The organism is Shewanella glacialimarina, assembly GCF_020511155.1.
GTDB lineage: Bacteria > Pseudomonadota > Gammaproteobacteria > Enterobacterales > Shewanellaceae > Shewanella > Shewanella glacialimarina.
Map to the genome: position 1 here is coordinate 1 of NZ_CP041216.1, position 57,671 is coordinate 57,671.

Here is a 57,671-nt window from a genome sequence, read left to right on the forward strand (position 1 = left end):
GATCGCCTTGGGGATAAATATTAGATTAACGATAGCGATCATCCTGATCTCACTATAGAATAGATCTCCTTTTGTTAACCTATTTTTGGGGAAGAAATAAGTGGCGGTTTCACTTTGGCAACAATGTATCGGTAGGCTGCAAGACGAATTATCGGCTCAGCAGTTCAGTATGTGGATCCGTCCGTTACAAGCTGAAATGGATGGTGATACGTTAGTTCTTTATGCTCCAAATAGATTCGTATTAGATTGGGTGCGTGATAAGTACATTAATATCATTAATCAATTTTTTACCGAGCAAATGGGCAGTAATGCGCCTAAATTGCGTTTTGATATTGGTAGTCGTCCTTCAGCTCGCCAAACTCCAGTGGTGTCAGCCCCTGTTTATGCAAAGCCAAGTGGTCACCAGACTAAGGCACGTGTTGGCACAACCTTTAACACTCAAGCTGACCCTGTAGCCAATGCTAACCATCGTAGTAACATTAACCCTACTTATCAGTTTGATAACTTCGTTGAAGGTAAATCAAACCAATTAGGTAAAGCTGCTGCATTACAAGTTGCTGAAAATCCGGGTGGCGCTTATAACCCGTTATTTTTATATGGCGGCACAGGTCTAGGTAAAACTCACTTATTGCATGCTGTCGGCAATGGCATCATTAAAAATAACCCAAATGCAAAAGTGGTTTACATGCATTCTGAGCGTTTTGTTCAGGACATGGTTAAAGCGTTACAAAATAATGCGATAGAAGAATTCAAACGTTACTATCGCAGTGTTGATGCTTTATTTATTGATGATATTCAATTTTTTGCCAACAAAGATCGTTCACAAGAAGAATTTTTCCATACCTTCAATGCGTTATTAGAAGGTAATCATCAGATCATCTTGACTTCAGATCGTTATCCTAAAGAGATTGACGGTGTTGAAGATCGCTTGAAGTCGCGTTTTGGTTGGGGGTTAACTGTGGCCATTGAGCCACCAGAGTTAGAAACCCGCGTAGCGATTTTAATGCGTAAAGCACAAGAGAGCGGAATAAACCTACCTGATGAAGTGGCGTTCTTTATTGCTAAACGTTTACGTTCTAACGTACGTGAACTAGAAGGGGCATTAAACCGTGTTATTGCTAATGCTAACTTCACTGGCCGCCCAATTACCATTGATTTTGTCCGTGAAGCATTACGTGATCTCTTAGCGTTACAAGAAAAGCTAGTCACGATAGACAATATTCAGAAAACAGTGGCAGAATACTACAAAATAAAAATGGCAGATATGCTGTCTAAACGTCGCTCGCGTAGTGTGGCAAGGCCAAGACAAGTGGCGATGGCGCTATCTAAAGAACTCACAAACCATAGCTTACCTGAAATAGGTGATGCATTTGGTGGTCGAGACCATACAACCGTGCTGCATGCCTGTCGTAAGATTGCGCAGCTGCGCGAAGAAAGTCACGACATTAAAGAAGACTATGCCAACTTAATAAGAACGCTTTCTTCTTAATTCAGGGAATACTGACACAATGAAATTTTCAATTGATAGGGATGCACTGTTAAAACCATTGCAATTGGTTTGTGGTGCCGTGGAACGTAGACACAACTTACCCATTCTTGCCAATTTACTTGTTGAAGTTAGTGACAACTCACTTAAGTTAACCGGTACAGATTTAGAGGTTGAGCTGGTTGGCCAGGCTGCTATTCAAGGTGATGTTGTTACTGGACGCACAACGGTTCCAGCCAAAAAGCTGTTAGATATTGTTAAATCATTACCTGACTCATCAGAGCTGCATATTGAGCAACAAGATAATAAATGGTTGCTGCGTTCTGGCCGTAGCCGTTTTTCATTGGCCACATTACCGGCCGAGGATTACCCTAACGTTGAAGCATTCCAAGCAGATATTGAATTTAGTATAAAACAAGGTGTGTTGAAATCGATTATTGATTCTACTCAGTTTTCAATGGCTAACCAGGATGTGCGCTATTATCTTAATGGTTTACTATTTGAAACCGAAGGCAACATGCTGCGTTCAATTGCCACAGATGGCCATCGTTTAGCGCTAAGCCACCGCCAAGTTGAACAAACACTGCCAGAAAAACAAGTTATTGTCCCGCGTAAAGGCGTGGTAGAAATGTCGCGCTTACTGGATAGTGAAGATCAAGATATTACTATCAGTATTGGTGATAATGCCATTCGTGCCGTAACGGCCAATGCAGTATTTACCAGTAAACTCGTTGATGGGCGTTTCCCTGACTATCGAAGAGTGCTGCCAAAAGGGGGCAATAAAATAGTTATTGCCAGCCGTAATCAGCTTAAACAAGCATTAACCCGCGCCTCGATTCTTTCTAACGAGAAGTTCCGTGGTGTGCGTATTCAGCTTGAACCTGGTTTATTAAAAATTACCGCTAATAACCCTGAGCAGGAAGAAGCCGAAGAGATTATTGATGTTGACTATAATTCAGATAATTTAGAAATTGGCTTTAACGTTAGCTATTTATTGGATGTACTCAATAACCTTGCCAGTGATGAAGTTCGCATCACCTTAATAGATGGTAACTCAAGTGCTTTAATTGAGAATCACCTTGAAGAAGACTCCATGTATGTGGTTATGCCAATGCGCCTATAAGGGTGTTGTGGTAGTCTATTAACCATTGTTAACAAGGTGCTTATATGCACCTTGTTTTGTCTTTAATTCAGCGCGTACAGTACCCATAGGTTTGCATGAATCTTAGCCGCTTAACCATTAACTCTTTCCGCAATATTTTGTCTGCTAACCTTAGTACTGGTAATGGATTAAATTTGATTTATGGCCAAAATGGCAGTGGTAAAACCAGTATTCTTGAAGCGATTTTCTTTTTAGGCATGGGACGTTCTTTTCGTAGCCACTTATCGCAACGGGTGATTAATACTGACGCCGATAATTTAGTGTTATTTGCCCAACTTACCGATGGTGAAGAGCATACAAAAATTGGTTTGCGCCGCCATCGCAGCGGTGAAATAGAAGTTAAAATTAATGGTGATAAAGTAAAAAAGCTGTCTATATTAGCTGAAACATTACCTATTCAGGTGATAACCCCAGAAAGTTTCTCACTGCTGTTTGAAGGACCAAAGGCTAGACGACAGTTTATCGATTGGGGCGCGTTTCATTCTGATCCACAATTCTATCAAGCCTGGGTTAATACTAGACGTATTTTAAAGCAAAGAAATCAACTTCTTAGAAATCAAGCCGCCTATTCTCAAATACAGTTTTGGGATAAGGAATTGGTACGGTATGCTGAACAGGTCACTGATATACGAAATCACTATGTAGACTCGTTAAATGAGCTACTAAAGGGTATAATCAATGAGTTTTTACCTCAGGTTAATATAAATGTTTCCTTTACCCGAGGATGGGATAGCAAAACGGATTTTTCGCAATTATTAGAAAACCAATATCCTAGAGATTTAGCCACCGGAAATACCGCAAGCGGCCCGCATAAAGCGGATTTACGTTTACGGGTAGGCAACTTGCCTGCGCAGGACGCGTTATCCCGTGGTCAATTAAAATTATTAGTCTGTGCACTGCGTATTGCACAGGGAAAGTTGCTCAAACAACAACTGAATAAAAACAGCATTTATTTAGTCGACGATTTACCGTCAGAGTTGGATGCACAGCATAGGCAGCTATTGTTGAAACAGTTAACCGAAACCGGCGCACAAATATTTGTCACCGCAATCGAGCCTGCAGCGATAGTCGATTCGTTAACAAGTCCACCCGACAGGATATTTCATGTTGAAGATGGGCAAGTAACGGTTATTGAATAACAACGAGAGAGAAATATGTCAGAGAATAGTTACGATTCTTCGAGTATTAAGGTTTTAAAAGGCCTTGATGCAGTACGTAAGCGCCCTGGTATGTATATTGGTGATACTGATGATGGTACGGGCCTTCACCATATGGTATTCGAAGTCGTCGATAACTCTATCGATGAAGCGTTAGCCGGTCACTGTAGTGACATTACTATCATGATTCATACTGATGGTTCAGTGTCTGTCAAAGATGATGGCCGTGGTATTCCGGTTGCTATCCATGAAGAAGAAGGGGTTTCTGCCGCTGAAGTGATCATGACCATACTGCATGCTGGCGGTAAGTTTGATGATAACTCATATAAAGTCTCTGGCGGCCTTCACGGTGTAGGCGTATCGGTAGTTAATGCATTATCGAAAAAGCTGCAGTTAACTATTCGTCGAGCGGGTAAGATTTATGAGCAGTTTTATACTCATGGTGTACCTGATGAGCCAATTAAAGAAATAGGCGATGCGGTTAAAACCGGTACTGAAATTCGTTTTTGGCCAAGCTCTGATACTTTTACCAATGTAGAGTTTCATTTTGATATTTTAGCTAAACGTGTTCGTGAACTGTCTTTCCTTAACTCAGGCGTGGGTATTCGTCTTGTAGATGAGCGTGAAAATAGAGATGAATTCTTTAAATATGAAGGCGGCATTAGCGCGTTCGTCGATTACTTAAACCGTAATAAGACACCCATCAACAAAGAAGTATTCCATTTTGTTCAAGAGCGTGAAGACGGCATTACCGTTGAAGTGGCTATGCAATGGAATGATGGTTATCAAGAAAATATTTTCTGTTTTACCAATAACATCCCTCAACGTGATGGTGGTACTCATTTAGCCGGTTTCCGAGGTGCGTTAACCCGTAACTTGAATACTTATATGGAGCGTGAAGGCTTCAATAAAAAAGGCAAAACCAGTGCAACAGGTGATGATGCCCGTGAAGGCTTAACCGCGGTTATTTCAGTTAAAGTGCCTGATCCAAAGTTCAGCTCACAGACCAAAGATAAATTAGTGTCAAGTGAAGTGAAAAGTGCGGTAGAACAAACCATGGGTGAGAAGTTGAATGACTACCTATTGGAAAATCCTGTTAACGCTAAGTTGATCGTCGGTAAAATTGTTGATGCAGCTCGTGCGCGTGAAGCAGCGCGTAAAGCCCGTGAAATGACTCGTCGTAAAGGCGCATTAGATTTAGGTGGTTTGCCTGGTAAATTGGCCGATTGCCAAGAGAAAGACCCTGGTCTTTCTGAAATATACATAGTGGAAGGAGACTCTGCTGGCGGTAGTGCTAAGCAGGGGCGTAATCGTAAAAACCAGGCCATTCTACCGTTGAAAGGTAAAATTTTAAACGTAGAAAAAGCCCGTTTTGACAAAATGTTATCTTCACAAGAAGTAGCCACGCTTATCACTGCACTAGGTTGTGGTATTGGCCGTGATGAATATAATCCAGATAAAACTCGTTACCACAATATCGTTATCATGACCGATGCTGACGTCGACGGCTCTCACATTCGTACCTTGTTGTTGACCTTCTTTTTCCGTCAAATGCCTGAGCTTATTGAACGTGGCTATGTGTATATTGCACAACCACCTCTGTATAAAGTTAAAAAAGGCAAACAAGAACAATACTTAAAAGATGAATTAGCCCTAACTGAATATCTAACAACCCAAGCTTTAGATGGCACTCACATCTATCCAAGCCAAGGCGCATTAGGTATGAGCGGTGAACCATTAGAGCGTTTAGTGACTCAGTATCGTGAAGTTGAGAAGATTATCAAACGCTTAGAAAAGCGTTTTCCAACTAACATTACTAATCGTATGCTTTATCATCCTGAAATAACCACAGCAATGCTTGCTGATCAAGGTGTGATGAATGTATGGTGTGATGCCTTTATTGCTGATTTAGTTGCTTTAGAAAATAGCGGGGTGATTTATTCATCTGAAGTTATTTTAGATCCTGAGCGTAAAGTTTATACCCCAAAAGTGATTATTCGTAAGCACGGTATTGATACTAGCTACGTATTTGGCTATGACTTCTTCACTTCTACTGACTATCAGCGCATTGCTAAGTTAGGCGCTGCTTTAGACGGTATGATTGAAGAAGGCGGCTATGTGCAACGTGGTGAGCGTCTAAAAGAAGTGGATAGCTTCTTAGAAGCGTTAGATTGGACCATTAGCGAAGCAAAGCGTGGCTTATATATTCAACGTTATAAAGGATTGGGTGAAATGAACCCTGAGCAATTGTGGGAAACTACAATGGATCCAGAGTCTCGTCGTATGTTGCGAGTCATGATTGAAGATGCGGTCGCTGCCGATCAACTGTTCAGTTGTTTGATGGGTGACCATGTTGAGCCTCGTCGTGAGTTTATTGAAACTAACGCGTTAAATGTGGCTAACTTAGACGTCTAGCTTTAAGCGTAACAGTAGCGATAAAAAAGGAAAGCTTAGGCTTTCCTTTTTTGTGTGCATTTTTTACGGTTTTATCTCAACCCAGGGATCGCTAAATTCGATATTGGTGATGAATTTGTCATCGGTTAAGCTGGCGAGAAAAGCAAGTAACTGTTGTTTTTCCGCTTCACTTATTTCAAAGCCCTTAATGAATGGACTTTTTAATGGATTTTGTCGTCCATCTCCTTGGTGTTCCCCTGCTGTAATATTACGGCCACCAGCTGCATAAATATCTATCACCTCAGATAAACTCGCCACGCTACCGTCATGCATATAAGGCGCAGTTAGGCTGATATTTCTTAAGCTTGGGGCCCGAAAACGACCGTCATCGATAGCTTTACCACTGACTTGAGCTAGACCAGTATCCTTTTGAGGGTAACCTAGCTGGCTATTTTGCTGTACTGGTGTCAATGCCGTGTCAGCCAAACTATTACTGACTAATGATGCGCCAAGTAACCCTGTACGTTCAGTGTAATATAAGCCGGTATTGTGGAAAGGGCGTCTGTCTAGTGGTTGCTTTTCGTGGCTGGTGGACTGGGTAAAGTTAAAGCCGCCATGGCAATGATGGCACTCAAGTTTTTCTGAGAAGAATAGCGCCATTCCCGCGAGTTGGGCTTCATTCAGGGCATCATCTTGCTCATTGTAGGCGTAAGTATCAAAGGGTGAGTTTAAGGATACTAAGCTTCTTACAAAACTCGCTAAAGCTTGAGTTATCTGTATAAAGTCAACGCCGTTAGCTCGTTGGCCGAAAGCTTGCTCAAATAGTGCTGGGTAGGGCGCTTGGGTAAATCGTGGGAGTATTAATGCTTCTTTACCTGCGAGCCCCATTTCTACTGGCTGCTCGCTAAACAGGGGCAGTAAAACCTGATCCTCTATATGAGTTAGACCGTCGTGGGCCCAGGTGAGGGTTTTGTTGTAGGCAATATTGACTAAGGCTGGCGCATTACGAGTGTGCGCTTGCCCTGTACTGCCTATGGAAACCTTGAGTGTTTCGGCAAAGGCTTTGGATTGTAAATGGCAACTGGCACAGCTTTGTGTTTGATTGGCAGACAGGCGAGTGTCATAAAATAAGTAACGGCCTAATGTGACCTTGGCCTGTGTCATTGGGTTGTCGGCAGGCACTTCAGGCTTTGGGAAGCCTTCTGGTATTGGCCATTCATATTGGCTGACTTTGCTAGCAGATTCTGCCTGATTATCATTTTGTTGGTGACTTTCTTGCCCACAGCCCAATGCGAGCAGTATTGGCAGTGCAAGTGCCATGGTGGCCTGCCATTGAGGTTTACAAGGTCGGTTAATCTGCATTAATTAAATCGCCACATTTTAGGGGTATCAGATATATCGCTATCCAGAGGTTTGAGTGTTAAAGCTGCTTCACTCGCACTGTTTATACCTAATGCGTTAAACAGAGGCTGGCAACTTAGGCTTTGTGGATCAGACATACAAGCCTGTTGCGAGAGTTTGTCATCATTAAGTACAGTCGTTAGCAGGGGGGCTAAGTCTAATATTAGCTTTTGCTCTCCTTGATAAGCTAATTCGACTTTGGCTCTATTGGGGTAGTGGCAAGCCTTTAAAGGCGCACGCATTACACTGGCGGATTGGCAGCCGATAGAGCCTAAATGAAATTGCCAGCCCGTTTGCAGACTAGCTAAAGGTATGCTTGCCGTTGTCTGATTAGCGCTAACTGCTGAGTTTGGCTGGTTAGTTTTATTCAAATCCAATCGTAAAAATTTATGCCCTTGTTGCCATGTCCAAAACATATCACTTTGATTAAGTGGCGGTAGCGCTTTAAGTGGATTACCGTGATTAAGCTTAAAGGGCACGCCCAACTCAAAACTCATTAAGCCCGGTATCAATGGTTTTTCAAAATCAATTGTCCAATTTTCCTTACCTTGGCAATCTCCCCCCAATAACAATAAATTTTTCTGTTGATGGCTTAATGTCTCCAAATCGGCATCTGTCTTGAGCGTGATGGGTTGATCGTTAAGGGTAAAGTTACTTAAGTAAAATTGGAGTTGTGCTAAATGCCATGGAGCTAATAGAGGGTCGTTGCACGTTACTGTTTTGTCATGCCACATCAATACAACTCTTAATGACTTGTTTTGTGCTGATAGCGCTTCAGAGCCGTCACTGCAAGCGACAAGTAAGCATACTAAAGGCCATATCCATAGACGCGCAGGGCGTAACGCTAAGGATTTTTTTAATCGTCTAAAATGGCTACTAAGGGAAGTAATATAAATAAATGATGGCATGTTATCTTATTGTTGTTTATGTGTTGCTTTTCTGTATCCTACAAAATAAACCCTCAAAAAGCACTGATTTCTCGTTGATTTTAACTACTGGAACAAAAACGGAGTTCATTATGACGTTCCCTTATTTATGTAAGAGTGGCCTTAAACTTGTAGGTTTATTGTCTCTTAGTTGTTTTGTTAATACTTCCGCACTGGCGCATTCAGAGCATGATAAAGCAAGATTTGTCAGTGAGACGGGTCAAGATAAGGGCTTATGTGATAACGTATTGCGCCCCTGTAAAACAATTGCTTATGCAGTGACTCACGCTAATAAGGGCGATCGTGTATTGGTTGCTGATGGTTATTATCAAATTCAAGATATCGATGAACTCTTCTTACTGACCAGTGAAATCGTGCCTGTTATGGGGGGATTTAATCGTTTTGATCATTATCTTTCCCAGGCGCCACAGCTTAATAATACTGTTTTGGCAGGTGTACCATTAGAGTTTGCATCTAGCTTACACGATCGTGGTTTTAGGGTGATAAGTGATGGTATAGGACAGTATGGCAGTCAGCTTGATGAGATGTTAAAAGAGCATCAAGCGTTACAGCAAGACCATTCAAGTCAGGAGTGTACAGGTGGTAAGGCGGGTGGCTTTAACTGTGATGCCATCGACTTAGTATCCCATGTTTCCCTTGGTAGCTTTTCTTCCAAACCTTCTGCTGCCAATGATATTTGGGGCCATGTAGATCTTAATACCGGTACAGAATATGCCATTATTGGATTAACCAATGGTACCGCCGTAGTGAGTCTGGCCGATCCTGCTAATCCGGTTGAAATTGGTACTGTTTCTGGTAGCAATACCAGTTGGCGCGATATTAAAGTTTATCAATGGTTTGACACCTTAACTTCTCGCTGGAAAGCCAATGCCTACGTGACATCAGAAGGCTCAGATAAGATTCAAATTATTGATTTAAGCCAGTTGCCGACCTCTATCGCTCGACTAGCAACTGATTCAGCTGAAGGAGCGGCGCACAATGTGTATATCAGTAATCTTGATTATACTACCAATACCGCGTTAAGTGGTTTAACACCCAACCTTCATATTGTAGGTCAAAGTAGTGCTGGTGGTGCCTTTAAGAGTTATTCCCTAACAAACCCGAGTCGGTTAAGTGCTAGTTTTAGTCATAGCGGTGCCACGCGTGATGATTACACTCATGATGCCAGTTCTATGGTAGTTGACGATGCTAGAGCACAAGCCAGCTGTCAAACGGCCATATGCACGGTTTTATTAGATTTTAATGAAAACAGCATGCGCCTTTGGAATATTACCAACCCCTCACAGAGTAAACCACTGTCGGAGGTTAGCTATGCTAAAGCTGAATATGTTCATTCAGGCTGGTGGAGCGAGGATAAACGTTATGTGTTTGTCCACGATGAATTAGATGAGCAAAGAGCCGGACTTAATACTACATTACGGGTTTTTAATGTTGATAATCTAGATGCTCCTAGTTTAGTTAAAGTATGGTCTGGACCGACTAAGGCGATAGATCATAATGGCTATGTTCGTGGAAATCGATATTACATGTCCAATTATCAACGTGGCGTGACTATTTTAGACATTAGTCAGCCAGACGACCCTAAAGAGGTAGGTTACTTTGATACCTTTCCAGCGTCAGACAGTAATGCGTTTAACGGCGTTTGGGGCGTTTACCCTTACTTGCCATCTGGTTTAGTGATTGCTAGCGATATCAATAGTGGTTTGTATATTCTGCGAGATAAGACGCAAAGCCAGATTCAGGGTAATGCGAGCTTTAGTTCAACAACATCATCTGCACTAGCGGGAGATGTGATTACTGTTAATGTGCAACGTCCGCAAGGCGAAGGTGTTGTTGATGTGGGTTATGAAACCCTAGAGGCAAGTGCAAAGCAAGGGCGTGATTTTGAGGCTCAAACAGGGCGGTTAAGTTGGGAGGCCAATGACCTTACGCACAAGCAAATTATTATCACCACCTTTGACAGTGGTCAAAACCGTGAGCTTAAGGCATTTGTCCGTTTGTTTGATCCCCAGGGCGGTTTAGGCATTACCAGCCCAAGCTACCATGAGTTATCTATTGGCGAAGATGTACCTCAGCCAGGCACCCTTGGTTTTGAGCGTGGACTAAGCACTATTAATGAAGGAGCAGATCCACTAAGTGTATCGGTATTACGCGTTGGTGGTAGTGTAGGTGAGGTGCGTGTTAACTATGAATTCATAGAAGGAACAGCATCATTAACAGAGGATCTTCAAGGTAGTTTAAGTGGCGAACTTGTCTGGTTAGATGGTGACTCAACGGCTAAGCAAATTGTGATTACTCCCAAAGAAGATACTCTGGTAGAAGGTAATGAGCTATTTTTGATAAAACTGACCAGTGTTGACTCAAGTGTACTTGGTTATGACACTCTGACCGTAACACTCGTTGATAATGACAGGCTTAATAGTGCGCCAATTGTTAATGTGGGTGACAGCCGTGATGTAAATGCAGGGGAAACCGTAACATTAACCGCAGTGGCTTCCGATCCTGAAAATGATGCTATTAGTTACCTATGGCAACAAACAGGTGGTACTGCAGTGAGCCTAACTAATGCGAATACAGCCTCTGCGCAATTTGTTTCACCAACGTATGATACAAGCTTAGTGTTTAGTGTGACAGCAACGGATAGTTTGCAAGCTAGCGCCTCAACAAGCGTCACTATTACGGTCAAGGCGGCTGTTGTGCCATTACCTGTACCAATAACTGAGCCATCCGGTGGCAGCAGTGGCGGCAGCTTAGGTTGGATATCGCTATTATTACTGGCTTTAATAGGTAAGCGTAGAATAGCTTAATAGTGGTTTTGGGTAATTATTAGCGTGTTATAAGAAATGGAACCTAATGGTTCCATTTTTGTTAGTGAGTGAACACCTACTAACTTTGCTATTTTATTAAACTGGCAAGCGTTACAGTTAAAACCCTACTATCTAGCGGCTATGGTTGTACATAATGTTTTTGTGTCGGCTTGATATGACTTGTACTTAGATCAAATAGTTTAGGTAGAATGCACCTAGATTAATTATGGTAAACTTCATTATTCGAGTATATCGGCTTATAACGATTAACCATTGAGGGTGATTGGTAATTGGACTGGCCAAGGACAGACTTGTGTTGATGAGTCTCACATAAAGTTCTATGGTGAGCTTGTTGAAATCAGCAAATTAAATATAACTAATCTAGATTTTATTGTTGAGCTAAATTATAAAACAGCGCCATCTAGCTGCGACTTTTATTGCAGAGTGCTATGGTTAAGTCAGAGCCTTTTATTCATTATCATTTTGGATCAATGCCGTGGTCAGAACATTTTTTAAGAAGTTGTTTAATATTCGTGATAATCAAGAACAAGCTAAGTTTACCGGTGTGTCCAATACTGAAAAATTAAAAGCAGCATCACGCGCTAAAGCCGCTGAACGAGCCACGGCAACACAGGTAGAGTCGCAGATTAATGAAGCTGAGCAGTTGTCATCAATTGATGTTTCGGCGTTATTTTATAGTTTACTTTTTCCTGTGCAACAGCAAGGTACGGGTATAGCCAATAATCTTGAGCGCCAAGTGATGGGCAAAATTGAGATTGCGTTAAGCTCTCCCAAAGACATAGCTGAAAATGTGTTAAAACTTCCCAGTAAAATAGTTGAATTAGATAATAAGCTGGCTAATCAAGACGTCGATATTAAAGACGTATTGCAATTAATAGAACAGGATCCTTTGTTAAGTGTTGAAGTCTTAAAGTTATGTAACTCGACAACTTTCAAACGCTCTGATAGAGAGGTGACTAATTTACAACAAGCTTTAGTGCAATTGGGCCGTGAACAATTAAGGCAGTTTGTAACGGCTTGTTTGGCCCGCGAAATGATAGATATTAAGCCAATTTATTTCCGTCGTTTTGGCGCTGAAATATGGCGTCATTCAATGCAGGTGGCTTTTTTATCTAGCGAGCTTGTTGAAGGTGAGCGTGATAGCGCTTTTTTATTAGGCCTATTACATGATGTGGGTAAGATTGCTATATTCAAAATGTTGATTGATGCTTTTCATCAAGCAGAACCCGGCGAACAGCCCAATTCATTATTGTTTAGTCAGCTCATGACCTCAAAATCACTGACGCTAAGTGCTTTATTAGCTAAATATTGGCAATTGCCAAATACCTTTGCTGAAAATTTATCTTTACTGGCCAATGCTAATGTACCGCCTAAGTCAGGTGCAGCTAAAGCGGTTTGGCGAGCGAATGTGATAAGCGAATGTTCTATGTTAGTACAAGCGAATAAAATATCAGAAGAAGTACTGATTAAGTTATTGGCTCAAGTCGACATTTCCCGCGAGTCTTTTGATGAACTACATCAAAAATTATTACAGTTTTAAATCACTCTGATTTGAATACACATAAAAAAAGCGCCTAGGGCGCTTTTTTGTGTAATGACATTTAAACTAATCGTTATTGCAGTACAGAAATGTCTGCAACATGTAAGAATTGCTCACGTAAGCTATTAAGTAACGCTAAGCGGTTATTCTTAAGTGCTTCATTATCAGCCATCACCATGACATCTTCAAAGAAGGTGTCTACACTTTCACGTAAATCGGCTAGCAAGGTTAATGCCTGCTGATAATCAGCATTAGCAAATAGCGGTGCTAATTCTGGTTGCAGTTGGATTAACTTATCCGCTAAAGCTTTTTCTGCCGGTTCAACTAATAAACTCTGGTTAATGGTTTCAGGCAGTGTGCCTTCAACCTTGGCCAAGATATTAGACACTCGCTTATTAGCTGCAGCAAGGGCTGTGGATGCCTCTAAACTGCGGAAGTGTGATACCGCTTTAACACGACTATCAAAATCAGCAGGGCGCGTTGGGCGACGTGCTAACACAGCAAGAATCACATCAACTTGAATGCCTTTATCTTGATACCAGCTACGGAAGCGGGCCATAAAGAATTCAAGAACATCATCAGCGGTTGTTTTATTGCTAAGACTATCACCGTGAAGTTTTTGCGCTTGAGCGATTAATTCCACTAAGTCTAACGGTAGATTGTTTTCTACAATAATACGTAAAATACCAATAGCGGCACGGCGAAGAGCAAATGGATCAGCTGCTCCCTTAGGGGCTTGCCCAATACCGAAAATACCCACAAGGGTGTCAAATTTTTCAGCTAAGGCAACCGCACAAGATACCGCATCTGTTGGCACTGTATCACCTGAAAACTTAGGCTTATATTGTTGTTCAATAGCAACAGCAACCGCTTCTGACTCACCATCTAAGCGTGCGTAATGCATACCCATAGTGCCTTGGGTATCGGTAAACTCCATCACCATATTGGTCATCAAGTCTGCTTTTGATAGTAAGCCTGCACGACTAGCTTCCGCTTCGCTGGCATTTAATTGTGCAGCGATAAAACCTGCCATTGCAGAAATACGTTCAACGCGTTGCTTTAACGTGCCTAATTGCTTTTGGAATACCACGGTTTCTAGGCTGGCTAAACGAGACTCTAGGGTGTGCTTTTTATCTGTGTTGAAGAAAAACTCAGCGTCAGCAAGACGTGGGCGAACCACTTTTTCATTACCTGAAATAATTTGCTGCGGATCTTTCGATTCAATGTTGGTGACAAAGATGAAGTTAGGCAGTAACTTGCCTGCGTTATCAAACACAGGAAAATACTTCTGATCGCCTTTCATGGTGTAAACCAAAGCTTCAGCTGGCACGTTTAAGAACTTTTCTTCAAAGCTGGCGGTTAATACCACTGGCCATTCAACTAATGAGGTGACTTCTTCAAGTAAGTCATCTTCAAGTTCTGCTATACCACCAATAACCGCAGCAGCTTTTTCTGCATCGGCTTTAATCAAGGCTTTACGCACATGATAATCTGCAATCACTTTACCTTGTTCTTTGAGCATAGTGATGTAGTTATCTGCATGATCTAGCTCAAATGAGGCTTGCCCCATAAAGCGGTGACCACGAATAGTTCGTGCAGATTGAATCCCTAACACTTCACCTGAAATAGACTCAGCGCCTAATAACATGGTGACAGTATGAACCGGGCGAATAAACTGAGTTTTGTTATTACCCCAGCGCATTGGCTTTGGAATAGGCAGCTTATCTAATGCTTGTTGAGTCATGTCAGCAATAAGGCTACCTGTGGCTACACCCACTATTTTGGCTTGATGAACTAACCATTCACCTTTGTCGGTCACTAAACGTTCAGCTTGCTCTACCGTAATACCGTTACCACGAGCCCAGCCTTGAGCTGCTTTGGTTGGATTACCGTCAGCATCAAATGCTGAGCTAACAGCAGGGCCACGTTTTTCAACAACTTTATCCGCTTGCGCTAACGCTAACTGAGTAATGCTAATGGCTAATCGGCGAGGTGCGGCATACCAAGTTGATGCGGTAAAAGGCAAGTCTACTTTAGTGAGTTCAGCTTCAAAGTTAGCTAAAAATGATTCCGCAAGTGTGCGTAGTGCTTTTGGCGGTAACTCTTCAGTGCCAATTTCAATGAGTAAGTTTTCAAATTTCATCTAATAACCTCTACTTACACATAGGGAAGCCTAACGCTTCACGTGCTTTATAATAAGATTCTGCTACACCTTTAGCCATGGTACGAACGCGTAAAATATAACGCTGGCGCTCGGTCACTGAAATAGCATGGCGTGCATCAAGTAAGTTAAAAGCGTGCGATGCTTTCATCACTTGTTCGTAAGCAGGAAGAGGTAATGGTTTTTCTAAGCCTAATAATAGTTGGCAGGCTTTTTCACAGTCATCAAACTGTCTAAATAGTACTTCAACATTCGCGTACTCAAAGTTATAAGTAGACTGTTCAACTTCATTTTGATGAAAAATGTCGCCGTATGTGACTCTTCCCATTGGGCCGTCGGTCCATACTAAGTCATAGACACTATCGACTTCTTGGATATACATAGCTAAGCGTTCTAAGCCATAGGTGATTTCACCCGTAACAGGGCTACACTCTATACCGCCAACTTGCTGGAAGTAGGTGAACTGAGTTACTTCCATACCGTTTAGCCAGACTTCCCAGCCTAACCCCCAAGCACCTAAAGTCGGTGATTCCCAGTTATCTTCTACAAAACGAATGTCATGGACTTGAGTATCAATACCTAAAGCCTCAAGTGAGCCAAGGTACAACTCTTGAATATTATCTGGAGAAGGTTTCAATACCACTTGGAACTGGTAATAATGTTGCAAGCGGTTAGGGTTGTCACCGTAGCGTCCGTCAGTTGGGCGGCGTGATGGCTGCACATAAGCGCTGCTCATTGGCTCAGGCCCTAAGGAGCGTAAGAATGTTTGTGGGTGGAAAGTTCCAGCGCCCACTTCCATATCTAACGGTTGAACAATTGCGCAACCTTGCTGCGCCCAGTATTCTTGTAGGGTTAGGATGAAACCCTGGAATGTCTTTACGTCATGTTTCGTCGTCATGTCTACTACTGTCAGGCTATTAATAGAAAATGGAATTGATTATACCTTGTAGAACAAGGTAGATGTAGGTTATTTTTTAACGTATTACTGAAATTGTTAATGGACACCATAACATGCAAGTTAACCGATGTGGCTGGGTAAGTGAAGACCCTATGTATCAACATTATCATGATGAGGTATGGGGGCGGCCTGTTTATGACTCCATAGAGCTTTTTGCTAAACTGTGTTTAGACGGTCAGCAAGCGGGATTATCCTGGATTACCATTCTTAAAAAGCAGGCTAACTATGAAGCCTGCTTTGCTCATTTTGAACCGAGTATTATCGCCAGCTTTGATCAAGACAAAGTCGAGGAGCTGTTACTTAATCCTGGCATAGTGCGTAATCGATTAAAGGTTAATTCCATTATTCGCAATGCCAAAGCGTATTTAGCTTTTGTTGATCAGGGCAATGATTTCTCTGAATTCTTATGGGGCTTTGTAAACGGTAAGCCACAGGTAAATTATCCTGCAACGCTTAAAGATGTGCCTGTGCAAACGCCAGCATCTGAAGCTATGTCAAAGGCGCTGAAGAAGATGGGCTTTAATTTTGTTGGCCCAACAATTTGTTATGCTTTTATGCAAGCCGTTGGCATGGTCGACGACCACACCACAGATTGCTTTTGTGCCGCGTCTAAGCGTCAATAATGTAGAGCGGTTTGAGTATCGCTTGATAAAAAAGGGTGTTCCACGTGGAACACCCTTTATTGTTACAACATAATGCTGTGAATTATATCTACACTATTTTGTTTCAAAGAAAAACGGCTTACGTTGTATCTTATCGCCATTCAACTCATTCATTGTTTCCGAATTAAATAACTTACCGTTAACCATAGTGTAAGTTACTTTATCAGTGCTGCGAATGTCAGTCAGTGGGTCACCGTCAATAACAATCAAATCGGCTAGTTTACCTGGCTTGATTGTACCAAGCTGATGATCCATACCAAAAGTGGTTGCTGGGTTAATGGTGGCTGTTTTCAATACATCCATATTACTCATGCCGCCTTGGGCAAACATCCACATTTCCCAATGAGCAGCCAGACCTTCACGTTGTCCATGTGCACCAATGTTTGGCTTAACACCAATTTCATTTAGTTCGTTGGCAACGCGTGCGACATTAAAATGATTGTAATGTGCATCAGGTGCAGTGGTTCTACGCATTGAGCGCGCATCTAAAATGTCATGCGGAACATACATACTTAAGCGTGGATGTGCCCAAACGTCGGTTTTATCATACCAGTAATGTTCACCAGAAATACCACCGTAAGCTACCACCAAGGTTGGGGTGTAAGCTACTTTAGTTTGGCTCCAAAACTGTTTGATGTCGCTGTAAATGGCAGCCACTGGTAACGAGTGTTCAACCGTTGTGTGGCCATCAGCAATCATAGTGAGGTTATGTTGAAGTAGCGAACCACCTTCAGGTACTACCATCATTTCTAATTCACGCGCTGCCGCTATTACTTGCTGACGTTGGTTACGTCTTGGTTGGTTATAGCTTTTTACGCTAAATGCACCGACTTTTTTAAGGCGTTCTAAATGGAATTTAGCATCATCTAACGAATCAATGTGTGAGGTATAACCAGGGCCGTTAGCGCCATATAGAATAGTACCGGTTGAAAATATACGTGGGCCAACAATGTTACCGGCTTTTTGTTGCTCTGCAGCAGCAAAAATCTCCGTGGTATCATTTGAAGGGTCATGGATAGAGGTGACTCCTAATGATAAGCCTGAATAGAGTGCCCAGTTTTGTTGTGGAATGATCTCATCATCTGCTTGGCCACCATGTGCATGGGCATCAAACAGGCCTGGCATAATAGACTTACCGGCAATATCGATAATTTGCGCGCCAGATGGAATGGATGTTGATGCATCGCCAACAGCAACAATTTTATTGTCTTTAACTATCACTACACCATTTTCAATCACTTGATCATTTTCAAGGGTGATGACTTTACCGCCAACAAAAGCGATTGTTCCACGTGGAACATCTGCATCCTGTTTAAAGCCAATAGAGGTTATTTGGGGCTCAATTTTAGCGTCAGATTTTTCATACTGAGTATCAACTTTGGCTTGATATAAGTCTGGGCCAAGGGTCCAATAAAGCTCGTTGCTGTCATTGTTCCAACTTATGCTTTCGCCGGCACGGGCGCTGAGTTGAGTAACGGGTAGATTGTTAGCTTTAGGGCCAATGTTAATCGTTTCACCATGCTTAGCAAATGGCGTGACATAAACACGGAAACGTTCTGCAAATGCAAGATGTTCACCATTAGGGGCTATACGAAACTCTGTCGCATGTTCGCTAGTGTAATGAGTACGTTTTTCGAAACCGTTCATGCCAATCGATGAAAGTTGCGGCGAGCTGCCGTAATCCATAAAGTACACACGGTCGTTATCTGCACCAAATTGTGGTTGATAACCACTGGCAGATAGCTTGGTGTTTTTCTTACCTTTAGTATCAACTTTATATAAACCAGGTTCTTGAGACCAGGTGCGAGCTGTCATATAGCCGCCCTTAGCTTTACGATAAACCACATATTCTCCGTTAGGAGAGAATGTTGGCTCAACATATTTACCAGGTTCATTAGTTAACACTTTGGCTTTTCCACCACGCGAACTGACGATGCTAACGGTACCTTGGGCTTGGTCATTCCAAGTGGTAAATACAATGTTTTTACCATCACGTGACCATTGAGGGAATAGCTCGTTAACATCATTATCTAAACGAGTTAAGCGTTTCTGTTTGCCATCTTTTATATCGCGGATCCATAACTTGCCTAATGCTTCAAAGACCACTTGTTCACCATCAGGTGAGACCTGTGCCATGCGCAGCATTTTTACATCAAAATTATCTTGATCAAGGTTCTGAGTAAATCTAACAGAGGGTTGTACGTCTAACTGGGTTTTAATAGAAAAGGGAATATCACTAAGCGTTTTTTTAGCCACATTTAGCTTGTTGATTTTACCGTTAGCCCAGAACACAATATCTTTATTGTCATTGGTCCAAGACATTGTTGGGTAAACGCCGTGAATAGCCCAGGTTTCTTGCATGTCACGATCTAGCTTGTCATACAGCTTTGTTTCTTCACCAGACTTTAAGTCCAGAGAATATAAGGTCGACTGGAAACCATCTCGTTTTATGTATGCTAAAGATTTACCATCAGAGCTTGGTGTTGGACGAATAGCACCGCCGGTACCTTCAATTAATACTTCAATGTCACCGGTTTGGGTGTCATAGCGTTTAATTTTATAAATCCCTTTTACAGAATCCTTTGAGTAATGAAAGGTTTTACCTGGGGTCGCATCTTGGCTGAAATAGATATAGCGGCCGTCAGGTGAGTAGGCAGGCTCGCCTAAATCTTTTTGATCATTTGGACGTTCTGTCAGCTTAACGCCTTCACCTCCAGCAACATGATACATCCACACTTCGCCAGCACCTAAGCTTCGACTTGCGGTAAAGTGTTTACGAGCAACTAGATACTGTGAGTCAGGACTCCAGGCTGGGCTGTTTAATAGGCGGAATGTTTCGCTGGTTACTGGATGTGGATTGGTGCCATCGGCATTCATTATCCATATGTTGTCGCCGCCATCTTCATCAGATGTGAACGCAATATATTTTCCATCAGGGCTATAAACTGGCTGCATTTGCCATGCAATGCCACTAGCAAGTTGGGTTGCTTCGCCACCAGATATAGGCATTTGATAGATATCGCCTAGTAGGTCAAATACAATCGTTTTGCCGTCAGGTGATACATTGACGTTCATCCATGTGCCATCAGTGACATTAATGTCGACTTTTTGTAATGGGGCATTTTCTGGGGCGTTGACTTGCCATTTCGCTGCTTCATCTTCTGTGGCAAAACTAGTTGAGCTAATACCAAGTGATAATGCTATCGCGGTATAAATAGGGGTAAGTTTTTGTGTGAACATGCAAGATCCATTTATTTATCATTATAAGAGTATTAATGCCAACCAACAGTATCTAAAGTGGTTTGTGTCAGGCTTGTTAGCATCAAATCTGGCTTGGTAACCTTTATCGCACAAATGGCTATAAAACGACACAAAAAATCTGTTTCAAATAATGACAGAAAATAAAATTGATTTTAAAACTGTTGCGGTAAATTGATATGATGAAAATAAGTGATGAGCTAATGTGGAGTTAAATCTGCTTGTAACGAGGAATGAACGTAAGTTTATTTTTGCTGTTTATAGGCAGAGTTAGCCTTCAATTTGCAGGCTAACTTATCAATATATTGCCGGTTGATATGCTTGATGGTACACGCTTAGCGCAGAGTGACTCGGTCATCTGGTTGGATCAAACCAGCCTGTATCACCTTACAAGTTACACCGCCTCGCCAGTCTGGTGTTAATGCTTGTTCTAATCCAGCAAAAGCGGCTTCCATTTTTTTACAGGGATCTGTTTCACCTGTGATCAGCAATTGTAAGTCCGCACCAATTTTGAGTGTCTTGCCTACATCAGCGGCACTGAACTCATACCCTGTTATTAACAGATTTGCTCTACGGGTAAGCCAGTCTAAATCGGCATTTATTTGCTTACAGGCTATTTGCCATTGCTGTTGAGATAGTACGGTTACTTGACGTTTTCCTGGACGGCCAAAAACATCATTTTCAACACCTCGCTCTAAGGTGACGTTGGCGCAAAATACTTGACTCATTTTGCCACGCTTAGCTGTTTTATAAGCTATTGCTGCTAACTTAGCTTCCATGTTCATAGTCCTTTTTTTAGCAGATATTGATAGGGCGTTTTTGATGTTTCGCTGGCAATTAGGGTGTGGTCCATAAACTCACAAAAACTTGGAATGTCTCGGGTTGTTGCTGGGTCATCGGCAATAATTAATATTATTTCACCGTCAGCCATTTTGCGTACCGCTTTACGGATCATCATTACCGGTTCAGGGCAGCGTAAGCCTAACGCATCAAGTTGGTGTTGTGCTTGTGCGAATATTTCTAGGGAGGTTAATTCTTCTGACATTGCCACTTCAACTTAGCTTTTTTAATATTCATAATTTTACTCCGCCAAATCTCGATTGCCAAGTTTAGGTGTAACTAATGTGATTTAGCTATGAATTAACGTTTTAATTTGTTTTTAAATTTTCCTCAAACATGTTTCACGTGGAACATTAGCCAGTTGATGCAAAATAAAAAACCGAATTATTTTTCAATAATTCGGTTTTTTGAGTTAATTTACAATCGATAGGGTGAACCCGTTAGATTGATAAACTCAGACTAACTTTAAAGATAGCTTAAACGCGTTCGAAAACAGTCGCGATACCTTGACCTAATCCGATACACATAGTGGCTAAACCTAATGTTGCATCTTTGTCTTCCATCAAGTTAATCAGGGTGGTAGAAATACGTGCACCTGAACAACCTAGTGGATGACCGAGGGCGATAGCGCCGCCGTTAAGGTTAATCTTGTCATCAACTACATCTTGTAAACCAAGATCTTTAACACAAGGTAAAGACTGGGCTGCAAACGCTTCGTTAAGTTCAATCACATCTAAATCAGCAACTGAAAGACCAGCACGGGCTAATGCTTTTTGAGTAGCAGGAACTGGACCGTAACCCATAATAGCTGCATCACAGCCTGCAACCGCCATAGAGCGAATGCGTGCACGGATTGGTAAACCTAATGCGCGAGCCTTAGATTCTTCCATCACTAACATCGCAGATGCACCATCTGATAGTGCAGATGATGTGCCCGCTGTTACAGTGCCGTTAGCTGGGTCAAACGCTGGACGTAATCCTGCAAGTGACTCAAGGGTAGTTTCTGGACGGATAACTTCGTCTGTCATAACCTTGATTAATGCGCCGTTTACATCGTGGCCTTCAATGCCCCAAATCTCTTTGGCAAAGCGACCTTCAACAGTTGCAGCATGTGCACGCTGATGAGAGCGTACCGCAAAAGCATCCTGTTGTTCACGGGTAATGCCGTGTAACTTACCTAGCATTTCAGCTGTTAAGCCCATCATGCCAGAGGCTTTAGCTATGCGGTTTGCTAAGCCTGGATGAAAATCAACACCGTGGTTCATTGGTACATGACCCATATGCTCAACACCACCAATAATGAAGGTGTCGCCTTGACCGGTCATGATTGCACGAGCCGCTTGATGAAGAGCATCCATTGATGAACCACATAAACGGTTTACGGTAACAGCACCAGCCGTTTTAGGAATACCGGCCAATAATGATGCGTTACGAGCAATGTTGAAACCTTGCTCTAGTGTTTGCTGCACACAACCCCAAATAACATCTTCAATGGTATTTGGATCTAGTTGCGGGTTACGAAGCATTAAGGCTTTCATTAGTTCTGCAGAAAGAGTTTCTGCACGTACATTTCTAAATACCCCTGCCTTAGAACGGCCCATTGGGGTACGAATGCAGTCTACGATAACAGCTTGTTTCATGATTTAATTCCTTTCCCACTAATTAGGCTTGGTAGTAACTACCGTTGTTGGCTGCAAGTGCGCGCATTGCATCGGTAACTTTATATAAGCCACCAAGATGTGCGTATTTGTCTGCTAGGGCAACAAAGTTTGCTACGCCCATGGTGTCTAAGTAACGGAATACACCGCCACGGAATGGTGGAAAACCAATACCGTATACTAGACCCATGTCGCCTTCAGCTGGTGATGCAATAATGCCTTCTTCTAAACAGCGAACTGTTTCAATTATCATCGGGATCATACAGCGAGCTATGATGTCATCTGACTCGAATGCTTTTAATGTACCGAACTCAGCGCTTAATAATTCATAGCTTGTTTGGTCAATGTCTTTCTTTGGTTTACCACGACGGTCAACCGAGTAAGCATAAAAACCTTTAGTGTTTTTCTGACCTAGACGCTTATTTTCGAACATAATGTCGATGGCATCTTTGCCATTTTTACCCATGCGATCAGGAAAACCTTCAGCCATTACTGCTTGTGCGTGATGACCTGTATCTAAACCGACTACGTCAAGTAAGTAAGCTGGACCCATTGGCCAGCCGAACTGTTTTTCCATAACTTTATCGACAGCGGCAAAGTCAGCACCATCAGCTAGTAGTCCGCTAAAACCTGCAAAGTATGGGAACAATACGCGGTTAACGAAGAAGCCAGGGCAATCGTTAACAACAATCGGGGTTTTACCCATTTTGCTGGCGTAAGCAACGACAGTTGCGATGGTTTCTTCTGAGCTGTGCTCACCACGGATAATTTCAACTAATGGCATTTTGTGCACAGGGTTAAAGAAGTGCATGCCGCAGAAGCGTTCAGGTTTCTTAAGGCTTTTAGCCAGTAAGTTAATAGAGATTGTTGATGTATTTGAAGCAATAATCGCATCTTCAGATACATAGCCTTCAACTTCTGCCAGTACAGTGGCCTTAACTTTTGGATGTTCAACAACCGCCTCTACAACGATGTCGCTATTTTTGATAGAGGCATAATCTAGAGAAGGTGTGATGTTGTTTAATACTTTAGCCATTTTTTCTGGCGTAGAGCGACCGCGTGCAACTTGTGTTGTCAGAATTTTAGCCGCTTCGTTCAAGCCTAACTCTAATGCTGGCTGAGCGATGTCTTTCATGACAATCGGTGTGCCTTTGCTGGCGCTTTGGTAAGCAATACCGCCGCCCATAATACCTGCACCCAATACAGCAGCTTGGTTAACATCTTTAGCTAATTTGCTGGCTTTCTTCGCTTTGCCTTTAACAAGTTGGTCATTTAAGAAAATACCAATCAATGCTGTCGCAACGTCTGTTTTAGCAAGCTTAATAAAAGCCTGAGCTTCAACTTGCAATGCACCAGCGCGATCTAAAGTCGCCGCTTTTTCGATAACATTCACAGCAGCCATTGGCGCTGGATAATGTTTACCGGCAATAGAGAACACCATGCCTTTGGCTGTGGCGAACGACATCATAGCCTCAAGCTTACCTAGTAGCAGCGGTGATTGCTTTTGCTTACGACGAGCTTGCCAATCTAAGTTGCCCGCTAATGCGTCATGTAACATTTGAATTGCTGCTGTGTGTAGGTTTTCTGGAGCCACTACCGCATCAATTGCACCGACTTTAAGCGCATCGTCAGGACGTTGTTCTTTACCTGATGTGATCCACTCTAAAGCATTGTCAGCACCGATTACGCGAGGTAGGCGAACCGTACCACCAAAGCCAGGAATTAAGCCTAATTTTGTTTCAGGCAAACCAATAAGTGCGTTGGTATCCGCTACACGTAAGTCCGTTGCTAGAACCGTTTCACATCCACCGCCTAAAGCAAAACCATTAATAGCTGATACCGTAGGGAAAGGTAAATCTTCAAGCTTATTGAATACCGCATTGGCTTGTTCAACCCAAGCAAGTAGTGTGGCATCGTCTTGCTTAAATAACTCTAAAAACTCAGTGATATCAGCGCCCACAATAAATGTGCTTTTAGCTGAAGTAAGTATTAATGCTTTTATATCAGTACTTTGCTTGATGCTATCTAGTGCAGCATCTAAAGAGGCTAGAGTTTCTCTGTCAAATTTGTTTACCGAGCCCGGTGCGTTAAAGCACAGCTTGGCAATATTGTCTTCAAGTAACTCAACCTGGATGGTAGGGCTTTGGTAGATCATTGCTTGCTTCCTTATTGCTTAAAGCGATTTCAACATCTTTATAATCGTGTAGTTATCAAGCTTGTTTTACAGCAGTATAGGCCATCATTTGACCAGTTACACAACAGTGTGCGACTAAATGACAGAAATTACAACACCCAATTTAAACGACCGTTTAATTTTTGTCTACTAAGGTGATTTTTATCCTTTGTGATAAACTGTGAGTGTTTGCCAACTACTGAATAGGAATCAAAAAATGGATCAGCTGGATAGCTTATATCATGTGCATATTGCCGAGTTAAACCGTCGGGTTGCTGAAGTCACCCGTCGTGAGAATTTCGCAGGAGTCGTTATTCATTCAGGACAACCCCATCGTCAGTTTTTAGATGATATGAATTATCCATTTAAGGTGAACCCCCATTTCAAAGCATGGCTGCCTATTCTTGATAATCCAAATTGCTGGATTATTGCCAACGGGGTTGATAAGCCAATATTAGTCTTTTATCGTCCAGTGGATTTTTGGCATAAGGTGAGTGATGTCCCTGATGCATTTTGGACTGCACACTTTGACATTAAGTTATTAACCAAAGCTGACAAAATTGCCGAGTTTTTACCTAAAGACTTGAGCAATTGGGCTTATATTGGTGAACATTTAGATGTAGCTGATGTATTAGAGTTTAAGTCTCGTAACCCAGATGCGGTAATGAATTACTTGCATTATCACCGCGCAGACAAAACACAATATGAACTTGAGTGTTTACGTCGAGCAAACAAAATTGCAGTTAGAGGTCACAAAGCGGCCAAAAGTGCATTTTTCAATGGTGGCAGTGAGTTTGAGATCCAGCAACACTATTTAGCTGAAATCAGCCAAGGCGAAAACGAAATGCCATACGGCAATATCATCGCCTTGAATCAAAATGCGGCTATTTTGCATTACATGACATTAGCCCACGTAAAGCCAAAGCAGCGTTTATCGTTTCTTATTGATGCAGGTGCAAGTTACCATGGGTATGCCGCTGATATTACCCGTACTTATGCATTCGAGAAAAATCGTTTTTCAGAACTAATTGCGGCATTAAATCTGCAGCAACTTGCGATTGTCGATGCAATGAAACCGGGGGTGAAGTATACCGATTTACATATTATGACCCATGAGCGAATTGCGCAGTTATTGATAGACTTTGAACTGGCTCATTCTGATGTGGCAGCGCTGGTTGATTCTGGTGTCACGCGGGCATTTTTCCCCCATGGGCTAGGACACATGCTTGGTTTACAGGTGCATGATATGGGCGGGTATTCCCATGATGAACGTGGGACTCATATACCTGCACCCGAAAATCATCCTTTCCTACGCTGCACTCGTACTTTAGCGGCAAACCAAGTACTGACGATTGAGCCAGGCATCTATATTATCGATACCTTACTTAATGATTTAAGCGATAATGCTAAGCAGTTAGTTAATTGGCAAACGGTTGATGTGATGCGACCTTTTGGTGGTATACGTATTGAAGATAATGTAATTGTGCACAGTGATCGAAATGAGAACATGACAAGAGAGTTGGGTCTTGACTGAGAGCTATTTAATACCTGATTTGAACTTGTTGATTGAAGAAGAGATAAAGCATAGTCGCTTTATCTCTTTTCTATTTCACTGCCCAGATCAAAGTGTTATGAAGTTAATGCTTACTAACATCAAACAAGATTACCCAGGAGCCAGCCATTATTGCTATGCCTTTGTTGCCGGCGCGCCTAACGAGATGGTGAATGTTGGCTCCAGTGACGATGGCGAACCTGGTGGGAGTGCCGGACGCCCTATGCTAGCAAGCCTACAAGGTGCTAATGTCGGCGAGGTTGGCGCGATAGTAGTACGTTACTTTGGCGGCACAAAGCTTGGAGTGGGTGGGTTAATGCGTGCTTATAGCTCTGGCATAAAGCAGGGCATTAGTCAGTTAAGTTTACGGACTAAGTATATTCGTTACTCGATTAAACTTTCATGCAGTTATGCGCAACTCGTTGATGTTGAATATTTAGTAGTTCAACATGATGGGGTTATTTTAGCGAAAGAGTTCAGTGAAAAAGTCGATATTACATTTGAGTTAGCAAAAGATGCCTTAGCTGATTTTAATACTAAGTTAGCCACAATGACTCAAGGGACGCTTCAAGTGAAGTTTACTGTATGAGCGGGGCAGAACTTATGCCAAAATGCCTTACAAAGTTAATTTTTTCATATTTTTATAACATCGAACTAACAGAAGCCTTTAATGCAATATAAAACAATTATAAGAATCACAGGTTTGCTGATGGCCTTGTTCTCTATCACTATGCTGCCGCCTGCTTTGGTGGCGGTGTTTTATAAAGATGGTGGTGGTACTGCGTTTGTTCAAGCATTCTTTGTCAGTTTATTCCTAGGCTTTTTGCTTTGGTATCCTAATCGTAAACATAAAAGCGATTTACGTACCCGTGAAGGCTTTCTTATTGTGGTGTTGTTTTGGACGGTACTGGGGTCAATTGGGGCATTGCCATTTATTTTCTCCAAAGTGCCTGATTTAAGTTGGACCGACAGCTTTTTTGAATCATTTTCAGCGCTAACAACCACAGGGGCGACTGTTATTGTCGGCCTAGATGACTTACCTAAAGCGGTATTGTTCTATCGTCATTTACTGCAATGGATGGGCGGTATGGGGATCATCGTACTTGCTGTGGCTATTTTGCCGTTACTGGGTATTGGTGGCATGCAGCTATTTAAAGCCGAGATCCCTGGGCCAGTTAAAGACAGTAAAATGACCCCAAGAATTGCCGAAACTGCGAAAGCGTTATGGTACATTTATTTGATGTTAACTATCGCCTGCGCCACGGCATTTTACTTTGCAGGCATGAATGCTTTTGACGCTATTTGTCATGCGTTTTCCACTATCGCCATTGGTGGTTTTTCCACTAAAGATGCCAGTATTGGTTATTACGATAGCTCGGCGATTAATATTATCTGTGCGGTATTTTTACTCATTGCCGCCGTTAATTTTAGTGTGCATTTTGCCGCTTTCACTCGTCGTGGAATTAACTTTAAAATTTACTTTAAGGATGCTGAGTTTAAGGTATTAATCGGCGTTCAAGTGGTGCTAACAGCCATTTGTTTTACCACGTTATATTACTCGGGGGTTTACGACTCCCCTGAGCAGACATTAGATTATGCATTTTTCCAGGTGGTGTCGATATCAACTACCGCAGGGTTTGGCACTGAAAGCTTCCACTCCTGGCCGCTGTTTTTACCCGTATTACTGATATTTTCAAGTTTTATTGGCGGTTGTGCAGGTTCAACTGGCGGGGGGATGAAGGTTATTCGACTTATCCTGTTGGTATTGCAGGGCTCGCGTGAGCTTAAGCGTTTGGTTCATCCTAAAGCTATGTATTCTATCCGTATTGGCGGCGCAGCATTGCCAGACCGTATCATTGATGCGGTATGGGGCTTCTTCTCCGCTTATGCATTAGTATTTGTTATTTGTATGGTGATTTTAATGGCGATGGATATGGATGCTATTACTGCATTCAGCGCGACAGCTGCTAGTTTGAATAACCTTGGACCTGGATTAGGTGATGTTGCCAATAACTACGCTAGTATTACCGATGGCGCTAAGTGGGTGTTGGTGATTGCCATGTTATTTGGTCGTTTAGAAGTATTTACTCTTTTGGTGTTATTTACACCGACATTTTGGAAAAACTAATGCAAAGTTTAATGGTTTACTCAACTGTGGATGGTCAAACGCTTGCCATTTGCCAACGTATCAAGCAACAACTTGAGCAATCTGGACATGGTGTTACGTTAAAGGATGTCGCCCAGGTCTCTCAGAAAGATATCGAAAGTGCCGCGCAAATTATTATCGGTGCTAGCATTCGCTATGGTAAACATCGTCCCGCACTATATGATTTTATTGCCAGTAACAAGGCCGCAATTGAAAGCAAAGCTAATAGCTTTTTTACGGTAAACGTAGTCGCACGAAAACCCGAAAAAAATACCCCAGCAACTAATCCTTATATGCAAAAATTTTTACTGTTATCACAATGGCAACCGCAGTTGTCTTCAGTATTCGCAGGTAAGATTGACTACCCTAAGTATGGTTTTGTCGATAAGTTTATGATCCGTTTCATTATGTGGATGACCAAGGGTCCTACGGACACATCTGCTACGTTTGAGTTTACTGATTGGAATAAAGTAGATGATTTTGCGGCTCAGTTGGTGCAACAAGCTTAATGCTTGCTGCAGTAAGCCATTATGCACAATGTCGATAACAGAAATAAATATTTAGGCGCAATAACGGCGATGTAAAATAGAAATCACCTCAGTCACTTGCTCGTTTTTTAAAGTATAAAACACCACTTGCGAACTCTTACGAGTGTTAACTAAGTCTTCTGCGCGTAATACGGCTAAGTGCTGTGATAAAGCAGACTGACTTAGTGGCACGGTCTCATTCAACTCAGTTACGCTGAGCTCTTTATCCAACAATAAGCACAAAATCATTAATCGATAAGGGTTTGCTATCGCTTTCAGCCATTTTGCAGCTATTTCTGCGTTTTCTAGCATCGATGAAATATCGATATTTTGCTGCATGGGAGGATCCTTGGATACGAGTGATATCCGAATCATACTCGTGCTGTGTGTAGATCTCAATTATCGGTACTAATAATATGAGCTAATTCTAATTTGTGATCACTTCATCGGTATCTTGAGACTTTTTTTGCCACACTCATTCTTTATCAATCAATAAGAGTTAATCATGTCCAAAGTATTGGTACTATATTATTCACGAGGCGGACATACTGCACAAATTAGCCGCACTATCGCTCAACACATATTAGCTAAAGGGGGAGAGTGTGATGTCGTCAATATTAATGACGTTAAGGGTGATATTGATTGGACCCAATACCATGCTATCGCATTAGGTGCGTGTGTGCTTTATGGTTCATACCATAAATCGGTATTTGAGTTTGTCGAACGTTATCAGGCTGAGTTGGCAAAAGTGCCCAACAGTTTCTTTTGCGTTAATGTTGTTGCCCGAAAACCTGAAAAGCGTGTGCCTGAAAACAATAAGTACCTCCAAAAGTTTTTACTGCTTTCTCCTTGGCAGCCGAAGGATGTCAAGATCATCGCAGGTAAGGTCGATTATCCATCTTGGCCTTGGTATGACAGTTTAATGATCCGCTTAATTATGAAAATGACCGATGGTCCAACTGACCCAAAAGCGGTTATAGATTACACTGATTGGGAAGATGTTAAGCGTTATGCTGAGCATGTGTTAGCTATGGCTTAATAGCGTTGAAAAGATTAAGTAGATTAGGCATTAACCGGCGGCTATTGTGAGCGCTAGGTGCTTGCTTATCAATTTACTCAGCGATTTACGCTGCAATAATAGTTAATAACGCCAAAATTGTGGGTGACAAAGTACCGCGACAGTTAGAATTTCAAGACGTCCCAGCAACATACCAACAGCTAACGCCCACTTAGCCACATCAGATAAGCTTGAGAAGTTACCCGCTGGGCCGATAATTGCGCCTAAACCAGGACCTACATTGGCAACCGCGGTAATAGCGCCGGTAAAGCTGGTTATAATATCTAAGCCTGTTAGCACTAAAATCATCGATAATCCAAAAATAACGATGAAAAAAAGCATAATGAAGGTGACTAATGAGCGAACAATATCTTCACTGACTTTATGGCCATTGAAGGTATCTTTAAACAAGCCTTTAGGGTGGAATTGCTGTTTAATTTGCTGGCGCATAATCACCATTGAAATTTGAAAACGAAATATTTTAATGCCACCTGAGGTTGATCCCGAACAGCTGCCAATCATCATTAAAAACAAAAATGCGGTACTGGCAAATGCTCCCCATGCTTGATAGTCGGTTAAGCCATAACCGGTAGTGGTTACCACTGAAATAACATTAAAACTTGATAAACGTAGTGCATCGATAAAGCTTAAGTTTTTGTGTAATGACAGCCACACCGCAATACTGAACGACACCATAGCCACAAACAGTAAGAAGCCCTTTACTTGTTGATCATTCCATACAGATATATTGCGTTGCTGTATTGACTGGACAAACATCAATAGGGGGAGGCCGCCGGCCAACATAAAGATAATACCCACCCAATGTGCCGCATTAGAAAAGTGTGCCATTGAGCTGTCTGAAGTGGAATATCCACCGGTAGATAGGGTGGTCATGGCATGATTAATTGCTTCAAACCAGTCCATACCAGCGAGGTGATAGGCAAAAGCACACAGTAATGTAAGGCTACCGTAAACCCAGAAAAGATTTTTTGCCATATATTGCGTTCTGGGAATGGCTTTGTCGCTCCAGTCGGAAGATTCCGTTCTAAATAAACGCATGCCGCCGACGTTTAAAAAAGGTAAAACCGCTACAGCCATTACAATAAAACCAATGCCGCCCAGCCATTGTAATAAAGAGCGCCATATTAGGATGCTGTGATCCATATTATCTAAGCCAGACAATACGGTTGAGCCAGTGGTGGTGATCCCTGACATAGTTTCAAAGAAGGCGTCGGTATAAGTGATACCGTGGTATAGCGCGAAAGGTAAGGCGGCACAAAAGCTCACAGCTAGCCAGGTGGCGCTAGTCAGGACAAACATATCGCGGATATTTAACCGAATATCATGTAGACGACCAGATTGAATGCAAAAAATAGCCACACTGCCAGTAAATATAGCCGATAGCATGAAATCACCTATGGTTTCTTCACCATAGATGAGTGCAAAGCTCATGGGGATTAGCATGAATCCGGTTAAGATTGACAAAAATATGCCAATCACAAACACCAATTGCTTGATATTTATCATGTTGGATTAAAAGAAAAACGCGCTCGGTTGGAACAGTTTTTCAACATCGCCAATAAATTTCTTATTTACTAAGAAAAGAATCACATGATCTCCTTGTTCAATAACGGTTTTGTCGTGGCCCATCAGCACTTCATCATTACGCACAATTGCGCCGATGGTAGTACCTGGTGGCAGTTTGATATCACTGATTTTTTTGCCCACGACTTTAGATGTACTGGAGTCTCCGTGAGCAATCGCTTCAATAGCTTCTGCTGCACCACGGCGCAATGAATAAACGTTACAAATATCCCCCTGGCGGATATGTGTCAGTAATGCTGAAATAGTCGCTTGTTGTGGAGAAATAGCAATGTCGATATTAGCTTCTTGAACAATATCGACATAGGCTTCGCGCTGAATTAACACCATGACTTTCTTAGCACCTAATCGCTTAGCAAGCAGGGCTGACATAATATTGGCTTCATCATCATTGGTGACCGCAATAAATACATCTGTTTGGTCTATATGTTCTTCAGTTAGTAGTTCTTGATCCGATGCGTCACCACAGAAAACTGTAGTGTTTTCAAGCTTTTCTGACAACATTTCAGCTCGCTCTTGGCGATGCTCAATCAACTTAACAGAATGGTTTTTTTGTAAACGCTTAGCTAAACCAAAACCAATATTACCACCGCCAGCAATCATAATATTGCGGTATGAGTTATCCAGCTTTTGCATTTCACTCATTACCGCACGAATATGGCGGCTGTCGGCAACAAAAAACACTTCATCATCGGCTTCAATAATGGTGGTACCACGGGGCATGATAGCTTTACCTTGACGGAAAATAGCTGCAACCCGGGTATCAATATTAGGCATATGTTCACGTAAGGTTGCAAGCGCGTTACCGACTAAGGGGCCGCCGTAGTAGGCTCGCACAGCCACTAAACTCAGTTTTCCTTCCGCAAATTCAAGTACTTGAAGTGCGCCAGGATACTGCACTAAACGATGTATGTAAGCAGTGACTAACTGTTCTGGCGCGATGAGTTCATCAATGATAAAACCGCCACGGGGTTTGGTGTCACCGGATTTGACTTCAGAGTTAATAAACAGTTTATCGCGTAGATCTAGATAAGGTTCTGAGCGGATGCGGGCAATTTTAGTGGGAGTACCAAACAGTGAATAAGCAATTTGGCAGGCAGCCATATTACATTCATCACTGTTGGTAACCGCAATCAACATATCGGCATCTTCTGCACCGGCTTCTTTTAATACGCTAGGATGCGCGCCATGGCCTACCACTACGCGTAAATCAAACTTGTCCTGAAGTATTCTTAGTCTAGCGCGATCGTGGTCAACGAGGGTTATGTCGTTATTCTCGCCGACTAAGTTTTCTGCTAATGTGCCGCCAACTTGCCCTGCGCCCAAGATAATAATTTTCATAACCTTGCAAATATCCTTACTGTGCTTTAACTAAGCGAGCGTAGTAGAAACCATCCATATTGTCTTGGCCTGGAAGGATCTGCCAGCCAATATCCTGTGCATTTGATTGCTGACTAATTGGCACTAATTGCGCATCGGGTTTGCGCGCTAAAAACTGTGTCACCTGCTGGCTATTTTCTTCGGGTAAAATTGAACATGTTGCATAAAGTAATGTGCCACCCGGTTTTAACCACTGCCAGCAATGATCAAATATTTGCTGCTGTAATGCGGCTAATTCTTCAATATCGTTATTTTTACGTAACCATTTTATGTCTGGATGACGGCGAATAACCCCGGTTGCAGAGCATGGTGCATCGAGTAAGATGCGGTCAAACTTTTCACCTTGCCACCATGAATCAATATTAGCTGCATCACCATGAATAACTTGCGCTTTTAAATTCAATCTGTCGAGGTTTTGTTGTACTCGTATTAAACGTTTTTCGTCAAAATCGACCGCGATAACGTTTGCTTGGGGAGCTTGCTCAATTATGTGACAGGTTTTACCGCCGGGGGCTGCACAAGCATCTAATATGAGCTCGCCATTTTGTGGTGCTAACAGGGTTGCAGCCCATTGTGCCGCGCCATCTTGTACTGAAGCTGCGCCATCCATAAAACCTGGTAGGGCGTTTACATCTTTTGGGCTGTCGAGCAAAATGGCATTTGGGCTTGGACCTTCGCTGGCATCAATATTATGCTGTGCTAAGGTGGCTAAATACGCCTCACGACTGTGTAGTTGTTGATTGTTGCGCAACCACATAGGCGGGCGCTGGTGGCTCTGTTCAATTATATCTTGCCATTGTTCAGGGTAAGCTTGTTGTAATCGCTTAATAAACCAGGCTGGCGTGTTATAGCGCAAGGTCTCGATATCTGTATTGAGTGGCGTTTCATTACGTTGAATATTACGCAGTACGCCATTGACCACTTTAACCAAACCGTCAAACTTCAGTTGTCTGCAAGCTTCAGCAGTTTCTGAAATAGCTGCGTGGGCGGGTATACGGGTAAAGTAAAGTTGATAACAGCCAACAAGTAACAGCTGATAAACAATGCGCTGTTTACCTTTGAACGGTTTTTCTAGGCAGTCGCTGACGCATTTGTCTAGTTGAGGTAGCTGACGCATCACCCCATAGCAAATTTCCGCCATCAAGGCTTTATCTTTACCACTGTCTAAATGTTGCTGTTTATCGGGTAGGGCTACCGATAATGATATGCCTTTTTCGAGTACGTCAAAAATTGCTTTGGCGGCTAATGCACGCACATTCATGCTAGTTAGCCTCTGAATTTAATTGGGTGCCAACACTAAACCAATCGGCACGTGAATTAAGAATGTCAGCGACCGATAAGGGCTTTTTATTGGGTAGTTGCATTGTTTCAACAATTAAGCTGCCGTCGGCTGTTGCGATGACAATACCGTGCTTGTCTGCTTGAGTAATAGTACCAGGCGTAGCATGGTTTGGTTTAGCGTCATACTGTACTTGCCACACTTTAATGCTGCTTTGTTGGTGCTCGAAATAACTCACTGGCCAAGGATTAAATGCACGTACTTCTTGCCATAATTGTTTGGCGGATTTATGCCAATCTAGCTTAGCTTCTTCCTTTGACAGTTTTTCAGCGTAATTGACCAAAGACTCATCTTGTTTCTCAGCTGTCAACATTCCTAGGCTTAATTTTGCTAAGGCATCAATCAATGCATCTGGTCCTTGAACAGCTAATTTTTCATATAGGCTTGCCGAAGTATCAGTATCTTCAATTGGCAGTGATGTTTTAAGCAGCATGTCACCGGTATCTAAGCCAATGTCCATTTGCATAATAGTCACACCGGTTTCTGTGTCGCCAGCCCATAATGCGCGTTGAATAGGTGCAGCACCTCGCCAACGTGGCAAAATTGAACCGTGAACATTGATACACCCTAAACGCGGCATGTCTAATACAATCTTAGGTAAAATCAGACCATAAGCCACTACCACCATAATATCTGCGTTTAGGGTAGCAAGTTCTGCTTGGGCGTCTTCATTACGTAATGATGGTGGCTGAAAAACGGCAATACTATTTTCTACCGCTAATTGTTTCACTGGACTAGAGGTCAGCTTTTTGCCACGCCCAGCCGGTCTATCTGGTTGAGTGTAAACGGCACAAACATTGTGCTCTGATGAGATCAGAGCTTGTAAATGACGCGCAGCAAAATCTGGCGTACCAGCAAAAATAATATTTAACGGTTTCAAATTCAGTCCTATGCGTCTTTAGCGGCGATACGAGCTTCTTTTTCAAGCTTGGTTTTGATGCGTTGGCGCTTCAGAGGTGATAAATAATCCACAAAAAGCTTACCTTGCAAGTGATCCATTTCATGCTGGATACAAATCGCAAACAGTTCATCGGCTTCCACGGTGAACTCTTCACCATGACGATTAAGCGCCTTTAAGGTGACATGCTCGGCTCGGTCTACTTTAGCGTAAACACCCGGAACAGAGAGGCAACCCTCTTCGTTAGCAAAGTCGCCATTTGAGGCGACTATTTGTGGATTAATGAAGATTGTTGGGCGTTCAATTTCGTCCTGCAGGTCCATAACAATTAACTGCTGATGAAAATCAACTTGAGTCGCTGCTAAACCAATACCTTTTTCGTGGTACATTGTTTCAAGCATGTTATCGATTTGTGTTTGTAATTCTGGGCCAAAGTCGCTCACAGGCTTGGCTACAGTGCGTAAGCGCTCATCCGGAAAACGTAAAACATTAAGTAATGACATATATAAACTCTTAACAAGTCTGACAAATTTTAGCTAGTTAGCTATACTGACGGTAGAAAATAGGATAATTTTAATCCTTACCGACCTTCAATAACAGTAAAAAGCTCAATTAAAGGGCTTAATAACATGGACAACACCATGAAACGGATATTACTACTTGCTTTTATAACATTGAATATCTTTGGATTAAATGCAGATACACTGACTTTAAAAGCGGGACATCCCGACACATATGTCGTTAAAAAAGGCGACACGCTTTGGGATATATCGGGGTATTTTCTCCAAGATCCATGGCGCTGGCCTACATTGTGGGGGGTTAATCCACAAATTGCTAATCCTCATTTAATTTATCCTGGCGATCGTCTTACACTGGTTTTTATAGATGGTCAGCCACGTTTAGTTAAAAAACAACATATCAAGAAGGGCGTGGAAGGGCATATTCTGCCCAAAGGTGGTGCAATTCCGGCAATCGACTTAGCGCTCATTGAACCTTATTTAGTGCAAAATCGTGTCGTTGAACAAACCTGGTTAGATGCTCAGCCAATGGTATTAAGCGGTGAAAGCCCTTCTAAACATCATATTCTTAATGATGTTATTTATGTTAATGCGAATATGCCAATGGGTCAAAAGGTCGCTATTTATGAACATGGACGTGAATTTTTAGACAGCCAAACCGGTGAACTGCTTGGCCGAGAAATAATTCTGAGTGCTAGTGGTCGTGTAACGGCTGACGGTGATATTTCAAAGGTGAAGATACTAAGCAATTTACGTGAAACGGAAGTGGGATATTCGGTTATTCCTGTTGAAGATGACGCGTTAATGTCTGCTTATTTTACTCCAACAGCTGCAGAGCTAGAGTTACCTGCCACAGTGATTGCAACCACAAGTACTAATCGTGAAGCGGGTAAGCTGGAAGTAGTTTACCTTGATAAAGGATTAGATGCGGGCGTTAAGCCTGGGCATGTTTTTGCTATTTATCGTGATGGCGAGGAAGTAGTAATAGGCAGTGATGGTCAGCCTGTACGGGCAATTGAACGTACATCATATGACAAAGTGGTCGCTCATTTTTCAGATGATAAAGTGTTTAAGGTACCTGACGTTTATCACGGTAATTTAATGGTTTTTAAAGTTTTTGATAAAACCAGTTTAGGCTTGATTATGATGAGTGATCGTCCTGTTAGAGTAAAAGATAAATTGGTGACGCCAGCCAATTTGACCTTTAAGGGTGAATAATTTCTGATAATCTGGTCGACTGGTTAGTTGTTTCTGCAGTATCCGGGCTAGGACCTGCTCGGATTAAACAATTATTAGTGCACATGGATGTTGAAGAGTTAAGGCAAAGGCTGCAATTTGAACCCGATGCCTTACCGCTTTCTTCTCACTCTTTGAGAGCGTGTAAAATCGATTTAGATAAAGTCGATAGCGCCCTCGATTGGCTTGAACAAGCTGATAATCATCATCTTATCTGTTTATCTGACCCTTTATATCCTCCACTGTTACAGCAAATATATGACCCTCCCTCAATTCTTTTTGTTAAAGGACAAGTAAACGGATTATTACCGCCTTCAATCGCTATAGTGGGTAGTCGTAATATGTCATTACACGGCGCAGATACGGCCGCTAAACTTGCACGTGGCCTTTCTTGTTATGGGTTTAGTATTACCAGTGGTATGGCAGCAGGTATCGATGGTGCAGCGCATAAAGCTGTGGTGACTAATAATGGCGTGACATTAGCCGTATTGGGTTGTGGGGTAGATGTTGTTTATCCTAAAAGGCACAAATCGTTATACGACGATATTCAGCAAGATGGCTGCATTATTAGTGAGTTCTGGCCTAAAGTGAGCCCGGTAGCGGGTCATTTTCCTAAACGTAACCGCATAGTCAGTGGATTGAGCTTAGGGACTGTCGTTGTTGAGGCGGCACGTAAAAGTGGCTCATTGATTACGGCTCGATTAGCAATGGAGCAAAACCGCGAAGTTTTTGCTGTTCCAGGGTCGACTGTGGCGGGATATCATCAAGGTTGCCATGATTTAATTAAAAATGGGGCAAAACTTGTGGAGGATGCTGCCGATATAATAGAAGAATTAGGGTGTTTATCTGAGTATCACCTTGTACAATTGCACCATCGTCACCATATACAAGCAAGCGAAATGAGTAATTTGCCATTTCCTTCGCAGTTAGCTAGTCTGTTAACAAGTGTAGGGTATGAGACTACAACAGTTGATACAGTAGTCGAGCACAGTGGAAAACCGATAGATCTGGTGTTAGTTGAATTGCTTGAACTTGAGTTACAAGGGTGGGTTGCAGTAGTGCCCGGTGGTTACGTCAGACTAAAGAGGAGTTAGCCATGTTTGATATCCTCATGTATTTATTTGAGAACTATGTCCATAGCGAAATAGAGTTATTGGTTGATGAAGATGAATTAACCAAGGAACTGACACGTGCCGGTTTTCATCAGGTCGATATTATTAAGGCCTTGGCATGGCTGGAACGTTTAGCGGACTTACAAGAAAGTGATAAGCCGTATTTATGTAACCATGCACAACATTCTTTCCGTATTTATACTAAACAAGAGGCAGCTAAGTTAGATGTGCAATGTCGTGGCTTCTTATTGTTTTTAGAGCAAATCCAAGTGTTAAGTGTTGAAACCCGAGAAATGGTTATCGACAGGGTGATGGACTTAGATGAGCCAATATTAGTATTGGAAGATTTAAAATGGGTGGTATTGATGGTGTTATTCAATGTCCCTGGAAATGAATCCGCTTATGAACAAATGGAAGATTTAATCTTCGAGCAACCAGATGGCCATTTGCATTCGTAGTGTTGCTAAGCATTAAATAAAAAGGAGGCTATGCCTCCTTTTTCGATCCTGATAGGGTAAAATTACCTCAGCGTAGATTTAGCCTTATTCATTCAAATCAAACATAACAATTAGATGAGTCATGTCCAAAATTGATCAACAATTATTTACTGCCCATGAACATGCCTTAGAAAAAGAGTTTGAACTCTGTCCAAAGTGTGGCTGTGAGCTATCACTAAAGCATAGCAAACACGGCAGTTTTGTTGGTTGTAATAATTATCCGACATGTGATTATACCCGGCCTTTAGTACAACACGAGTCGATAGAGACCCAAGTGATTGCTGGTTCAAGTTGCCCTGAATGTGGGCATGAATTGGCGGTTAAATCAGGGCGATTTGGTATTTTTATTGGTTGCACTCACTATCCGGAATGCCATCATATTGAAAAGCATGATCACAGTAATGAAGCGGAAGCGATAACATGTCCACATTGTCAAAAAGGACAGTTAGAGTCGCGAACTAGCCGCTATGGTAAAACGTTTTTTGCCTGTAGTGTGTACCCAAAATGCAAATATATTGTTAATTACCCGCCTGTTAATGAGCCGTGTCCTGATTGTGGTTTTGGCATTTTAGTCGAGCGCAAAGGGGCTGCAGGCTATCGTTTAGAATGTCCTCAAAAAGCCTGTAAATACAAACGGCCGCGATAGTTTAACTTGTGTTAAGGATGAATCATGTTGCAATTGCAACCCGATGCAGTAGTTGACGTTATTTCTAAAGGTGGCGTAATTGCTTACCCAACCGAGGCTGTATTTGGATTAGGCTGTGATCCCGATAACGAGATTGCTATACAAAAACTACTCGATGTAAAGCAACGCCCATGGCAAAAAGGACTAATCTTGATTGCCAGTCATTATGAGCAATTAGCTAACTATGTCGATGAGTCTCAGTTAACCTCAGTTCAGCTTGAGTTTGTGCTGTCTAAATGGCCTGGTCCATTTACGTTTGTTATGCCCATTAAGTCGAATGTTTCATCATTATTGTGTGGTGAATTCTCTTCTATTGCCGTTAGGGTGTCAGCACATCCGACTGTGCGCGCCCTTTGCGACACGCTGCACAAACCGTTAGTATCAACCAGTGCTAATCTAGCGGGAGAAGCGCCCGTAATGCAAACAAGGCAAATTTTAACCGATTTTAACGGCAAAATAGATGCGCTGGTGCTGGGAGCATTAGGTGAACAGCGCCAACCTTCGACTATTATTGATGCACGCACTGGACACGTTATTAGAAATGGAAACTAATTTTATGCAAAAAGGCTCAGATACCTTAGTTGTACCTAATGTAGAACAAGTAAAAACATTTTTATTGTCACTTCAGCAACGAATTTGTCAGCGTTTAACTGCGCTTGATGGTAAGTCGACTTTCAATGGCGAGTCTTGGAAGCGTGAAGAAGGGGGTGGTGGCACCAGTATGGTATTAACCCAAGGAAATGTATTCGAACAAGCAGGGGTTAACTTTTCTCATGTGATGGGTGCAGCAATGCCGGCATCGGCGACAGCACATCGTCCTGAGCTTGCGGGTAGAAGTTTTGAGGCTATGGGCGTGTCGTTAGTTATTCATCCAAACAATCCTTATATTCCAACAACCCATGCTAATGTGCGTTTTTTTATTGCCAGTAAAGAAGGCGCTGATCCCGTGTGGTGGTTTGGTGGTGGATTTGATTTAACGCCTTATTACCCGTTTGAACAAGATGTTGTTAGTTGGCATCAAACCGCACATGATTTATGTCTGCCATTTGGTGAAGACGTTTATCCTAAATATAAAAAATGGTGTGATGAGTATTTCTTCTTACCCCATCGTAATGAGACTCGTGGTGTCGGCGGATTGTTTTTTGATGATCTTAATGAGCCAGGATTTGAGCAAAGTTTTGCGTTTATGCAAGCTGTGGGTAATGGTTTTATTGAAGCCTATGAGCCTATTGTTGAGCGTAATAAAGCATTGGAATACCAAGATGAAGAGCGGCAGTTCCAGCTTTATCGTCGTGGGCGCTATGTTGAGTTCAATCTTGTGTATGACCGTGGCACTTTGTTTGGCTTACAAACGGGTGGCCGCACAGAGTCAATTTTAATGTCTATGCCGCCACTTGTGCGCTGGGAATATGGTTTTACGCCGGAAGAAGGTACGCCTGAAGCTGAATTATATGAGTACTACCTGAAGCCACAAGATTGGTTAGGGCTGAATAAGTAAGTTAGCTATTTACTGGTTGCGCATGTGATCAGCTAAAGTAGAAATAGCCTGAATAATCGCCTGACGATGTTCAGGCTTTTTTATACATTTATCGATAGCTGCTCGCATGCAAATTAGCCATTGATCACGCATAGATTCATCTATTGAAAATGGCATATGTCTGGCGCGGAGTGCCGGATGACCATATTTTTGTTGATAAAGTGGTGGTCCGCCGAGCCAACCAGTTAAAAATTCATATAGCTTGGCTTCAGATTCTGCTATTGGTGCGCGATGAAGTGCCAGTAGTGTTTTCGTTTCTGGTCGTTGTAGCATTTGTTGATAAAATTCATGGGCAATCGCTTTTATCACTTTATCACCGCCAATTAAATCATAAGCATTAGATTGCTCAATATCTCTGTGATGATCTACTTGCTGTTTCTCGAAAATTTTCTTCAGCCAATTCATTATGATACCGTCTATTTATTTGTTAATTATTATATATCATTTAATCTTTTTCTTACCAGCTACAACCAATGACAACTTTGGGTTAATGTTTTGAAACGATTTAGTTAAATCTTTTTATGTTGTTTGTTCGACTATCTTGCTAAATTGACCTCAATTTCAAAGGAGAACAATAATGACTAAGATGATGCCATCTTTGGTGATGATTGCTGTCACTGCAGCCCTTATGGGATGTAACCAATCAGAAGCTCAAGATCCTAAAGTAACAATTAATAAGAACCCTTATCCAAGTACATATCAAGCTTTACCCGGCAAAAAAACGATAATCAAAAATGCAACAGTATTAACTGGTACTGGTGAGAAAATCGAGAATGCTGACCTGATTATTATTGATGGCAAGATTAGTGCTGTTGGGCAAAATCTAGTTGCAGATGACGCCACTGTCGTCGATGCGAAAGGCAAGTGGGTCACTCCTGGTATTATTGATGTGCATTCTCATTTGGGGGTTTATCCTAGCCCTAATGCTGAGTCGCATAACGACGGTAACGAAATGACCAATCCTGTGACGGCGGAAGTATGGGCTGAACACAGCGTATGGCCGCAGGACCCCGGCTTTAATCGGGCTAGAGAAGGTGGCGTAACCACGATGCAGATCTTGCCCGGTTCAGCTAATTTAATCGGTGGTAGAGGTGTAACATTAAAAAATGTCCCATCTGAAAGTATGCAAGGCATGAAGTTTCCAGATGCGCCCTATGGTTTGAAAATGGCCTGTGGTGAAAACCCTAAGTCGCTTTACGGTAGCCGCAATGAACCACCGATGACACGTATGGGCAATATGGCGGGTTATCGCCAGGCGTTTATTGAAGCGACTGAATATAAGCGTGCTTGGGATAAGTATGAAGCCGATTATGCTGCAGGCAAAAATGCCGTTGCACCTAAGCGCGATTTAACCCTAGATACTTTACAAGGAGTGTTAGAAGGTGAAATCCTGATTCATAATCATTGTTATAAAGCCGAAGAAATGGTGATGATGATTGATTTAGGCAAAGAGTTTAACTATCACTCTGGCACATTCCACCATGCAATTGAAGCTTACAAAATTGCCGATACGTTAGCTGAAAATGGAAACTGTGCTGCTATGTGGCCAGACTGGTGGGGATTCAAGTTAGAAGCATACGATATGGTACTTGAAAATGTTGCCATTGTTGATGCTGTTAAAAACTCCTGTGCGGTTGTGCATTCAGATTCTCCTGTCACGATTCAACGCTTGAATCAAGAAAGTGCCAAAATCATGCACAATGCAAATGCCAATGGTTTTAATTATACAGAAGAACAAGTCATTAGCTGGATTACGACTAACGCCGCTAAGTCTTTAGGCATTGCCGATAAGACCGGTTCATTAGAAGTAGGTAAGAACGCTGATGTAGTTATTTGGAATGTAAATCCGTTTAGTGTCTACGCTAAAGCTGAGCAAGTATTTATTGATGGTGCAAAAGTCTTCGATGATAAAGATGCACGCTATCAAGCTCAAAGTGACTTTTTACTTGGACAGGAATAAGGCCAATAACATGAAGAAAATGACAAAAACGTTACTTGCCTTATCGATGGCAAGTGCCATGTTAGGTACATCGGGTTTGGCGCTTGCTGAATCATTTGCAATTACTAATGCCACTGTACATACAGCCACAGAACAAGGCGTACTAGAAAACGCTGTAGTTGTCGTTAAAGATGGCATTATTACTGCGGTAAATACGGCAAATAGCCTTGCAGCATATGAGGTCGATAAGGTTATCGATGCCAAAGGGGGCGTTGTTACCCCTGGGTTTATAGGTTCAATGAACATACTGGGTCTAGTTGAAATCAGTGCGGTAACTGAATCTGGCGATGCTCAAGATAAAAAAGCGGATATTACTTTTGATCCTAGCTATGCCTACAATCCAAAAGCCAGCAGCATAGCGTTTACTCGCAAAGGTGGCATTACCCGCAATGTTGTTACTTCAGGTGGTGGTGAGGATATCTTTGCTGGTCAAACATTTGTTATCGATCTAACAGGTGGGTGGGATAGTGTTAAACAAACTAATACCGCAGTATTTGTTGAGCTAGGCGCTAACCATGAGGGATCTCGAGCGACGTATTTACAGCAATTAGTTACTCAGCTTGAAAAAGCGCAAAAGTCACTTGAAAAGGCCGCTAAAGGCAAAAAAAGTAAAGATAATGAAGACGCTGAGCCAGAAGCCGCTGACGAAATTATCAATCAGTTACTTGCAGGGGAAAAGCCGCTTATCGTTGCCGCTGATCGTGCTAGCGACATGTTAGCCGTGCTTAAAATTAAACAGCGTTTTAAGCTAAATGTTATCTTCGTTGGCGCAGCGGATGCGGTATTAATTGCTGATGAAATTGCTAAAGCCAATGTGCCGGTGATTATTGATGCAATGCGTAACTTACCTGAAAGCTTTGACTCTTTGCATAATGATTTAAGCAATGCGGGCAAATTAAATGCCGCGGGTGTCAAAGTTATATTATCCAATATCGGCGATAGCCATAATGTGTATAGCCTACGTTATAGTGCAGGTAATGCCGTTGCTAATGGTATGGATTATAATGCGGCTTTAGCCTCAATGACGGCTAATGTAGCGGATGTGTTTAACATCGACAGCGGTAGAATTGCTGAAGGTAAGGTTGCTGATATTGTTATCTGGAATGGAGACCCATTCGAATACAGTAGTCATGTAGTCAAAATGTACATTGATGGAAAAGAGCAAAGTACGCAAAGTCGTCAGGACAAGTTACGCGAACGATACACTACACCATCTGACCTGCCGCGTGCTTATACAAAGTAAATACAGTTGAGTATGAACATGCTGTAATAAGAAAAGAGAGATAATTGATGACCGATTTATATGCCGTATTAGGTAACCCGATTGCACAAAGTCAATCACCGTATATTCATAGCGAGTTTGCTAAGCAAACCCAGCAAAATATGAGTTACCAATCAATACTTGCACCGGTCGATCAATTTGAGGAAACCCTGCGCACCTTTATAAAAAAAGGTGCTAAAGGTGCCAATATCACCGCCCCGTTTAAAGAGCAGGCTTATGCGCTTTGTGATGAACTCAGTGAGTTAGCTCAATTAGCGGGTGCGGTGAATACTTTGTCTTTTACTGAAGATGGTAAAATATACGGCGATAATACCGATGGGGTCGGGCTGGTAAATGATCTTGAAATGCAGTTCGGGCCACTCAAAGATAAGCATGTATTATTAATTGGGGCTGGTGGCGCTGCAAGAGGGTGTATATTGCCAATTTTACAGCATCATGTTGCTCAATTAGTTATCTGTAATCGAACTCATGAAAAAGCACAACAGTTGCAAACCTTGTTTTGCGATTATGGTAACTTTTTTGCTAAACCGATTGAGGAAATCCAGTCGCCATTTGATTTAGTGATTAACTCAACCTCAGCAGGTTTATCAGGGCAATTAATATCTCTGCCGAGTGTTATTATCGATGAAACAACAGATTGTTATGACATGACTTATAGTCAGCATACTACGGCATTCAATCAGTGGGCCAAAGATCAAAACGCACATCAAACGGCAGATGGTTTAGGGATGTTGATTGGTCAGGCAGCTAAAAGCTTTAACCTATGGCGTGGAGTTACTCCAGATACCGATCCTGTTATGGAAAAACTGCGACAGTCACTTGCTCAAAAGGTGTCGAGTTAATGAATCAAAGCGTGATTTTTACCGATCAACTCTATATGGAAACTAATCAAGTGAGATTTATTGCTCAGCAGCAGGGAATGCATATTAACTGTTTTGCAAGCTTTGCAGTAATCAGTGCGCTTTGCGACCATCAAGTGGTTAATGAACATAACGCGGTTCACTTGTTTGAACAATGTCGATTTGATTTAGAAGATAAAGCCGAAGCGCTGATTGAACAAGAAGCTTTCAGTGATAGTGGTGACATATTGCTATTATTATAATGGTGCAACTTAAATAGGCTAATTGAGTTTTTAGCTTAGTTTGTTTTTGATGCTGTTTTTTTAAACTCCTTTTGACTGTACATATTGTTGTCTGCTTGCTTAAACGCACTCTCCCAATCTTGCTCATACTGTGCAAGACCATAGCTAAAATGAATTGCAGGTGTTAACTGCGTTAGTTCATCTTGCATTTTTGTCATTTGTCGCATCAATATTTCAATTGGGCCATGGCATAACGCGACAAACTCATCACCACCATAACGAGCGACCAAAAATTGTGGATGCCACATTGACTTTAGCGAGTTAGCCAACATTTTCAGTGCATCATCACCCGCTTGATGCCCATGTTGATCATTTAATGGTTTTAAGTTGTCCATATCCAAAATAATGATGTAACTCCCTAAATTGGGGTCATGTTGCCATTGCAGAACGGCAGCATCAAATTTTTTACGATTATAAAGTTCGGTTAATCCATCATTATTAGCTAAACTTTCTATTTCTTTCGACTTCTGATACAACGAAATCGCGTTAGCGGCCTCGGATGTTAAAATATTGACTAAACTAATATCGTAGTCCCCAAAAGTTCCCGCTTTAGTACTGTCTAAATTCATCATTCCATAAAGTTTACCTTTAATCCTAATTGGACTGGATAATGTTGAACAAATAGGTTTTGTTGATGCATCTGGTAGAACAAATGGGTCATCATTTTTGGCGCTTTTAGCATTGATGTTACTAATGACAACCGTTTTATGAAAACGTCCCTGAGTTAATCGATATAGAAAGGTTTCTTTTAGCGTAAAGTTAACATTTTGCAGGGCATCCATATTTAGCCCTATAACAGAGGTAAACTGTAACCGATTAGTCATATTATCTACCAATATGATACTGCCCATCTCTGCATCATCTACTGCGGAAACCGCTTTTTGTAATAGTGCATCTAGAAATGATTTTTCAGAGTCATACTTATTCGATAAATTAACTAACTCGTAGGTTGTATCATTGATATGGATAACCTGTTCCAAATGCTGCCAAAGTCGCAACATATTTTGCTTATATATGTAAAAGCTAATTGCATAGCTGGCTAGATACCCGCCAATAATCAACGTTAAATATAAGTAAGTTTGTTCAATAGCTGGGGTAAAAATGATAATAGTGCAAATAAGACACAGAGGAAGAGCGAGCAGCAGAAGATGTTGCTTAAAATCAATATAGGCGATGTGTTTATTGTTAATTCGATTTTTAGTTTGCACTACACTCATCCTAAGTAAAAAAATGAAGTCCAGTAACCGATAAGGTGGGGGACTTTAAACGGTCTGTATAACGATTTTTCAATTCTAAAGTGACAATCTTTGCTAAATATAGACTAGAGTCACGACTTATACACAACTAAGATATAATCATTTATTAATTGATACGATAAATAAAAGTGTTATAGGCATTAAGTTTAAACTAAATGGACCAAGCTTATATTGGTCCATATTAGGCTCGTCATTAGCTCGACTGTTGTAAGTCCACTAAGTATTCATTTTTTAACCGGACATAATTATCAGCTGACTGCGATAAAAAAGCACGTTCAGCATCCGTTAAGGCTCGAATCTGCTTACAAGGGCTGCCAACATATAAATAACCGCTTTGCAAAATCTTATTCGGTGGTACTAATGAGCCCGCACCGACAATGACATCATCTTCTACTATTGCACCATCAAGTAAAATCGCGCCCATGCCTATTAATACACGATGACCAATCTTACAGCCATGTAACATTGCTTTATGCCCAATGGTGACATCGTCACCTATAATTAAGGGATGTCCATCAGGATTAGCAACTGACTTACGGGTTACATGCAATATACTGCCATCTTGTACATTGCTGCGTTTACCAATACGGATCTTATTTACATCACCACGCGCGGCAACTAAAGGCCAAATACTTGCGTCATGGTCTAATTTTATGTCACCGACAAGTACGGCTGACTCATCAACATAGACGTTATCAGCTAAATGAGGGTGGATCCCTTGGTAAGTTCTTACATTCGTAGACATAACAATCCTTATATATTCATGGTTTGCGACAGTATAATGCTTAAAAACTAGCTGGTCAGGCTAAATTATCCGCAAACAGGCCAAAAATAACAAATAACTTTTAAAAAGGGGTTGCGTGGTTTCAGAATCTCCCTATAATGCGCATCCACTGACACGGCACAGCGCGAAAGCAAAGTAGCGAGTTAGGTTGATTTGAAAGGATAAAAACTTCGGTTTCATCATCAAATCAACAGCGAAAAGAAAGTTTGAAAAAACACTTGACGCTGACAACAGGGTCTGTAGAATACGCAGCCCAAGCCAACGACCTAGCGTCCAACGGCGATGTTTGAAAAATTAACATCAACGCTCTTTAACAACTTAAACAAGAAATCTGTGTGGACATTCACAGGTATTGAGTTATTCGAAATTGCTTCTTCTTAGGAAGAGCAATCAAAAAATTTAAACTCAATGCAACGATGAATGTTCATAGCAATATGTACAAAAAGACTTTGTTAACTTCGGTTGATAAAGCAATCAGAATTCATTGAGCCGAAACCTTCGGGTTTCAAAAAAACTTTAATTGAAGAGTTTGATCATGGCTCAGATTGAACGCTGGCGGCAGGCCTAACACATGCAAGTCGAGCGGCAGCGGGAAGGTAGCTTGCTATCTTTGCCGGCGAGCGGCGGACGGGTGAGTAATGCCTAGGGATCTGCCCAGTCGAGGGGGATAACAGTTGGAAACGACTGCTAATACCGCATACGCCCTACGGGGGAAAGGAGGGGACCTTCGGGCCTTTCGCGATTGGATGAACCTAGGTGGGATTAGCTAGTTGGTGAGGTAATGGCTCACCAAGGCGACGATCCCTAGCTGTTCTGAGAGGATGATCAGCCACACTGGGACTGAGACACGGCCCAGACTCCTACGGGAGGCAGCAGTGGGGAATATTGCACAATGGGCGAAAGCCTGATGCAGCCATGCCGCGTGTGTGAAGAAGGCCTTCGGGTTGTAAAGCACTTTCAGTAGGGAGGAAAGGCAGTAGTTTAATAAACTATTGCTGTGACGTTACCTACAGAAGAAGGACCGGCTAACTCCGTGCCAGCAGCCGCGGTAATACGGAGGGTCCGAGCGTTAATCGGAATTACTGGGCGTAAAGCGTGCGCAGGCGGTTTTTTAAGCCAGATGTGAAAGCCCTGGGCTCAACCTAGGAATTGCATTTGGAACTGGGGAACTAGAGTCTTGTAGAGGGAGGTAGAATTTCAGGTGTAGCGGTGAAATGCGTAGATATCTGAAGGAATACCGGTGGCGAAGGCGGCCTCCTGGACAAAGACTGACGCTCATGCACGAAAGCGTGGGGAGCAAACAGGATTAGATACCCTGGTAGTCCACGCCGTAAACGATGTCTACTCGGAGTTTGGTGACTTAGTCACTGGGCTCCCAAGCTAACGCATTAAGTAGACCGCCTGGGGAGTACGGCCGCAAGGTTAAAACTCAAATGAATTGACGGGGGCCCGCACAAGCGGTGGAGCATGTGGTTTAATTCGATGCAACGCGAAGAACCTTACCTACTCTTGACATCCACAGAAGAGACCAGAGATGGACTTGTGCCTTCGGGAACTGTGAGACAGGTGCTGCATGGCTGTCGTCAGCTCGTGTTGTGAAATGTTGGGTTAAGTCCCGCAACGAGCGCAACCCCTATCCTTATTTGCCAGCGAGTTATGTCGGGAACTTTAGGGAGACTGCCGGTGATAAACCGGAGGAAGGTGGGGACGACGTCAAGTCATCATGGCCCTTACGAGTAGGGCTACACACGTGCTACAATGGCGTATACAGAGGGTTGCAAAGCCGCGAGGTGGAGCTAATCTCACAAAGTACGTCGTAGTCCGGATTGGAGTCTGCAACTCGACTCCATGAAGTCGGAATCGCTAGTAATCGTGAATCAGAATGTCACGGTGAATACGTTCCCGGGCCTTGTACACACCGCCCGTCACACCATGGGAGTGGGCTGCAAAAGAAGTGGGTAGTTTAACCTTCGGGAGAACGCTCACCACTTTGTGGTTCATGACTGGGGTGAAGTCGTAACAAGGTAGCCCTAGGGGAACCTGGGGCTGGATCACCTCCTTACCTATACGACTAACTCAATACCTAAAAGTGCAGAGATGCATGTGAGTGTTCACACAGATTACTTGTTAACTTCTTCGGAAGTAGAGTGAAACACACCGCTTGCCGGTTAAGTGTTGTTCTTTAACAATTTGGAAAGCTGATAGTACTAACTAAAGGCGCATAGATGATGATTCGTTGTCGTTTGTGTGATTAGGTTAGTGCGAAAATAATATTGATGCGAAAGCATCAGTATCTTGAGTTCTCAAAACACTGTTTAAGTGTCTTGAATATTCTAAAAACTAAGGCGAGTCACACTTCCTGGTCGGGAGTGAGACAAGTAAAAACCAGCTAGTTGCGATACAGTCTGATTAGTTCATTCTCTTGTTTACAAGGGCAGTGAAACTCATTTGGGTTGTATGGTTAAGTGACTAAGCGTATACGGTGGATGCCTTGGCAGTCAGAGGCGATGAAGGACGTAATAACTTGCGAAAAGCGTTGGCGAGCTAGTAATAAGCATTTGAGCTAACGATATCCGAATGGGGAAACCCGGCCACATAAGTGGTCATCATACAGTGAATACATAGCTGTATGAGGCGAACCTGGGGAACTGAAACATCTAAGTACCCAGAGGAAAAGAAATCAACCGAGATTCCCCTAGTAGCGGCGAGCGAACGGGGATTAGCCCTTAAGTCTATGGGGTGTTAGTGGAATGAGTTGGAAAGCTCAGCGGCACAGGGTGATAGCCCCGTACATGAAAACTAACCATAGATGAAAACGAGTAAGGCGGGACACGTGACATCCTGTTTGAATATGGGGGGACCATCCTCCAAGGCTAAATACTCCTGACTGACCGATAGTGAACCAGTACCGTGAGGGAAAGGCGAAAAGAACCCCTGTGAGGGGAGTGAAATAGAACCTGAAACCGTATACGTACAAGCAGTGGGAGCGGTTCTTGAGACCGTGACTGCGTACCTTTTGTATAATGGGTCAGCGACTTACGTTTTGTAGCGAGGTTAAGCGAATAGCGGAGCCGTAGGGAAACCGAGTGTTAACTGCGCGTTTAGTTGCAAGGCGTAGACCCGAAACCGAGTGATCTAGCCATGGGCAGGTTGAAGGTTGAGTAACATCAACTGGAGGACCGAACCGACTTATGTTGAAAAATGAGCGGATGACTTGTGGCTGGGGGTGAAAGGCCAATCAAACTCGGAGATATCTGGTTCTCCTCGAAAGCTATTTAGGTAGCGCCTCGAGCGAATACCATTGGGGGTAGAGCACTGTTAAGGCTAGGGGGTCATCCCGACTTACCAACCCTTTGCAAACTCCGAATACCAATGAGTACTACTCGGGAGACAGACAGCGGGTGCTAACGTCCGTTGTCAAAAGGGAAACAACCCAGACCGTCAGCTAAGGTCCCAAAGTGTATGTTAAGTGGGAAACGATGTGGGAAGGCTTAGACAGCTAGGATGTTGGCTTAGAAGCAGCCATCATTTAAAGAAAGCGTAATAGCTCACTAGTCGAGTCGGCCTGCGCGGAAGATTTAACGGGGCTAAACATACCACCGAAGCTACGGGTTTGCAGTTTACTGCAAGCGGTAGAGGAGCGTTCTGTAAGCGGTTGAAGGTGAAGGGGTAACCCACACTGGACGTATCAGAAGTGCGAATGCTGACATGAGTAACGATAAAGGGAGTGAAAAACTCCCTCGCCGAAAGACCAAGGGTTCCTGTCCAACGTTAATCGGGGCAGGGTGAGTCGACCCCTAAGGTGAGGCCGAAAGGCGTAATCGATGGAAAACAGATTAATATTTCTGTACCTCTGCTAACTGCGATGGAGAGACGGAGAAGGCTAGGCTAGCGCGGCGTTGGTAGTCCGCGTTTAAGGTAGTAGGCGGTGTTCTTAGGCAAATCCGGGAACACGTACTTAAATGTACACGTTGAGAGCTGATGACGAGTCACTAAGGTGATGAAGTAGTTGATGCCATGCTTCCAGGAAAATCTTCTAAGCTTCAGGTTAGTAGGGATCGTACCCCAAACCGACACAGGTGGTCGGGTAGAGAATACCAAGGCGCTTGAGAGAACTCGGCTGAAGGAACTAGGCAAAATGGTACCGTAACTTCGGGAGAAGGTACGCTGCTGTTGGTGATGGGACTTGCTCCCTAAGCTGACGGCAGTCGCAGATACCAGGTGGCTGCAACTGTTTATCAAAAACACAGCACTGTGCAAAATCGCAAGATGACGTATACGGTGTGACGCCTGCCCGGTGCCGGAAGGTTAATTGATTGGGTTATCGCAAGAGAAGCTCATGATCGAAGCCCCGGTAAACGGCGGCCGTAACTATAACGGTCCTAAGGTAGCGAAATTCCTTGTCGGGTAAGTTCCGACCTGCACGAATGGCGTAATGATGGCCACGCTGTCTCCAGCCGAGACTCAGTGAAGTTGAAATTGCGGTGAAGATGCCGTATACCCGCGGCTAGACGGAAAGACCCCGTGAACCTTTACTATAGCTTGGCACTGAACATTGAACCTACATGTGTAGGATAGGTGGGAGACTTTGAAGCTTCGTCGCTAGATGGAGTGGAGTCAATCTTGAAATACCACCCTTGTAGTTTTGATGTTCTAACTCTGGCCCCTTATCGGGGTTGAGGACAGTGCCTGGTGGGTAGTTTGACTGGGGCGGTCTCCTCCCAAAGAGTAACGGAGGAGCACGAAGGTTGGCTAAGTACGGTCGGACATCGTACGGTTAGTGCAATGGCATAAGCCAGCTTAACTGCGAGACATACACGTCGAGCAGGTACGAAAGTAGGTCATAGTGATCCGGTGGTTCTGAATGGAAGGGCCATCGCTCAACGGATAAAAGGTACTCCGGGGATAACAGGCTGATACCGCCCAAGAGTTCATATCGACGGCGGTGTTTGGCACCTCGATGTCGGCTCATCACATCCTGGGGCTGAAGTCGGTCCCAAGGGTATGGCTGTTCGCCATTTAAAGTGGTACGCGAGCTGGGTTCAGAACGTCGTGAGACAGTTCGGTCCCTATCTGCCGTGGGCGTTGGATGATTGAGGGGAGCTGCTCCTAGTACGAGAGGACCGGAGTGGACGAACCGCTGGTGTTCGGGTTGTCATGCCAATGGCATTGCCCGGTAGCTACGTTCGGAATCGATAACCGCTGAAAGCATCTAAGCGGGAAGCGAGCCCCAAGATGAGTCATCCCTAGAGCTTTAAGCTCTCTAAAGGGCCGTAGGAGACTACTACGTTGATAGGCAAGGTGTGTAAGCGTTGTGAGGCGTTGAGCTAACTTGTACTAATGACCCGTGAGGCTTAACCATACAACCCAGATGGGTTTTACTAACCTTAGTTGTTAGGATGGGACACTTAGACAGTGCGAACTCAAGAAGCTCTAATGAGCAATCAGCTTTCCGAATTATTATTTAATGCTAGTTAAATGGCGTTAGATAACCAAATTTGTCTGGAAACCATAGAGCTGTGGCACCACCTGATCCCATTCCGAACTCAGAAGTGAAACACAGTATCGCCGATGGTAGTGTGGGGTCTCCCCATGTGAGAGTAGGTCATTTCCAGGCGCCAAATAAAACAGCAAGGCCACTCTAATTGAGTGGCCTTTTTGTTTTGTGTCGAAAAATTATTCTTGAGCATGAGTCAAACATAGTGTGGCCGATATGCCCATGTGAGAGTAGGTCATTTCCAGGCGCCTAATTTACTCGAAAGAGTAGTGATAAGCCCGTTGCTAATGCAACGGGCTTTTTTACGTCTGAGATTTAAGCATTAAAGTCGTGTAGCCGATATGCCCATCTGAGAGTCGATTATTTCCAGGCGCCTAATTTACTCGAAAGAGTAGTAATAAACCCGTTACTAAAGTAACGGACTTTTTTATATCTATGATTTCTGGTCAACATCAATCAATGACATTAGATAATGTCAGTGATGTGGTGAATATAAGGATATACGCTTATTTAGAAAAATTTATGCTTATCGTTTGTATTTTGTGTATTTATTCTAGCAATATAGAATGTTATTCAACTTAAATAGACATAGGCTTTAAGCTAAAAATCTGTAATGTTTCTAATTAAGTTCAAATCCGATAGCTATTATAGTTAAATTCCGTTTATTAATTTTTATTATTATTTGCGTTATAATAAATTATTATTGTATCGAAATCTGTTAATAAACAATAACTTTATGGCTTATATTTACAATAAAAATCCTAACTATTCCTTTACTTATTATAAGCTTTGCCGCTAGCATGTGGAATGCTTTACTGATTTGGATATCATTTGTTTAACATACGGAATTTGTCGCTCACATTTATTATTCCATTTTGTATCTTGTCTATGCACTTAGCCATGGTATTTGGAGGATATTACTACGAGTATTCTGATCTCAAGCAGCAGCTTGCTGAAGAGCAGACTGAGCAGTTGAAAAAAGATCTATTTCGTATGCGGCATGTCATCGATTCATCAGTACAAGCGCAAGATTTTAGTCGTATCGATCAAGAGGTCGCTCTGATTTCTACTGATATGAGCATGATGGTCTATGTTATCTTGGATCCTAGCCGCACGATTCATTTTGCAAATCATATTATTTGGCGTGAGAGTGATGCGAGTAATGTGCTTGAAGGTTACTCTAACGCAATTCATAAAAGTGTGATTCAATCCAATAAACCCTATTTTCAAGTTAATTTCGACCGGTTATCTATTCAGGGTTATTATCCCATAACCGATAACAATCGATTTAGCTACGCGCAATCTGTTGAATTGATATATCTCGAGTATGATATTTCTGGGATGATCTCCCAAATATCGGATTCTCTTTTTAATAGGACGGTTCAAATATGGGGAGTTGGTTCATTATTTCTTATTGCTTTTTGTGCTTTACTCTACTGGTTTTGGATTCATCCCTTAAGCCGCTTAAGTCTTAGAGCGAAAAATATTGATACCTCTGATTTTCAGCGCGGAATTATTTGTTCTTCGATTGAGGTTGCATCACTTAGAGATTACTTGGTGCAAGTAAGTGGTAAGCTCAAGCGAAACCAAAAACGACTAAACGATGCTGAGCAGAGGTGGCTATTTTCTGTTGAAGGTGTGCGTAATGGTATATGGGATTGGAATATTACTACTGGCAGTGTTTATGTTTCAGACCGCTGGAAAGATATTTTGGGCTATCAGTCTTATGAGTTGGATAGTGATTATTCTGTTTGGGAGTCTCGACTACACCGTGAAGAAAAAGCAGATGTATTAAATGCGTTACAAAAATATATTGATGGCAAAACTACTGAATATGAGAGTGTTCATAGATTAAGGCATAAAGATGGTAAATATATTTGGGTGTTGGATAGAGGGAAAATAGTCGAATGGGATCAACAGGGTAAACCGGTTCGTATTATTGGTACCATCACTGACGTATCAGGCGATGTAAAAGTTCAAAAAACGGAGTCTGATAAGGATAAACAAGCTCAAACAGGCTTAATTGATTTAGTTAATCGTGAAGCATTGGCTGATTCCTTGTACGACTTGCAAGTTCATAGTCGGAAGGTTAACCAGTTTTCTGTTATTTTATTGATAAATCTAGATAATTTCGCTGTTTTAAATGACGCCTTAGGTGCTGAGTTAGGTGATCGATTATTGATGAAAATTGCCGCTAGGCTATCAAGCGCTTTTTCATCAGCAGATTTTGTTGCCCGCTTAGGGGCTGATGAGTTTATTTTACTGGCTAAAAACTTTGGTAATGAAGTCGGCCACGCTAATAAACGAGCCTTGGCTTTGGCTAGCGAGGTCAGGCAGTTAATTGGGAGAAGCTTTTCTGTTGCCGAACAAGAGCTTTCTATTTCAGCCCGTGTCGGAGTTGTAGTATGTGATGGTGTTGAATCACTTGAGCCTCAAACTCTACTCGGTAGGGCTGATAATGCTCTTGAACATGCCAAAGAGCCAAGATCAAATGGCTGTTCTATTTATCATCCACAACTTGATCATAGTCAAATACAACCTTTTAAATTAAGTCACGAGTTGAAAGTTGCACTAGCTCAAGAGCAGCTGAATTTAGTGTATCAGCCTGTTGTTGATGATGATGGTCATGTGATGAGTGTTGAAGTTTTACCACGTTGGTATCACCAACAGCATGGTTTTATTAGTCCGCGTAAATTTATAGAGGCTGCAGAATTATCGGATTTCATATTTGAATTAGAGCTTTGGATCCTTGAGAAGACATGTCAAGTGTTGCATCAGTTGCAATCATTAGGTGTGCCGACACCTATCATGTCTTTAAATATATCCTCGCGTCACTTCCATCAAGAACATTTTGTAGGCGTGGTATTAAACCGCATTCAAAGCAGTAAGGTGAATCCGAGTAAATTACAGTTTGAGTTAAATGAGGATGTTTTCTCTGTTAATGCCGAATTGGTTAAAGAAAAAATTATTACACTTCAAAATATCGGTATTAATGTTGCTTTAGATAATTTTGGTTCGGGCTTATGTTCGCTGAATCAACTGCAAGGTGTGAGTTTTTCACAGGTTAAATTAGCGGCATGTTATGTTTTAGAGGATAAGCAAGATCCTAGTTCACAAATATTGTTATGCGCATTAGTTGAATTAGCCTCTCGCTTGGATTATCAGGTTATTGCTAAGCAAGTTGAAACTAAATCACAGCTTGGTAATTTAATTCACGCTAAATGTAATGGCTTCCAGGGATATATTTTCAGCCGTCCTTTAAGTGAGGTCGATATTATTCAATTAGTTAAGTCTCAGCTGTCTTTGAGTGTTGTTTAATAAAGTTGATAGCATAGCTTAATGCTTTATTCCTTAGTTTATCGCTTTCGATAAAGACCTCATGATAAGCACCTTGGATCACGACCTTATGACATTGTGCACTCAGTGCGTTGTCCTGTGATTGATTCGTGACAATGGTATCTTCACTTGCCTGTAAAATGAGGATTGGTGTTGGTGAACTTTTGGCTAATTCTGCACAACTCTCTGCTGCATTAATGGCTTCAATCAACCAATGATTGGTCGGTGAGCCAAGTTGTAATTGAGGATGTTTTTTATAACATTCTCTATAGTGTTCATACCTGTGCTTACTGTGTGTTAGATAGTTACTGATAAAGGGTACTGGCTGATAGTCTGTGCCACCAAGAACATAGTTACTAGTGACTTTACCTTCAACTGTTATTGCCGATGTCTTATCAAGACGTTTGGCTAACCATAACACCATCTTGGTATTAAACGGTAAGGCTATACCAAACATAGGTGCTGACAATACCGCACTATCAAAAACCTTTGGATGTTTATGCAAATAATGGGTTGCGATTGCGCCGCCCATTGAGTGTGCCATGATTGATAGAGAATGATGATTTGTTGGTTGGACAATATGTCCGATAAAGTACGAGAAATCATCGACATAATCGTCAAACTTTCCTACGTAGCCTTGATGCGGCTGCTGCGTTAGTCTATCAGAAAGCCCTTGACCACGGTGATCGAGGGCAAAGATGCTGTAGCCTTGCTGAAATAAATCAAAAATTAATTCTTGATATTTCATGTATGACTCTACTCTACCATTACTAATAATAATGGCTTGTTTAGCATCCGGCTGCAGCACCTGACAGTAGGCAATATTAACGCCGTCATTACGACTGAAATAGCTTTGCTCAACACTTTGCCAAAAACGTTGTTGTTCTGGTGTATTGAGTTTTTTTTCAGACGAGAATTTTTTATAAATCATAAGGTCGCAGAATTGTTTTCCTGATAAGTCGATAGTATTCCATTATAGCGTATTTACCCCGCTATAACAGCGGGGTAACCAGTAGAGGCTAGCTTAACTTTTGAGTAATGTAGGCATCTATCATTTGCTCTAGAATAGGCATAGGCACTGAACCATTTTCTAAGATGGCATCGTGAAACTCTCTGATATTGAATTTTTCACCTAAAGCGTCTTCAGCTTTTGCGCGTAAACGTTTAATGGTTAGCTCACCAATTTTATACGAGAGTGCTTGCCCTGGCCAAGAGATGTAACGATCAATCTCGGTGTTAACGTTATGCATAGATAAAGCAGTATTACCGGCCATAAAATCAATAGCTTGTTGACGACTCCACCCTTTAGCATGCATACCAGTATCAACCACCAGTCTTGCTGCACGCCACATTTCATAGGTTAATCGACCAAAGTTACTATAAGGGTCTTGATAAAATCCAGCTTCAAGGCCTAAGTATTCTGAATACAAACCCCAGCCTTCACCAAAAGCCGAAATATAGCTATAGCGCCTAAAATTAGGCAAATCAGTCAGCTCTTTATTTAATGAAATTTGTAGGTGATGTCCTGGAACCGCTTCATGTAATGTTAACGCTTCCATTTCATATAGAGGACGTTTATCTAACGCATATGTGTTTACCCAGTAATATCCCGGTTGGTCACCTCTATCTGAACCCGCGTATCTTCCTGTTGTGTACTTAGGTGCA

The 57,671-nt window shown here is 42.3% G+C and carries 43 protein-coding genes and 3 rRNA genes (1 of these 46 running past the window's edge); 26 read left to right on the top strand and 20 right to left on the bottom strand.

The features are described from left to right. The first annotated feature begins 100 nt into the window (after positions 1-100). The 4 genes from dnaA to gyrB all read left to right on the top strand — a co-directional run bounded on the left by dnaA (position 101) and on the right by gyrB (position 6,220). Complete coding sequence (dnaA, locus tag FJ709_RS00005; protein WP_226412258.1) at positions 101-1,489, top strand: chromosomal replication initiator protein DnaA; 1,389 nt, start codon at positions 101-103, stop codon at positions 1,487-1,489. A 19-nt stretch (positions 1,490-1,508) separates the two neighbouring features. Continuing rightward, on the top strand, positions 1,509-2,609 hold the full coding sequence (dnaN, locus tag FJ709_RS00010; protein ID WP_226412260.1) for a DNA polymerase III subunit beta: 1,101 nt from the start codon (positions 1,509-1,511) through the stop codon (positions 2,607-2,609). 95 nt (positions 2,610-2,704) lie between these two features. Next, entirely contained in the window at positions 2,705-3,787 is a 1,083-nt protein-coding gene (recF, locus tag FJ709_RS00015) for a DNA replication/repair protein RecF (protein ID WP_226412262.1), read from the top strand. Positions 3,788-3,802: 15 nt separating this feature from the next. Then, entirely contained in the window at positions 3,803-6,220 is a 2,418-nt protein-coding gene (gene gyrB / locus FJ709_RS00020; protein ID WP_226412264.1) for a DNA topoisomerase (ATP-hydrolyzing) subunit B, read from the top strand. Positions 6,221-6,283: 63 nt separating this feature from the next. On the opposite strand, the gene FJ709_RS00025 is transcribed toward gyrB, so the two are convergent. Further along, positions 6,284-7,561, bottom strand: a complete 1,278-nt coding sequence (locus FJ709_RS00025; RefSeq protein ID WP_226412266.1) for an MbnH family di-heme enzyme — start codon at positions 7,559-7,561, stop codon at positions 6,284-6,286. Then, positions 7,561-8,508: an MbnP family copper-binding protein gene (locus FJ709_RS00030; RefSeq protein WP_226412268.1), complete on the bottom strand. Its 948-nt coding sequence runs from the start codon at positions 8,506-8,508 to the stop codon at positions 7,561-7,563. Before FJ709_RS00030 ends, FJ709_RS00025 begins: the two co-directional genes overlap by 1 nt. A gap of 110 nt (positions 8,509-8,618) precedes the next feature. Here FJ709_RS00030 and FJ709_RS00035 point away from each other — a divergent pair, with 110 nt between their 5' ends. Together FJ709_RS00035 and FJ709_RS00040 are read left to right on the top strand one after the other, a co-directional pair. Then, positions 8,619-11,354, top strand: coding sequence for a choice-of-anchor B family protein (locus FJ709_RS00035; protein ID WP_226412270.1), 2,736 nt, complete (start codon positions 8,619-8,621; stop codon positions 11,352-11,354). Between the two features lie 496 nt (positions 11,355-11,850). Beyond that, positions 11,851-12,915, top strand: coding sequence for an HDOD domain-containing protein (locus tag FJ709_RS00040; RefSeq protein WP_226412272.1), 1,065 nt, complete (start codon positions 11,851-11,853; stop codon positions 12,913-12,915). Between the two features lie 73 nt (positions 12,916-12,988). Here the strand turns inward: FJ709_RS00040 and glyS are convergent, their stop codons facing one another. Next, positions 12,989-15,058 (bottom strand): glycine--tRNA ligase subunit beta, encoded by a 2,070-nt coding sequence (glyS, locus tag FJ709_RS00045; protein ID WP_226412274.1) that lies wholly within the window; start codon positions 15,056-15,058, stop codon positions 12,989-12,991. Between the two features lie 10 nt (positions 15,059-15,068). After that, positions 15,069-15,974: a glycine--tRNA ligase subunit alpha gene (glyQ, locus tag FJ709_RS00050; RefSeq protein WP_226412276.1), complete on the bottom strand. Its 906-nt coding sequence runs from the start codon at positions 15,972-15,974 to the stop codon at positions 15,069-15,071. A 113-nt stretch (positions 15,975-16,087) separates the two neighbouring features. Between glyQ and FJ709_RS00055 the strand changes: the two genes are divergently transcribed. Continuing rightward, entirely contained in the window at positions 16,088-16,657 is a 570-nt protein-coding gene (locus FJ709_RS00055; RefSeq protein ID WP_226412278.1) for a DNA-3-methyladenine glycosylase I, read from the top strand. Positions 16,658-16,750: 93 nt separating this feature from the next. Here FJ709_RS00055 and FJ709_RS00060 read toward each other — a convergent pair whose 3' ends face one another. The 5 genes from FJ709_RS00060 to fadB all read right to left on the bottom strand — a co-directional run bounded on the left by FJ709_RS00060 (position 16,751) and on the right by fadB (position 24,607). After that, the gene (locus FJ709_RS00060) at positions 16,751-19,936 is read right to left on the bottom strand and encodes an amidohydrolase family protein (protein WP_226412280.1); all 3,186 of its coding nucleotides are present in this window, start codon (positions 19,934-19,936) and stop codon (positions 16,751-16,753) included. Positions 19,937-20,289: 353 nt separating this feature from the next. Beyond that, positions 20,290-20,733: an MOSC domain-containing protein gene (locus FJ709_RS00065; RefSeq protein ID WP_226412282.1), complete on the bottom strand. Its 444-nt coding sequence runs from the start codon at positions 20,731-20,733 to the stop codon at positions 20,290-20,292. Positions 20,734-20,735: 2 nt separating this feature from the next. Beyond that, positions 20,736-20,999 (bottom strand): sulfurtransferase TusA, encoded by a 264-nt coding sequence (tusA, locus tag FJ709_RS00070; protein ID WP_226412284.1) that lies wholly within the window; start codon positions 20,997-20,999, stop codon positions 20,736-20,738. Between the two features lie 271 nt (positions 21,000-21,270). Continuing rightward, positions 21,271-22,434, bottom strand: coding sequence for an acetyl-CoA C-acyltransferase FadA (fadA, locus tag FJ709_RS00075; RefSeq protein ID WP_226412286.1), 1,164 nt, complete (start codon positions 22,432-22,434; stop codon positions 21,271-21,273). A gap of 22 nt (positions 22,435-22,456) precedes the next feature. After that, positions 22,457-24,607 carry a fatty acid oxidation complex subunit alpha FadB gene (gene fadB, locus FJ709_RS00080; RefSeq protein WP_226412288.1) on the bottom strand — a complete coding sequence of 717 codons (2,151 nt, stop codon included), beginning with the start codon at positions 24,605-24,607 and terminating at the stop codon, positions 22,457-22,459. Between the two features lie 235 nt (positions 24,608-24,842). Here fadB and pepQ point away from each other — a divergent pair, with 235 nt between their 5' ends. From pepQ to hemG (FJ709_RS00100), 4 genes are all read left to right on the top strand, one after another. After that, a complete protein-coding gene (gene pepQ / locus FJ709_RS00085) occupies positions 24,843-26,159 on the top strand; it encodes a Xaa-Pro dipeptidase (RefSeq protein WP_226412290.1) in 1,317 nt (438 codons plus the stop codon). Then, positions 26,152-26,766 (top strand): YigZ family protein, encoded by a 615-nt coding sequence (locus tag FJ709_RS00090; protein WP_226412292.1) that lies wholly within the window; start codon positions 26,152-26,154, stop codon positions 26,764-26,766. The genes pepQ and FJ709_RS00090 overlap by 8 nt, the downstream gene beginning before the upstream one ends. 81 nt (positions 26,767-26,847) lie before the next feature. Beyond that, positions 26,848-28,305, top strand: coding sequence for a TrkH family potassium uptake protein (locus tag FJ709_RS00095; RefSeq protein WP_226412294.1), 1,458 nt, complete (start codon positions 26,848-26,850; stop codon positions 28,303-28,305). Beyond that, positions 28,305-28,832: a menaquinone-dependent protoporphyrinogen IX dehydrogenase gene (gene hemG, locus FJ709_RS00100; RefSeq protein WP_226412296.1), complete on the top strand. Its 528-nt coding sequence runs from the start codon at positions 28,305-28,307 to the stop codon at positions 28,830-28,832. The genes FJ709_RS00095 and hemG (FJ709_RS00100) overlap by 1 nt, the downstream gene beginning before the upstream one ends. A gap of 51 nt (positions 28,833-28,883) precedes the next feature. Here the strand turns inward: hemG (FJ709_RS00100) and FJ709_RS00105 are convergent, their stop codons facing one another. Further along, a complete protein-coding gene (locus FJ709_RS00105; RefSeq protein ID WP_226412298.1) occupies positions 28,884-29,189 on the bottom strand; it encodes an ArsR/SmtB family transcription factor in 306 nt (101 codons plus the stop codon). Between the two features lie 166 nt (positions 29,190-29,355). On the opposite strand from FJ709_RS00105, the gene hemG (FJ709_RS00110) reads away from it, so the two are divergent. Next, positions 29,356-29,889 carry a menaquinone-dependent protoporphyrinogen IX dehydrogenase gene (hemG, locus tag FJ709_RS00110; RefSeq protein WP_226412300.1) on the top strand — a complete coding sequence of 178 codons (534 nt, stop codon included), beginning with the start codon at positions 29,356-29,358 and terminating at the stop codon, positions 29,887-29,889. A 102-nt stretch (positions 29,890-29,991) separates the two neighbouring features. Here the strand turns inward: hemG (FJ709_RS00110) and FJ709_RS00115 are convergent, their stop codons facing one another. From FJ709_RS00115 to def, 5 genes are read right to left on the bottom strand one after another with little or no spacing between them, the layout of a single operon-like run. Continuing rightward, positions 29,992-31,434, bottom strand: coding sequence for a TrkH family potassium uptake protein (locus tag FJ709_RS00115; protein WP_226412302.1), 1,443 nt, complete (start codon positions 31,432-31,434; stop codon positions 29,992-29,994). Positions 31,435-31,440: 6 nt separating this feature from the next. Then, positions 31,441-32,850, bottom strand: coding sequence for a Trk system potassium transporter TrkA (gene trkA / locus FJ709_RS00120; RefSeq protein ID WP_226412304.1), 1,410 nt, complete (start codon positions 32,848-32,850; stop codon positions 31,441-31,443). Positions 32,851-32,866: 16 nt separating this feature from the next. Beyond that, positions 32,867-34,150: a 16S rRNA (cytosine(967)-C(5))-methyltransferase RsmB gene (gene rsmB / locus FJ709_RS00125; RefSeq protein WP_226412306.1), complete on the bottom strand. Its 1,284-nt coding sequence runs from the start codon at positions 34,148-34,150 to the stop codon at positions 32,867-32,869. Between the two features lies 1 nt (position 34,151). Beyond that, the gene (fmt, locus tag FJ709_RS00130; RefSeq protein ID WP_226412308.1) at positions 34,152-35,108 is read right to left on the bottom strand and encodes a methionyl-tRNA formyltransferase; all 957 of its coding nucleotides are present in this window, start codon (positions 35,106-35,108) and stop codon (positions 34,152-34,154) included. An 8-nt stretch (positions 35,109-35,116) separates the two neighbouring features. Beyond that, on the bottom strand, positions 35,117-35,629 hold the full coding sequence (def, locus tag FJ709_RS00135; protein ID WP_226412310.1) for a peptide deformylase: 513 nt from the start codon (positions 35,627-35,629) through the stop codon (positions 35,117-35,119). 126 nt (positions 35,630-35,755) lie between these two features. On the opposite strand from def, the gene FJ709_RS00140 reads away from it, so the two are divergent. The 6 genes from FJ709_RS00140 to hemF all read left to right on the top strand — a co-directional run bounded on the left by FJ709_RS00140 (position 35,756) and on the right by hemF (position 40,672). Next, positions 35,756-36,862 (top strand): LysM peptidoglycan-binding domain-containing protein, encoded by a 1,107-nt coding sequence (locus tag FJ709_RS00140; protein ID WP_226412312.1) that lies wholly within the window; start codon positions 35,756-35,758, stop codon positions 36,860-36,862. A gap of 83 nt (positions 36,863-36,945) precedes the next feature. Beyond that, the gene (dprA, locus tag FJ709_RS00145) at positions 36,946-37,974 is read left to right on the top strand and encodes a DNA-processing protein DprA (protein WP_226416069.1); all 1,029 of its coding nucleotides are present in this window, start codon (positions 36,946-36,948) and stop codon (positions 37,972-37,974) included. 2 nt (positions 37,975-37,976) lie between these two features. Beyond that, positions 37,977-38,450: a DUF494 family protein gene (locus tag FJ709_RS00150; RefSeq protein ID WP_226412314.1), complete on the top strand. Its 474-nt coding sequence runs from the start codon at positions 37,977-37,979 to the stop codon at positions 38,448-38,450. A gap of 121 nt (positions 38,451-38,571) precedes the next feature. Further along, complete coding sequence (locus tag FJ709_RS00155) at positions 38,572-39,135, top strand: DNA topoisomerase family protein (RefSeq protein ID WP_226412316.1); 564 nt, start codon at positions 38,572-38,574, stop codon at positions 39,133-39,135. Between the two features lie 24 nt (positions 39,136-39,159). After that, positions 39,160-39,726, top strand: a complete 567-nt coding sequence (locus FJ709_RS00160; protein WP_226412318.1) for an L-threonylcarbamoyladenylate synthase — start codon at positions 39,160-39,162, stop codon at positions 39,724-39,726. 4 nt (positions 39,727-39,730) lie between these two features. Beyond that, positions 39,731-40,672 carry an oxygen-dependent coproporphyrinogen oxidase gene (gene hemF, locus FJ709_RS00165; RefSeq protein ID WP_226416071.1) on the top strand — a complete coding sequence of 314 codons (942 nt, stop codon included), beginning with the start codon at positions 39,731-39,733 and terminating at the stop codon, positions 40,670-40,672. 9 nt (positions 40,673-40,681) lie between these two features. Here the strand turns inward: hemF and FJ709_RS00170 are convergent, their stop codons facing one another. After that, entirely contained in the window at positions 40,682-41,116 is a 435-nt protein-coding gene (locus FJ709_RS00170; RefSeq protein ID WP_226412320.1) for a group II truncated hemoglobin, read from the bottom strand. Between the two features lie 172 nt (positions 41,117-41,288). Here FJ709_RS00170 and FJ709_RS00175 point away from each other — a divergent pair, with 172 nt between their 5' ends. The 4 genes from FJ709_RS00175 to FJ709_RS00190 are packed head-to-tail and all read left to right on the top strand — an operon-like array spanning position 41,289 to position 45,094. Beyond that, entirely contained in the window at positions 41,289-42,671 is a 1,383-nt protein-coding gene (locus FJ709_RS00175) for an amidohydrolase (protein ID WP_226412322.1), read from the top strand. A 10-nt stretch (positions 42,672-42,681) separates the two neighbouring features. Then, a complete protein-coding gene (locus FJ709_RS00180; RefSeq protein ID WP_226412324.1) occupies positions 42,682-43,953 on the top strand; it encodes an amidohydrolase family protein in 1,272 nt (423 codons plus the stop codon). Positions 43,954-44,000: 47 nt separating this feature from the next. Beyond that, the gene (gene aroE, locus FJ709_RS00185; protein ID WP_226412326.1) at positions 44,001-44,834 is read left to right on the top strand and encodes a shikimate dehydrogenase; all 834 of its coding nucleotides are present in this window, start codon (positions 44,001-44,003) and stop codon (positions 44,832-44,834) included. Next, positions 44,834-45,094 carry a DUF1488 family protein gene (locus tag FJ709_RS00190; RefSeq protein WP_226412328.1) on the top strand — a complete coding sequence of 87 codons (261 nt, stop codon included), beginning with the start codon at positions 44,834-44,836 and terminating at the stop codon, positions 45,092-45,094. Before aroE ends, FJ709_RS00190 begins: the two co-directional genes overlap by 1 nt. A gap of 35 nt (positions 45,095-45,129) precedes the next feature. Here the strand turns inward: FJ709_RS00190 and FJ709_RS00195 are convergent, their stop codons facing one another. Both FJ709_RS00195 and FJ709_RS00200 read right to left on the bottom strand, forming a co-directional pair. Further along, positions 45,130-46,350: a sensor domain-containing diguanylate cyclase gene (locus tag FJ709_RS00195; protein WP_226412330.1), complete on the bottom strand. Its 1,221-nt coding sequence runs from the start codon at positions 46,348-46,350 to the stop codon at positions 45,130-45,132. Between the two features lie 232 nt (positions 46,351-46,582). Further along, positions 46,583-47,134 (bottom strand): gamma carbonic anhydrase family protein, encoded by a 552-nt coding sequence (locus FJ709_RS00200; protein WP_226412332.1) that lies wholly within the window; start codon positions 47,132-47,134, stop codon positions 46,583-46,585. A gap of 556 nt (positions 47,135-47,690) precedes the next feature. Between FJ709_RS00200 and FJ709_RS00205 the strand changes: the two genes are divergently transcribed. The 4 genes from FJ709_RS00205 (at position 47,691) to FJ709_RS00220 (ending at position 55,988) form a co-directional block, all read left to right on the top strand. Then, a 16S ribosomal RNA gene (locus FJ709_RS00205) occupies positions 47,691-49,235 on the top strand. A 397-nt stretch (positions 49,236-49,632) separates the two neighbouring features. Further along, positions 49,633-52,535, top strand: a 23S ribosomal RNA gene (locus FJ709_RS00210). 139 nt (positions 52,536-52,674) lie between these two features. Next, a 5S ribosomal RNA gene (rrf, locus tag FJ709_RS00215) occupies positions 52,675-52,790 on the top strand. The 16S, 23S and 5S rRNA genes sit together here, the layout of an rRNA operon. Positions 52,791-53,501: 711 nt before the next feature. Continuing rightward, entirely contained in the window at positions 53,502-55,988 is a 2,487-nt protein-coding gene (locus FJ709_RS00220; protein ID WP_226412334.1) for a putative bifunctional diguanylate cyclase/phosphodiesterase, read from the top strand. On the opposite strand, the gene FJ709_RS00225 is transcribed toward FJ709_RS00220, so the two are convergent. Together FJ709_RS00225 and FJ709_RS00230 are read right to left on the bottom strand one after the other, a co-directional pair. After that, entirely contained in the window at positions 55,957-56,937 is a 981-nt protein-coding gene (locus FJ709_RS00225) for an alpha/beta fold hydrolase (RefSeq protein WP_226412336.1), read from the bottom strand. The genes FJ709_RS00220 and FJ709_RS00225 overlap by 32 nt on opposite strands. 88 nt (positions 56,938-57,025) lie before the next feature. Continuing rightward, positions 57,026-57,671, bottom strand: the end of a protein-coding gene (locus tag FJ709_RS00230) for a DUF885 domain-containing protein (protein ID WP_226412338.1). It continues 1,175 nt past the right edge of the window; 646 of the gene's 1,821 nt are visible here — the last part of the coding sequence; its start codon lies off the right edge, out of view; the stop codon is at positions 57,026-57,028.

Excerpts from the sequence above, each read along its gene's own strand:
- hemG (WP_226412296.1), top strand. The coding sequence starts at position 28,305 with ATGCAAAGTTTAATGGTTTACTCAACTGTGGATGGTCAAACGCTTGCC.
- hemF (WP_226416071.1), top strand. The coding sequence starts at position 39,731 with ATGCAAAAAGGCTCAGATACCTTAGTTGTACCTAATGTAGAACAAGTA.
- FJ709_RS00195 (WP_226412330.1), bottom strand. The coding sequence starts at position 46,350 with ATGAGTGTAGTGCAAACTAAAAATCGAATTAACAATAAACACATCGCC.
- FJ709_RS00030 (WP_226412268.1), bottom strand. The coding sequence starts at position 8,508 with ATGCCATCATTTATTTATATTACTTCCCTTAGTAGCCATTTTAGACGA.
- FJ709_RS00155 (WP_226412316.1), top strand. The coding sequence starts at position 38,572 with ATGTCCAAAATTGATCAACAATTATTTACTGCCCATGAACATGCCTTA.
- FJ709_RS00150 (WP_226412314.1), top strand. The coding sequence starts at position 37,977 with ATGTTTGATATCCTCATGTATTTATTTGAGAACTATGTCCATAGCGAA.
- FJ709_RS00025 (WP_226412266.1), bottom strand. The coding sequence starts at position 7,561 with ATGCAGATTAACCGACCTTGTAAACCTCAATGGCAGGCCACCATGGCA.
- FJ709_RS00115 (WP_226412302.1), bottom strand. The coding sequence starts at position 31,434 with ATGATAAATATCAAGCAATTGGTGTTTGTGATTGGCATATTTTTGTCA.
- hemG (WP_226412300.1), top strand. The coding sequence starts at position 29,356 with ATGTCCAAAGTATTGGTACTATATTATTCACGAGGCGGACATACTGCA.
- FJ709_RS00060 (WP_226412280.1), bottom strand. The coding sequence starts at position 19,936 with ATGTTCACACAAAAACTTACCCCTATTTATACCGCGATAGCATTATCA.
- pepQ (WP_226412290.1), top strand. The coding sequence starts at position 24,843 with ATGGATCAGCTGGATAGCTTATATCATGTGCATATTGCCGAGTTAAAC.
- FJ709_RS00065 (WP_226412282.1), bottom strand. The coding sequence starts at position 20,733 with ATGGAAGCTAAGTTAGCAGCAATAGCTTATAAAACAGCTAAGCGTGGC.
- recF (WP_226412262.1), top strand. The coding sequence starts at position 2,705 with ATGAATCTTAGCCGCTTAACCATTAACTCTTTCCGCAATATTTTGTCT.
- gyrB (WP_226412264.1), top strand. The coding sequence starts at position 3,803 with ATGTCAGAGAATAGTTACGATTCTTCGAGTATTAAGGTTTTAAAAGGC.
- fadA (WP_226412286.1), bottom strand. The coding sequence starts at position 22,434 with ATGAAACAAGCTGTTATCGTAGACTGCATTCGTACCCCAATGGGCCGT.
- FJ709_RS00095 (WP_226412294.1), top strand. The coding sequence starts at position 26,848 with ATGCAATATAAAACAATTATAAGAATCACAGGTTTGCTGATGGCCTTG.
- FJ709_RS00170 (WP_226412320.1), bottom strand. The coding sequence starts at position 41,116 with ATGAATTGGCTGAAGAAAATTTTCGAGAAACAGCAAGTAGATCATCAC.
- FJ709_RS00140 (WP_226412312.1), top strand. The coding sequence starts at position 35,756 with ATGGACAACACCATGAAACGGATATTACTACTTGCTTTTATAACATTG.
- dprA (WP_226416069.1), top strand. The coding sequence starts at position 36,946 with ATGGATGTTGAAGAGTTAAGGCAAAGGCTGCAATTTGAACCCGATGCC.
- aroE (WP_226412326.1), top strand. The coding sequence starts at position 44,001 with ATGACCGATTTATATGCCGTATTAGGTAACCCGATTGCACAAAGTCAA.
- FJ709_RS00225 (WP_226412336.1), bottom strand. The coding sequence starts at position 56,937 with ATGATTTATAAAAAATTCTCGTCTGAAAAAAAACTCAATACACCAGAA.
- FJ709_RS00180 (WP_226412324.1), top strand. The coding sequence starts at position 42,682 with ATGAAGAAAATGACAAAAACGTTACTTGCCTTATCGATGGCAAGTGCC.
- FJ709_RS00175 (WP_226412322.1), top strand. The coding sequence starts at position 41,289 with ATGACTAAGATGATGCCATCTTTGGTGATGATTGCTGTCACTGCAGCC.
- FJ709_RS00035 (WP_226412270.1), top strand. The coding sequence starts at position 8,619 with ATGACGTTCCCTTATTTATGTAAGAGTGGCCTTAAACTTGTAGGTTTA.
- FJ709_RS00200 (WP_226412332.1), bottom strand. The coding sequence starts at position 47,134 with ATGTCTACGAATGTAAGAACTTACCAAGGGATCCACCCTCATTTAGCT.
- FJ709_RS00105 (WP_226412298.1), bottom strand. The coding sequence starts at position 29,189 with ATGCAGCAAAATATCGATATTTCATCGATGCTAGAAAACGCAGAAATA.
- trkA (WP_226412304.1), bottom strand. The coding sequence starts at position 32,850 with ATGAAAATTATTATCTTGGGCGCAGGGCAAGTTGGCGGCACATTAGCA.
- FJ709_RS00190 (WP_226412328.1), top strand. The coding sequence starts at position 44,834 with ATGAATCAAAGCGTGATTTTTACCGATCAACTCTATATGGAAACTAAT.
- glyS (WP_226412274.1), bottom strand. The coding sequence starts at position 15,058 with ATGAAATTTGAAAACTTACTCATTGAAATTGGCACTGAAGAGTTACCG.
- rsmB (WP_226412306.1), bottom strand. The coding sequence starts at position 34,150 with ATGAATGTGCGTGCATTAGCCGCCAAAGCAATTTTTGACGTACTCGAA.
- FJ709_RS00055 (WP_226412278.1), top strand. The coding sequence starts at position 16,088 with ATGCAAGTTAACCGATGTGGCTGGGTAAGTGAAGACCCTATGTATCAA.
- tusA (WP_226412284.1), bottom strand. The coding sequence starts at position 20,999 with ATGTCAGAAGAATTAACCTCCCTAGAAATATTCGCACAAGCACAACAC.
- fadB (WP_226412288.1), bottom strand. The coding sequence starts at position 24,607 with ATGATCTACCAAAGCCCTACCATCCAGGTTGAGTTACTTGAAGACAAT.
- FJ709_RS00160 (WP_226412318.1), top strand. The coding sequence starts at position 39,160 with ATGTTGCAATTGCAACCCGATGCAGTAGTTGACGTTATTTCTAAAGGT.
- dnaN (WP_226412260.1), top strand. The coding sequence starts at position 1,509 with ATGAAATTTTCAATTGATAGGGATGCACTGTTAAAACCATTGCAATTG.
- def (WP_226412310.1), bottom strand. The coding sequence starts at position 35,629 with ATGTCATTACTTAATGTTTTACGTTTTCCGGATGAGCGCTTACGCACT.
- glyQ (WP_226412276.1), bottom strand. The coding sequence starts at position 15,974 with ATGACGACGAAACATGACGTAAAGACATTCCAGGGTTTCATCCTAACC.